49 protein-coding genes (1 of these 49 running past the window's edge) are annotated in these 57671 nt (G+C 58.5%); 13 read left to right on the plus strand and 36 right to left on the minus strand.

Annotated elements, in window-relative coordinates:
- Positions 1–253: 253 nt before the first annotated feature.
- Positions 254–1783, plus strand: a complete 1530-nt coding sequence (locus tag DU29_RS0123600) for a DHA2 family efflux MFS transporter permease subunit (RefSeq protein WP_028623930.1) — start codon at positions 254–256, stop codon at positions 1781–1783.
- 123 nt (positions 1784–1906) lie between these two features.
- On the opposite strand, the gene lpxH is transcribed toward DU29_RS0123600, so the two are convergent.
- Positions 1907–2659: a UDP-2,3-diacylglucosamine diphosphatase gene (gene lpxH / locus DU29_RS0123605; protein WP_028623931.1), complete on the minus strand. Its 753-nt coding sequence runs from the start codon at positions 2657–2659 to the stop codon at positions 1907–1909.
- The gene (locus DU29_RS0123610) at positions 2656–3159 is read right to left on the minus strand and encodes a peptidylprolyl isomerase (RefSeq protein WP_028623932.1); all 504 of its coding nucleotides are present in this window, start codon (positions 3157–3159) and stop codon (positions 2656–2658) included. Before DU29_RS0123610 ends, lpxH begins: the two co-directional genes overlap by 4 nt.
- A gap of 265 nt (positions 3160–3424) precedes the next feature.
- Here DU29_RS0123610 and DU29_RS0123615 point away from each other — a divergent pair, with 265 nt between their 5' ends.
- Positions 3425–5122: a glutamine--tRNA ligase/YqeY domain fusion protein gene (locus DU29_RS0123615; RefSeq protein ID WP_028623933.1), complete on the plus strand. Its 1698-nt coding sequence runs from the start codon at positions 3425–3427 to the stop codon at positions 5120–5122.
- 17 nt (positions 5123–5139) lie between these two features.
- Positions 5140–6522, plus strand: coding sequence for a cysteine--tRNA ligase (cysS, locus tag DU29_RS0123620; protein WP_028623934.1), 1383 nt, complete (start codon positions 5140–5142; stop codon positions 6520–6522).
- Between the two features lie 195 nt (positions 6523–6717).
- On the opposite strand, the gene DU29_RS0123625 is transcribed toward cysS, so the two are convergent.
- Positions 6718–8553 (minus strand): sigma-54-dependent Fis family transcriptional regulator, encoded by a 1836-nt coding sequence (locus DU29_RS0123625; protein WP_028623935.1) that lies wholly within the window; start codon positions 8551–8553, stop codon positions 6718–6720.
- Between the two features lie 362 nt (positions 8554–8915).
- Between DU29_RS0123625 and DU29_RS0123635 the strand changes: the two genes are divergently transcribed.
- Genes DU29_RS0123635 through DU29_RS0123660 form a run of 6 tightly spaced genes read left to right on the plus strand, consistent with a single transcriptional unit; the run spans position 8916 to position 14855 of the window.
- Positions 8916–10010 (plus strand): ABC transporter ATP-binding protein, encoded by a 1095-nt coding sequence (locus DU29_RS0123635; RefSeq protein WP_028623936.1) that lies wholly within the window; start codon positions 8916–8918, stop codon positions 10008–10010.
- Positions 10010–11107, plus strand: a complete 1098-nt coding sequence (locus DU29_RS0123640) for an ABC transporter ATP-binding protein (protein WP_028623937.1) — start codon at positions 10010–10012, stop codon at positions 11105–11107. The genes DU29_RS0123635 and DU29_RS0123640 overlap by 1 nt, the downstream gene beginning before the upstream one ends.
- Positions 11104–11970 carry a carbohydrate ABC transporter permease gene (locus tag DU29_RS0123645; protein ID WP_028623938.1) on the plus strand — a complete coding sequence of 289 codons (867 nt, stop codon included), beginning with the start codon at positions 11104–11106 and terminating at the stop codon, positions 11968–11970. Before DU29_RS0123640 ends, DU29_RS0123645 begins: the two co-directional genes overlap by 4 nt.
- 10 nt (positions 11971–11980) lie before the next feature.
- A complete protein-coding gene (locus tag DU29_RS0123650) occupies positions 11981–12781 on the plus strand; it encodes a carbohydrate ABC transporter permease (RefSeq protein WP_028623939.1) in 801 nt (266 codons plus the stop codon).
- Positions 12782–12791: 10 nt separating this feature from the next.
- Positions 12792–13064, plus strand: a complete 273-nt coding sequence (locus DU29_RS0123655; RefSeq protein ID WP_028623940.1) for a DUF2160 domain-containing protein — start codon at positions 12792–12794, stop codon at positions 13062–13064.
- A 48-nt stretch (positions 13065–13112) separates the two neighbouring features.
- Positions 13113–14855: an ABC transporter substrate-binding protein gene (locus tag DU29_RS0123660; protein ID WP_028623941.1), complete on the plus strand. Its 1743-nt coding sequence runs from the start codon at positions 13113–13115 to the stop codon at positions 14853–14855.
- Between the two features lie 66 nt (positions 14856–14921).
- On the opposite strand, the gene DU29_RS1000000133610 is transcribed toward DU29_RS0123660, so the two are convergent.
- The 29 genes from DU29_RS1000000133610 to DU29_RS0123810 all read right to left on the minus strand — a co-directional run bounded on the left by DU29_RS1000000133610 (position 14922) and on the right by DU29_RS0123810 (position 48204).
- The gene (locus DU29_RS1000000133610; RefSeq protein ID WP_328286354.1) at positions 14922–15422 is read right to left on the minus strand and encodes a pyocin S6 family toxin immunity protein; all 501 of its coding nucleotides are present in this window, start codon (positions 15420–15422) and stop codon (positions 14922–14924) included.
- Positions 15423–15434: 12 nt separating this feature from the next.
- Positions 15435–15689: a colicin E3-like toxin immunity protein gene (locus DU29_RS0123675; RefSeq protein ID WP_028623942.1), complete on the minus strand. Its 255-nt coding sequence runs from the start codon at positions 15687–15689 to the stop codon at positions 15435–15437.
- 72 nt (positions 15690–15761) lie between these two features.
- The gene (locus tag DU29_RS0123680; RefSeq protein ID WP_028623943.1) at positions 15762–15986 is read right to left on the minus strand and encodes a hypothetical protein; all 225 of its coding nucleotides are present in this window, start codon (positions 15984–15986) and stop codon (positions 15762–15764) included.
- Positions 15983–17179 carry a colicin E3/pyocin S6 family cytotoxin gene (locus tag DU29_RS0123685; RefSeq protein WP_028623944.1) on the minus strand — a complete coding sequence of 399 codons (1197 nt, stop codon included), beginning with the start codon at positions 17177–17179 and terminating at the stop codon, positions 15983–15985. Before DU29_RS0123685 ends, DU29_RS0123680 begins: the two co-directional genes overlap by 4 nt.
- A gap of 215 nt (positions 17180–17394) precedes the next feature.
- Positions 17395–17709, minus strand: coding sequence for a helix-turn-helix domain-containing protein (locus DU29_RS0123690; protein WP_028623945.1), 315 nt, complete (start codon positions 17707–17709; stop codon positions 17395–17397).
- Positions 17699–18049, minus strand: coding sequence for a hypothetical protein (locus tag DU29_RS0123695; RefSeq protein WP_028623946.1), 351 nt, complete (start codon positions 18047–18049; stop codon positions 17699–17701). Before DU29_RS0123695 ends, DU29_RS0123690 begins: the two co-directional genes overlap by 11 nt.
- Positions 18050–18540: 491 nt before the next feature.
- Positions 18541–21267 (minus strand): RHS repeat domain-containing protein, encoded by a 2727-nt coding sequence (locus DU29_RS0123700; protein WP_028623947.1) that lies wholly within the window; start codon positions 21265–21267, stop codon positions 18541–18543.
- Between the two features lie 586 nt (positions 21268–21853).
- Entirely contained in the window at positions 21854–23317 is a 1464-nt protein-coding gene (nuoN, locus tag DU29_RS0123705) for an NADH-quinone oxidoreductase subunit NuoN (protein WP_028623948.1), read from the minus strand.
- Positions 23318–23324: 7 nt separating this feature from the next.
- On the minus strand, positions 23325–24857 hold the full coding sequence (gene nuoM / locus DU29_RS0123710) for an NADH-quinone oxidoreductase subunit M (RefSeq protein ID WP_028623949.1): 1533 nt from the start codon (positions 24855–24857) through the stop codon (positions 23325–23327).
- Positions 24858–24897: 40 nt separating this feature from the next.
- Positions 24898–26751, minus strand: a complete 1854-nt coding sequence (gene nuoL, locus DU29_RS0123715; protein ID WP_028623950.1) for an NADH-quinone oxidoreductase subunit L — start codon at positions 26749–26751, stop codon at positions 24898–24900.
- Positions 26748–27056: an NADH-quinone oxidoreductase subunit NuoK gene (gene nuoK, locus DU29_RS0123720; protein ID WP_010458852.1), complete on the minus strand. Its 309-nt coding sequence runs from the start codon at positions 27054–27056 to the stop codon at positions 26748–26750. Before nuoK ends, nuoL begins: the two co-directional genes overlap by 4 nt.
- Before the next feature lie 2 nt (positions 27057–27058).
- Positions 27059–27562 (minus strand): NADH-quinone oxidoreductase subunit J, encoded by a 504-nt coding sequence (gene nuoJ / locus DU29_RS0123725; protein WP_028623951.1) that lies wholly within the window; start codon positions 27560–27562, stop codon positions 27059–27061.
- Between the two features lie 9 nt (positions 27563–27571).
- Positions 27572–28120 carry an NADH-quinone oxidoreductase subunit NuoI gene (gene nuoI, locus DU29_RS0123730; protein WP_028623952.1) on the minus strand — a complete coding sequence of 183 codons (549 nt, stop codon included), beginning with the start codon at positions 28118–28120 and terminating at the stop codon, positions 27572–27574.
- 9 nt (positions 28121–28129) lie between these two features.
- Positions 28130–29137, minus strand: coding sequence for an NADH-quinone oxidoreductase subunit NuoH (nuoH, locus tag DU29_RS0123735; RefSeq protein WP_028623953.1), 1008 nt, complete (start codon positions 29135–29137; stop codon positions 28130–28132).
- On the minus strand, positions 29134–31848 hold the full coding sequence (gene nuoG, locus DU29_RS0123740) for an NADH-quinone oxidoreductase subunit NuoG (RefSeq protein ID WP_028623954.1): 2715 nt from the start codon (positions 31846–31848) through the stop codon (positions 29134–29136). Before nuoG ends, nuoH begins: the two co-directional genes overlap by 4 nt.
- A gap of 138 nt (positions 31849–31986) precedes the next feature.
- Positions 31987–33345 (minus strand): NADH-quinone oxidoreductase subunit NuoF, encoded by a 1359-nt coding sequence (nuoF, locus tag DU29_RS0123745; protein ID WP_028623955.1) that lies wholly within the window; start codon positions 33343–33345, stop codon positions 31987–31989.
- On the minus strand, positions 33342–33839 hold the full coding sequence (gene nuoE, locus DU29_RS0123750; protein ID WP_028623956.1) for an NADH-quinone oxidoreductase subunit NuoE: 498 nt from the start codon (positions 33837–33839) through the stop codon (positions 33342–33344). The genes nuoF and nuoE overlap by 4 nt, the downstream gene beginning before the upstream one ends.
- A 2-nt stretch (positions 33840–33841) precedes the next feature.
- Complete coding sequence (gene nuoC / locus DU29_RS0123755; protein ID WP_028623957.1) at positions 33842–35626, minus strand: NADH-quinone oxidoreductase subunit C/D; 1785 nt, start codon at positions 35624–35626, stop codon at positions 33842–33844.
- A 72-nt stretch (positions 35627–35698) separates the two neighbouring features.
- The gene (locus DU29_RS0123760; protein ID WP_010458867.1) at positions 35699–36373 is read right to left on the minus strand and encodes a NuoB/complex I 20 kDa subunit family protein; all 675 of its coding nucleotides are present in this window, start codon (positions 36371–36373) and stop codon (positions 35699–35701) included.
- Between the two features lie 10 nt (positions 36374–36383).
- A complete protein-coding gene (locus tag DU29_RS0123765) occupies positions 36384–36797 on the minus strand; it encodes an NADH-quinone oxidoreductase subunit A (protein WP_003223812.1) in 414 nt (137 codons plus the stop codon).
- A 627-nt stretch (positions 36798–37424) separates the two neighbouring features.
- Entirely contained in the window at positions 37425–38750 is a 1326-nt protein-coding gene (aceA, locus tag DU29_RS0123770; RefSeq protein ID WP_028623958.1) for an isocitrate lyase, read from the minus strand.
- A 473-nt stretch (positions 38751–39223) separates the two neighbouring features.
- Positions 39224–39985 carry a secretin N-terminal domain-containing protein gene (locus tag DU29_RS0123775; protein ID WP_028623959.1) on the minus strand — a complete coding sequence of 254 codons (762 nt, stop codon included), beginning with the start codon at positions 39983–39985 and terminating at the stop codon, positions 39224–39226.
- A 334-nt stretch (positions 39986–40319) separates the two neighbouring features.
- Entirely contained in the window at positions 40320–40745 is a 426-nt protein-coding gene (locus tag DU29_RS0123780; protein ID WP_028623960.1) for a GNAT family N-acetyltransferase, read from the minus strand.
- Positions 40738–41907, minus strand: a complete 1170-nt coding sequence (locus DU29_RS0123785; protein ID WP_028623961.1) for a ribosomal protein uL16 3-hydroxylase — start codon at positions 41905–41907, stop codon at positions 40738–40740. Before DU29_RS0123785 ends, DU29_RS0123780 begins: the two co-directional genes overlap by 8 nt.
- Before the next feature lie 86 nt (positions 41908–41993).
- Positions 41994–43364, minus strand: a complete 1371-nt coding sequence (purB, locus tag DU29_RS0123790; protein ID WP_028623962.1) for an adenylosuccinate lyase — start codon at positions 43362–43364, stop codon at positions 41994–41996.
- A 115-nt stretch (positions 43365–43479) separates the two neighbouring features.
- Positions 43480–44103, minus strand: a complete 624-nt coding sequence (gene hflD, locus DU29_RS0123795; protein ID WP_028623963.1) for a high frequency lysogenization protein HflD — start codon at positions 44101–44103, stop codon at positions 43480–43482.
- Positions 44100–45245: a tRNA 2-thiouridine(34) synthase MnmA gene (gene mnmA / locus DU29_RS0123800; protein ID WP_028623964.1), complete on the minus strand. Its 1146-nt coding sequence runs from the start codon at positions 45243–45245 to the stop codon at positions 44100–44102. Before mnmA ends, hflD begins: the two co-directional genes overlap by 4 nt.
- 59 nt (positions 45246–45304) lie before the next feature.
- Entirely contained in the window at positions 45305–45751 is a 447-nt protein-coding gene (locus DU29_RS0123805; protein ID WP_028623965.1) for an NUDIX hydrolase, read from the minus strand.
- 227 nt (positions 45752–45978) lie between these two features.
- The gene (locus DU29_RS0123810) at positions 45979–48204 is read right to left on the minus strand and encodes an NADP-dependent isocitrate dehydrogenase (RefSeq protein WP_028623966.1); all 2226 of its coding nucleotides are present in this window, start codon (positions 48202–48204) and stop codon (positions 45979–45981) included.
- Between the two features lie 493 nt (positions 48205–48697).
- Here DU29_RS0123810 and icd point away from each other — a divergent pair, with 493 nt between their 5' ends.
- Positions 48698–49954: an NADP-dependent isocitrate dehydrogenase gene (gene icd, locus DU29_RS0123815; RefSeq protein ID WP_028623967.1), complete on the plus strand. Its 1257-nt coding sequence runs from the start codon at positions 48698–48700 to the stop codon at positions 49952–49954.
- Positions 49955–50007: 53 nt separating this feature from the next.
- Here icd and DU29_RS0123820 read toward each other — a convergent pair whose 3' ends face one another.
- Complete coding sequence (locus DU29_RS0123820; RefSeq protein WP_028623968.1) at positions 50008–50295, minus strand: cold shock domain-containing protein; 288 nt, start codon at positions 50293–50295, stop codon at positions 50008–50010.
- A 225-nt stretch (positions 50296–50520) separates the two neighbouring features.
- Between DU29_RS0123820 and clpS the strand changes: the two genes are divergently transcribed.
- Positions 50521–50904 carry an ATP-dependent Clp protease adapter ClpS gene (gene clpS, locus DU29_RS0123825; protein WP_020799529.1) on the plus strand — a complete coding sequence of 128 codons (384 nt, stop codon included), beginning with the start codon at positions 50521–50523 and terminating at the stop codon, positions 50902–50904.
- A gap of 30 nt (positions 50905–50934) precedes the next feature.
- Positions 50935–53205 carry an ATP-dependent Clp protease ATP-binding subunit ClpA gene (gene clpA / locus DU29_RS0123830; RefSeq protein WP_028623969.1) on the plus strand — a complete coding sequence of 757 codons (2271 nt, stop codon included), beginning with the start codon at positions 50935–50937 and terminating at the stop codon, positions 53203–53205.
- Between the two features lie 224 nt (positions 53206–53429).
- On the opposite strand, the gene infA is transcribed toward clpA, so the two are convergent.
- The 3 genes from infA to aat form a co-directional block, all read right to left on the minus strand.
- On the minus strand, positions 53430–53648 hold the full coding sequence (gene infA, locus DU29_RS0123835; RefSeq protein WP_002553999.1) for a translation initiation factor IF-1: 219 nt from the start codon (positions 53646–53648) through the stop codon (positions 53430–53432).
- A 100-nt stretch (positions 53649–53748) separates the two neighbouring features.
- Complete coding sequence (locus DU29_RS0123840) at positions 53749–54456, minus strand: arginyltransferase (RefSeq protein ID WP_028623970.1); 708 nt, start codon at positions 54454–54456, stop codon at positions 53749–53751.
- Positions 54457–54511: 55 nt separating this feature from the next.
- Positions 54512–55192 (minus strand): leucyl/phenylalanyl-tRNA--protein transferase, encoded by a 681-nt coding sequence (aat, locus tag DU29_RS0123845; protein ID WP_028623971.1) that lies wholly within the window; start codon positions 55190–55192, stop codon positions 54512–54514.
- 500 nt (positions 55193–55692) lie between these two features.
- On the opposite strand from aat, the gene DU29_RS0123850 reads away from it, so the two are divergent.
- Positions 55693–57671: the 5' portion of a DNA translocase FtsK gene (locus DU29_RS0123850; RefSeq protein ID WP_028623972.1), read on the plus strand. The gene runs 433 nt beyond the window's last position; 1979 of the gene's 2412 nt are visible here — the first part of the coding sequence; its start codon is at positions 55693–55695; its stop codon lies off the right edge, out of view.

Consider the following 57671-nt stretch of genomic DNA (forward strand, 5'->3'; position numbering starts at 1 on the left):
GGGAGCTTGCTCCCGCTGGGTCGCGAAGCGGCCCCTGAAACTTTGCGACTGCTTCGCAGCCGAGCGGGAGCAAGCTCCCTCGCCACAAGAGCATGCTCCACTACAAAAGCATGCTCAATCACAAAAGCAGGCTCCACCACAAAAGCTACCTCCACCACGAAAGCATGCTCCATGTACAAAAGCATGCTCACCAAAGAGGCTCGTTGCCCCAGGGTATCCGGTGTAGCGCCAACCATGTTTCAAAGGATCCGCGATGAGCAATAACGCATCATTCACGCCGCCCAGTCTGCTGCTCAGCACCATCGGCCTGTCACTGGCGACGTTCATGCAGGTGCTCGACACCACCATTGCCAACGTTGCCTTGCCGACGATTTCCGGCAACCTGGGCGTCAGTTCGGAGCAGGGCACCTGGGTCATCACCTCTTTCGCTGTGAGTAATGCGATTGCGCTGCCGTTGACCGGCTGGCTCAGTCGGCGTTTCGGCGAAGTGAAGCTGTTCCTGTGGGCGACCATTCTGTTCGTGATCGCGTCGTTTCTCTGCGGCATTTCCACCTCGATGCCGGAACTGATCGGTTTTCGCGTGCTTCAGGGGCTGGTGGCCGGCCCGTTGTACCCGATGACGCAGACGCTGCTGATCGCGGTCTATCCCCCGGCGAAGCGCGGCATGGCCCTGGCATTGCTGGCGATGGTCACGGTGGTGGCGCCGATTGCCGGGCCCATTCTGGGCGGCTGGATCACTGACAGTTACAGCTGGCCGTGGATTTTCTTCATCAACGTGCCGATCGGGATTTTTGCGGTGATGGTAGTGCGCCAGCAACTCAAGGCGCGGCCAGTGGTGACGAGTTATCAGCCGATGGATTACGTCGGTTTGATCACCCTGATCATCGGCGTCGGCGCGTTGCAGGTGATCCTCGACAAGGGCAATGACCTGGACTGGTTCGAGTCGAATTTCATTATCGGTGGTGCAGCGATATCGGTGATCGCGCTGGCAGTGTTTGTGATCTGGGAAATGACCGATCAGCACCCGGTGGTCAATCTGCGGCTGTTCGCCCATCGCAACTTTCGCATCGGCACGATTGTGCTGGTGTTGGGCTATGCCGGGTTCTTCGGCATCAACCTGATCCTGCCGCAGTGGCTGCAAACGCAGATGGGCTACACCGCGACCTGGGCCGGTCTGGCCGTCGCGCCGATCGGGATTCTGCCGGTGATCCTGTCGCCGTTCGTGGGCAAGTACGCGCACAAGTTCGACCTGCGTTTGCTGGCCGGGCTAGCGTTTCTGGCGATTGGCTTGAGCTGCTTCATGCGCGCCGGTTTCACCAACGAGGTGGACTTCCAGCACATCGCTCTGGTGCAATTGTTCATGGGCATTGGCGTGGCACTGTTCTTCATGCCGACCCTGAGCATTCTGATGTCGGACCTGCCACCGAGCCAGATTGCCGATGGCGCGGGGTTGGCGACGTTTCTGCGGACGCTGGGCGGGAGTTTCGCGGCATCGCTGACCACGTGGATCTGGATTCGCCGGGCAGATCAGCATCATGCCTACATGAGCGAAAGCATCAGCACTTATGAGCCGGCCACCCGCGAGGCGCTGAATGCGCTGGGCGGCCCGGCTAATCCGGCGTATGCGCAGCTCGATCATGTGCTGACGAGCCAGGCCTACATGCTATCGACCGTCGACTACTTCACGCTGCTCGGTTGGGCATTCATGGGGTTGATCGTGATCGTTTGGCTGGCCAAACCGCCGTTTGCGGCGAAGGCGGGGCCTGCGGCCAGCGGTCATTAAGCGCAACTCATTTCTGTAGGAGCCGGCTTGCTGGCGATGGCGGTTTATCATTCAACAACTTTATTGACTGAAAGGCCGCTATCGCCAGCAAGCCGGCTCCTACAGAGGATTTGTGTTCGGCGGTTAGTTTGCGGGGGCTGCCAACTGCGCTGGCGGCGCGAAGTCGAACGGGGCCAGCGCAAATCCCTGCTCATCCACCTGCAACGCCCAGCCCTGACGATCCCAATCGCCCAACACAATCCGCCGGGCCGCCTGTTCGCCAATCTGCAACTTGTGAATCGCCGGTCGATGGGTATGCCCATGAATCAGGGTTTTCACACCAAATGCCTGCATGAGCCGCGGCACTTCTTCCGGCGTGACATCGACGATGTCATTGGCTTTCATCCGCGTCTGCGCACGGCTTTCGCTGCGCAACTTGCGCGCCAGCTTATGCCGGGTGCCCAGCGGAAGATGGCGCAAAATGAACAGGGTGACGGGATTCCGCAGATAGCGACGCAGCTTCATGTAAGCCTCGTCGCGGGTGCACAGGCTGTCACCGTGCATCAACAGCACTGGCTCGCCGTAAAACTGCACGACACTGGGGTCCTTCAGCAGGGTACAGCCGGCCTGTTTGCAAAAGGCCTGGCCGAGCATGAAGTCGCGATTGCCGTGCATCAGAAAAATCGCCGTGCCGCTGTCGCTGAGCGTGCGCAGGGCCTGGCAGATGGAGCGCTGAAAAGGTGTCATGGCGTCGTCGCCAATCCACGCTTCGAAAAAGTCACCGAGGATATAAAGTGCACTCGCCGAACGGGCGCGTCCGGCGAGCAAATCCAGAAACGCCCGGGTAATGTCCGGGCGCTCCTCTTCCAGATGCAAATCTGAAATCAGCAGTATCACTCAATGATCTCGGCTTTCTCGATGATCACGTCTTCTGCAGGTACATCCTGATGGCCAGCCTTGGAAGTGGTGGCAACGCCTTTAATCTTGTCGACAACTTCAGTGCCGGAAACCACTTTGGCGAACACAGCGTAGCCCCAGCCCTGAGTGGTCTTGGCGCTGTGGTTGAGGAAGCTGTTGTCAGCGACGTTGATGAAGAACTGCGCGGACGCCGAATGCGGCTCCATGGTGCGGGCCATGGCAACGGTGTATTTGTCGTTCGGCAGGCCGTTGTCGGCTTCGTTCTGGATGCTTGGGCGCTTGTCTTTCTTTTCTTTCATGCCAGGCTCGAAACCGCCGCCCTGGACCATGAAGTTACCGATAACACGGTGGAAAACCGTGTTTTCGTAGTGACCGGCTTTGACGTACTCGATGAAGTTGGCAACGGTCAGCGGTGCCTTTTCAGCGTTCAGTTCCAGGACGATGTCGCCGTGGTTGGTGGTCAGTTTGACTTGGGTCATGATCGGTACTCTTTTATGGAGAAGCGTGTTCAATGAATTCGTGGGTTTGGAGGCGTTTGGGCCTCTAACCGGTCCGGCCAGCAGCAGCCGAAGTGCGCAGTTTAGCGCGACAGGCGTTAATTTCGAGGCTGTTTTTCAAAACAGGTGCATTAAACGCAGCTGATTTAGGGCCTGCTCTGTCAGCGCCTTGACGGCATCGGCTATGATAGCGGCTTTGTTTTGTCAGGCTGTCTTCCGGCCGCGCACTTGTACGTTCAAGGATCCTATGAGCAAGCCCACTGTCGACCCTACCTCGAATGCCAAGACCGGCCCTGCCGTGCCGGTCAATTTCCTGCGCCCGATCATCCAGGCGGACCTGGACTCGGGTAAGCACACGCAGATCGTCACCCGTTTCCCGCCAGAGCCCAACGGCTACCTGCACATCGGTCACGCCAAGTCGATCTGTGTGAACTTCGGTCTGGCCGAGGAATTCGGCGGCGTCACGCACCTGCGTTTCGACGACACCAACCCGGCCAAGGAAGACCAGGAATACATCGACGCGATCGAAAGCGACGTCAAATGGCTGGGCTTCGAATGGTCCGGCGAAGTGCGCTACGCCTCGCAGTATTTCGACCAGTTGCACGATTGGGCCGTCGAGCTGATCAAGGCCGGCAAGGCTTATGTGGACGACCTCAGCCCGGAGCAGGCCAAGGAATACCGTGGTTCGTTGACCGAGCCGGGCAAGAACAGCCCGTTCCGTGATCGCTCCGTGGAAGAAAACCTCGACTGGTTCGCCCGCATGCGTGCCGGCGAATTCCCGGACGGCGCTCGCGTGCTGCGGGCGAAGATCGACATGGCCTCGCCGAACATGAACCTGCGCGACCCGATCATGTACCGCATCCGTCACGCACATCACCACCAGACGGGCGACAAGTGGTGCATTTACCCGAACTACGATTTCACCCACGGTCAGTCGGACGCCATTGAAGGCATCACCCACTCGATCTGCACCCTGGAGTTCGAAAGCCATCGTCCGCTGTACGAGTGGTTCCTCGAGAACTTGCCGGTCCCGGCGAACCCGCGCCAGTACGAATTCAGCCGCCTCAACCTGAACTACACGATCACCAGCAAGCGCAAGCTCAAGCAACTGGTCGATGAAAAGCACGTTCACGGCTGGGACGACCCGCGCATGTCCACGCTGTCCGGCTTCCGCCGCCGTGGCTACACGCCGAAATCGATCCGCAACTTCTGCGACATGGTGGGTACCAACCGTTCCGACGGCGTGGTCGACTTCGGCATGCTCGAATTCAGCATCCGCGACGACCTCGACCACAGCGCCCCGCGCGCCATGTGCGTGCTGCGTCCGCTGAAAGTCGTGATCACCAACTACCCGGAAGGTCAGGTCGAAAATCTCGAACTGCCATGCCACCCGAAAGAAGACATGGGCATGCGCGCGCTGCCGTTCGCCCGTGAAATCTACATCGACCGTGACGACTTCATGGAAGAGCCGCCGAAAGGCTACAAGCGCCTGGAGCCGAATGGCGAAGTGCGTTTGCGCGGCAGCTACGTGATCCGTGCTGACGAAGCGATCAAGGACGCCGACGGCAACATCGTCGAGCTGCGTTGCTCCTACGACCCGGAAACCCTCGGCAAGAACCCTGAAGGGCGCAAGGTCAAAGGCGTTGTGCATTGGGTGCCGGCGGCTGAAAGCGTCGAGTGCGAAGTGCGTTTGTACGATCGCCTGTTCCGTTCGCCGAACCCTGAGAAAGCTGAAGACAGCGCCAGTTTCCTGGACAACATCAACCCTGACTCGCTGCAAGTGCTGACCGGTTGTCGTGCTGAACCCTCGCTGGGCAATGCACAGCCGGAAGACCGTTTCCAGTTCGAGCGCGAAGGTTACTTCTGCGCGGATATTAAGGACTCGAAACCAGGTCGTCCGGTGTTCAACCGTACCGTGACCTTGCGTGATTCGTGGGGCCAGTGATTCAAGGAACCTCTAAAGTGCTTTCGATCTACAACACGCTCACCAAGAGCAAAGAAGTCTTCAAGCCGCTGGATGGCAACAATGTGCGCATGTACGTTTGCGGGATGACCGTGTACGACTACTGCCACATCGGCCACGGCCGCAGCATGGTCGCGTTCGACCTGGTGACCCGCTGGTTGCGCTTCAGCGGTTACAACCTGACCTACGTGCGCAACATCACCGACATCGAAGACAAGATCATCAACCGGGCCAAGGAAAACGGCGAGCCGTTCGACGCGCTCACCGAGCGGATGATCACCGCGATGCACGAGGACGAGGCGCGCCTCAACATCCTCAAGCCGGACATGGAACCGCGCGCCACGGACCATATTCCCGGCATGCTGAGCATGATCCAGACCCTGATCGACAAGGGTTACGCTTACGCTCCGGGCAATGGCGACGTGTACTACCGCGTCGCCAAGTTCATGGGCTACGGCAAGCTGTCGCGCAAGAAGATCGAAGACCTGCGCATCGGCGCGCGCATCGAAGTCGACGAGTCGAAACAGGACCCGCTGGACTTCGTGCTGTGGAAGGCGACCAAGCCGGGCGAACCGAGCTGGCCTTCGCCGTGGGGCGACGGGCGTCCGGGCTGGCACATCGAATGCTCGGTGATGTCGACCTGCTGCCTCGGCGAGACCTTCGACATTCATGGTGGCGGCAGTGACCTCGAGTTCCCGCACCACGAAAACGAAATCGCCCAGAGCGAAGCGGCCACCGGCAAGACCTACGCCAACGCGTGGATGCATTGCGGGATGATTCGCATCAATGGCGAGAAGATGTCCAAGTCCCTGAACAACTTCTTCACCATTCGCGACGTGCTGGAAAAGTATCACCCCGAAGTTGTGCGTTACTTGCTGGTGTCGAGCCATTACCGCAGCGCGATCAACTACTCGGAAGACAACCTCAAGGACGCCAAGGGAGCACTCGAGCGTTTCTACCATGCGTTGAAAGGCTTGCCGACGGTGGCGCCGGCCGGTGGCGAGGCGTTCGTCGAGCGCTTCACCCAGGTGATGAACGACGACTTCGGCACGCCCGAAGCCTGCGCGGTGCTGTTCGAGATGGTGCGTGAGATCAACCGTCTGCGCGAGAGCGATCTTGATGCGGCGGCGGCTCTGGCGGCGCGCTTGAAGGAACTCGCCAGCGTGCTGGGCGTGTTGCAGCTGGAAGCCGATGACTTCCTCCAGGCCGGTGCTGAAGGCCGGGTGGATGCGGCTGAGGTGGATGCGCTGATTGCTGCGCGTCTGGCGGCTCGGGCCGGTAAGGACTGGGCTGAGTCCGACCGTATCCGCGACCAGTTGACGGCGATGGGCGTGGTGCTGGAAGACGGGAAGGGCGGCACGACCTGGCGATTGGCTGACTGACTGCTGTAGTCGTTACAAACCAAAACCCGCCTTGTGCGGGTTTTTTTATGCGCAGGGACGAAAATACCGCGGTGCCCCGACCGACGCCATCGCGAGCAGGCTCACTCCCACAGGGATCTTCGTAATGTTTGAGTTTTGTGTACGACGCAGTTCTCCCTGTAGGAGCGAGCCTGCTCGCGATTGGCCGCGCAGCGGTCAGCTATCCGACTGGCGCAACCGCTTGTAAAGCGTATTCCGACTAACCCCCAGCCTGCGGGCCAAGTGCGAAATATTCCCCCCAGCCGCTTGCAACTGCCGATTCAAATCCTCGGCATCATTCAAATCCATTGCTATCGGCTCCGGCGAATCCACCGGCTCCATCTCCAGATCGACAAAAAAATCATCCGGCAAATGCTCTGGCCGCACCGGCTGTTCCTCGGCCATCGCCAACGCCACCTGCATGACGCTGCTGACCTGTCTTAAATTGCCCGGCCATGGATGACGGCTGAACAAGTCCATCACTTCACGACTCAACCCCGCCCACTGCGCGGGTTCCCGGTGCTGTTCCCAGATGCGTTTGAACAACGCCTGTTTATCCGTGCGTTCGCGTAATGGCGGCAGCTCAAGGGTCAAGCCGCCGATCCGGTAATACAGGTCCTCACGGAAACGTCCCAACTGAACCTGCTCGCGCAACGCGCGGTTGGTCGCCGAGATGATGCGGAGGTCGACCGCAAACAGTTCACTGCTGCCCACCGGCTGCACGCAGCGCTCCTGTAAAACCCGCAGCAACCGCGCCTGGGTCGGCAGCGGCATGTCACCGATTTCATCCAGAAACAGCGTGCCTTTGTCAGCCTTGCGAATCAGGCCGATGCTGCCTTTCTGATTGGCGCCGGTGAACGCGCCTTTCTCGTAGCCAAACAGTTCGGATTCCACCAGTTCGGCGGGGATGGCCGCGCAGTTAACAGCGATAAACGGCTGTTTGCTGCGCGAGCTGGCCTGGTGCAGGGCTTTGACGAACACTTCCTTGCCGACTCCGGTTTCCCCGTGGATCAGCAGCGGAATGTCCTTCTCGAGCAGGCGCTCGGCCTGACGCACGGCTTTTTCCACGCGGCTGTCGCCAAAGTGCAGCGAGTTGAGGCTGATCGCGGCAGGCGCGGGCTCGCTCGGTTCGGCGAACACCCGGGCCTGAATGGGCACCTGCTTGGGTCGTTTGAGCAGGCACTGGAAACGGTTGCGTCCGGACGCTTGCAGGGCAAACGGCAACCCTTCGGGCTGATTCAGCAATTCCAGCAGCGAGACCTTGAACAGGCTTTCAACGCTGACCCGCGACAGGCTGATCCCCAGCAGATTATCGGCGCGGCGGTTGGCGGACAGCACTTGGCCGCTTTCGTCGAAAATCAGTAACCCCGCCCACTGACTGTCGAGGTTGTTCAGCCCGGTGTTGAACGTCAGTTGAAAATGTTGGCCGTGGAACAGATTGAGGATCAGCCGATTCTCCACGGTCTGGCTCATCATTTTGACCATGCCGAGGGTGTGCGAAGGCGGCAGGTAGCTGTCGCTGGAGACGTCCAGTACCGCAATCACCTTGCGCTCGGCATCGAAGATCGGCGCGGCGGAACCGGTCATGAAGCGATTGGCTTTCAGAAAATGTTCATCGTGTTCGATGTGCACCGCTTGTTCGCAGGCGAGGGCGGTGCCGATCGCGTTGGTGCCGCTGCAGCGTTCCATCCAGCTCGCGCCAGCGCTGAAACCACGGGTCAGGCCCGGCTCGATGAAGCGTTGAGTGCCCCACGAGGTCAGCACCTGGCCCTGATTGTCGGCGAGCATGATCAGGCAATTGGAATTGCTGAGGATGTTTTCATAGTAGGGCAGCACTTCCTGGTGCGTGGTTTGCACCAATGACTGCTGACGTTCGAGTAACTGCGCGATATCGGCGGCGGGGAGCTGATCGAACGCCGGGGCGCTCTGATGATCGAGGCCAAATGCGCGGCAACGCGACCATGAGTCCTGAATGATGGCGTCGTGGGAGAGCGGCAAGGCAGGTGCGGCCATGGCAATCGATCTCTGAGCTTTTATTGTTTTTATGGGTTTTGCGCAACACATCGTTCCACGGCACGCCGCATTTCTGTAGGAGCCGGCTTGCTGGCGATGGCGTCATCGAAATCGCCATCGCCAGCAAGCCGGCTCCTACAAGGGTCCGTAAACGGTCCATAGAGTGTTGTTCACTATTGTTCATTGTCAACCGGCGCAGTGTTCAGTTGTTCAGTCGCGGTTGTTCATTTCTGTTCAGCAGCGAACGCCGTTTTCCCTGCAAACCAGACAATTTCGAAGCAGATCAGAGACTTGCCATTTCTGGCACGAATGTCGCTCTGTGATCCAGGTTGCTTGACTCCCAATAATAAAAAGGCCGAGCCATGTCACTCACCCTGGAGCACGTCAGCCGCACCGTCGAGGGCCAGACCTGGATCGACGATGCCTGCCTGAATTTCGAACCCGGATCGTTCAACGTCTTGCTCGGCCGCACGCTGTCGGGCAAGACCAGCCTGATGCGTCTGATGGCCGGTCTGGACAAGCCCGACAGCGGGCGCATCCTGATGAACGGCGTTGACGTTACCCAGCGTCCGGTGCGTTTGCGCAACGTGTCGATGGTCTACCAGCAGTTCATCAACTACCCGACCATGACCGTGTTTGAAAACATCGCCTCGCCGTTGCGCCAGGGCGGCGTGTCCAACGAGGTGATCCAGAGCAAAGTGCTGGAAACCGCGAAAATGCTGCGCATCGAGAAGTTTCTGCAGCGCCATCCGCTGGAGCTCTCCGGCGGGCAGCAACAACGCACGGCGATGGCCCGGGCGCTGGTGAAGGATGCCGAGCTGATCCTGTTCGACGAGCCACTGGTCAACCTCGACTACAAGCTTCGCGAAGAACTGCGTCAGGAAATGCGCGAGCTGTTCAAGGCGCGCCATACCATTGCGATCTACGCCACCACCGAACCCAATGAAGCGCTGGCGCTGGGCGGCACCACGACCATTCTTCACGAGGGCCGGGTGATCCAGAGCGGCAAGTCGTCCGAGGTGTATCACCAGCCGCAAACCGTGCTGGCGGCAGAATTGTTCAGCGAACCGCCGATCAACCTGATGCCAGGCCGCATTGCCGGCAACGAAGTGAGCTTCGCCAACTTCGTGCACTTCCCGTTGAACGTCGACCTGCGTCCGGTCGGCGAGGGCGAGTTCCGCTTTGGCGTGCGCCCGAGCCATATTTCGCTGGTGCCCAGCAACGACGACGATCTGGAACTGGCAGTGACCGTGGAAGTCGCCGAAATCAGCGGCTCAGAAACCTTTTTGCATGTGCGCAACGAACATTTTCTGCTGGTGCTGCACTTGCCCGGCGTTCACGAATACGACGTCGATGCGCCGATTCGCATCTACATCCCCACCCATAAACTGTTTGTGTTCGATGCCCAGGGACGGCTGGTTCAGGCCCCCGGTCGGCGCATCGCGAGGGTTGCCTGATGGCCGAAATCCGCTTGCAGAACCTCGCCCACAGTTACACCCGCACACCGACCGGGCCCGACGATTACGCGATCCGCGAGATGGATCACGTCTGGGAGCAGGGCGGCGCCTACGCCTTGCTCGGGCCATCGGGCTGCGGCAAGTCGACCTTGCTCAACATCATTTCCGGATTGCTCAGCCCGTCTCAGGGTCAGGTGCTGTTCGACAGCAAAGTGGTCAACGACCTGACCCCGGAGAAGCGCAACATCGCTCAGGTTTTCCAGTTTCCGGTGGTCTACGACACCATGACCGTGTTCGACAACCTGGCCTTCCCATTGCGAAATCAGGGCATGGCCGAGGCGAAAATTCACAGCAAGGTGCAGGAAATTGCCGAGGTGCTCGACCTTCAGCCGCTGCTGAGCAAGAAGGCGCGCAATCTGACCGCCGATGAAAAGCAGAAAGTTTCCATGGGCCGCGGACTGGTGCGCGACGACGTCTCGGCGATCCTGTTTGACGAACCGCTGACCGTGATCGACCCGCACCTGAAGTGGAAACTGCGGCGCAAGCTCAAGCAGATCCACGAGCAATTCAACATCACCATGGTCTACGTCACCCACGATCAGCTCGAAGCGTCGACGTTCGCCGACAAGATCGCGGTGATGTACGGCGGCCAGATCGTGCAGTTCGGCACGCCACGGGAATTGTTCGAGCGCCCGAGCCACACGTTCGTCGGCTATTTCATTGGCAGTCCAGGGATGAATCTGATCGAGGTTCAACCGCAACCCGGCGGTGTCGGTTTCGCTGCTACCCATCTGCCGCTGTCCGACGCGCAACAGCGACGAATCGCCGATACGACATGGAAAACCCTGAAGGTCGGCATTCGCCCGGAGTTTGTTCACGTGTGGGACGAGCCCTTCGATGACGCCATGCAGGCACACGTCATACACGTCGAAGACCTCGGCACCTACAAGATCATGACCCTGAATCTCGACGGCGCACCGCTCAAAGTGCGGTTGGCGGAAGACAAGCCAGTGCCGGAAGGCACGGCGTACATCAGTTTTCCGGCGCAGTGGTTGATGGTTTATGCCGATGATTACCTGCTGGAGGCGCAGCCATGAACAAGGTGCAGAACAACAAAGCCTGGTGGCTGGTGTTGCCGGTATTTCTGCTGGTGGCATTCAGTGCGGTGATCCCGATGATGACCGTGGTCAACTACTCGGTGCAGGACATCTTTGACCAATCCAGTCGCTACTTCGTCGGTGCCGACTGGTATCGGCAGGTGTTGCTCGATCCGCGTCTGCATGACTCGCTGCTGCGTCAGTTCATCTATTCCGGCTGCGTGCTGCTGATCGAAATTCCGCTGGGCATCGCCATCGCCCTGACCATGCCGACCAAAGGCCGCTGGTCGTCGCTGGTACTGATCATTCTGGCGATTCCGTTGCTGATCCCATGGAACGTCGTCGGCACGATCTGGCAGATTTTCGGCCGCGCCGACATCGGCCTGCTCGGCTCGAGCCTCAATGCGATGGGCATCAGCTATAACTATGCGGCGAACACCATGGACGCCTGGGTCACCGTGCTGGTGATGGACGTGTGGCACTGGACCTCGTTGGTGGCGCTGTTGTGTTTCTCCGGGTTGCGCGCCATTCCGGACGTGTACTACCAGGCCGCTCGGATTGATCGGGCATCGGCCTGGGCGGTGTTCCGGCACATTCAGCTGCCCAAGCTCAAAAGCGTGCTGCTAATCGCGGTGATGTTGCGCTTCATGGACAGTTTCATGATTTACACCGAACCGTTCGTGCTCACGGGTGGCGGGCCGGGGAATGCCACGACGTTCCTCAGCCAGACCCTCACGCAAATGGCCATCGGGCAGTTCGACCTTGGCCCGGCGGCGGCATTTTCGCTGGTGTATTTCCTGATCATTCTGTTGGTGTCCTGGCTGTTTTATACCGCCATGACTCACTCAGACGCCAACCGCTGAGGGCTGCGCCATGAGTTTGAAGAAGCTGATTCCACTGCTGATCTACATCCTGTTCCTGCTGGTGCCGATCTACTGGCTGTTGAACATGTCCTTCAAGAGCAACACCGAAATCCTCAGCGGACTGACGCTGTTTCCGCAGGATTTTACCTTGGCCAATTACAAGGTGATCTTCACCGATCCGGCCTGGTACACCGGTTACCTCAACTCACTGTATTACGTGAGCCTGAACACGGTCATCTCGTTGAGCGTGGCGTTGCCGGCAGCGTACGCGTTTTCGCGCTATCGTTTCCTGGGGGACAAGCACCTGTTCTTCTGGTTGCTGACCAACCGCATGGCGCCACCGGCGGTGTTCTTGCTGCCGTTTTTCCAGCTGTATTCCTCGATCGGGCTGTTTGATACGCACATCGCGGTAGCGTTGGCCCACTGCCTGTTCAACGTGCCGTTGGCGGTTTGGATTCTCGAAGGGTTCATGTCCGGCGTGCCGAAAGAAATCGACGAAACGGCCTACATCGACGGCTACAGTTTTCCCAAGTTCTTCGTAAAGATTTTCGTCCCGTTGATTGGCTCGGGCATTGGTGTCACGGCATTTTTCTGCTTCATGTTTTCCTGGGTCGAATTGTTGCTGGCGCGAACCCTGACGTCAGTCAATGCCAAACCGATCGCGGCGGTCATGACCCGCACGGTCTCGGCGTCGGGCATCGACTGGGGCGTGCTGGCAGCGGCTGGGGTGCTGACGATTTTGCCCGGTGTGCTGGTGATCTGGTTTGTTCGCAACCACGTGGCCAAAGGCTTTGCCTTGGGCCGGGTATGAGGAACTGATGATGGAATGGATGAACTGGACCGCCCCGACGGCGGCGTTTTTTGGCGTGATCGCCCTGATTCTGGTGGGCATGACGACGTGGGAATTGCGTTCGCCAAGCATTCCCCGGCGAGGTTTCCTGCCGATTGCCACCACCCGTGGCGATCGGCTGTTTATCGGTCTTCTCGGCAGCGCCTACCTGCATTTGCTGGTAATCGGCGCCACCGACTGGAGCATCTGGGTCGCGTTCGCGATATCCCTGGTGTGGCTGTTGGCTGTGATGCGTTGGGGCTAGTCGACACCGATCGGCAACGTTGCTCCGAAACTTAAACAGGAGGTCTCTATGTTCGACAAAAACAATAAGCTGCGACATAGCATTTCATTGGCAGCCATATTCGCGATGAGCGGGCTGAGCGCTTCGGCCTGGGCCGATGCCTATGAAGACGCCGCGAAAAAATGGATCGGCAGTGAGTTCAAGCCGTCCACCCTGACGGCGGAACAGCAGCTCGAAGAACTCAAATGGTTTATCAAGGCCGCCGAGCCGTTTCGCGGCATGAAGATCAACGTGGTGTCGGAAACCATCGCCACGCACGAGTACGAATCCAAGGTGCTGGCCAAGGCGTTCAGCGAAATCACCGGGATCAAGCTCACTCACGACCTTCTGCAGGAAGGCGACGTGGTGGAGAAGCTGCAGACGCAGATGCAGTCGGACAAGAACATCTATGACGGCTGGGTCAACGACTCGGATTTGATCGGTACACACCTTCGTTACGGCAAGACCGAATCGATCACCGACATGATGGCCAACGAGGGCAAGAACTTCACCTCGCCGACCCTAGACCTCAAGGACTTCATCGGTATCTCGTTCACCACCGCGCCAGACGGCAAGATCTATCAACTGCCCGACCAACAGTTTGCCAACCTGTACTGGTTCCGTGCCGACTGGTTTGAACGCGCCGACCTGAAAGCCAAGTTCAAGGAAAAATACGGCTACGAGCTGGGCGTACCGGTGAACTGGTCGGCCTATGAAGACATCGCCAAATTCTTCAGCGAAGACGTCAAGGAAATCGACGGCAAGCGTGTTTACGGTCACATGGATTACGGCAAGAAGGACCCGTCGCTGGGCTGGCGTTTCACCGATGCCTGGTTCTCGATGGCAGGGGGCGGCGATAAAGGTTTGCCCAACGGTTTGCCGGTGGACGAGTGGGGGATTCGCGTCGAGAACTGCCATCCGGTCGGTTCCAGCGTCACCCGTGGCGGCGACACCAACGGCCCGGCGGCCGTCTACGCGACCACCAAATACGTCGAATGGATGAAGAAATACGCGCCACCGGAAGCGGCGGGCATGACCTTCTCCGAATCCGGTCCGGTGCCGTCACAGGGCAACATCGCCCAGCAGATCTTCTGGTACACCGCGTTCACCGCCGACATGACCAAACCGGGTCTGCCAGTGATGAATGCCGACGGCACGCCAAAGTGGCGCATGGCACCATCGCCGAAAGGGCCGTATTGGGAAGAGGGCATGAAGCTCGGCTATCAGGACACCGGCTCGTGGACCTTCCTCAAATCCACGCCTGAAAAACAGAAACTCGCAGCCTGGTTGTATGCGCAGTTTGTCACCTCGAAAACTGTATCGCTGAAGAAAACCATCGTCGGCCTGACACCGATCCGCGAGTCGGACATCAACTCGCAAGCCATGACCGACCTCGCGCCGAAACTCGGTGGCCTGGTCGAGTTCTATCGCAGCCCCGCCCGTGTGCAATGGACCCCGACCGGGACCAACGTGCCGGACTACCCGCGTCTGGCGCAACTGTGGTGGAGCCACATCGCCGAAGCGGCCAGCGGCGAGAAAACGCCGCAAGAGGCACTTGATGGTTTGGCCAAGGATCAGGACGCAATCATGACGCGTTTGGAACGTTCAAAAGCGCAAGCGACCTGTGCGCCGAAAATGAATCCTGAGCGGGACGCGCAGTACTGGTTCGATCAACCGGGTGCGCCGAAGCCTAAGTTGGCTAATGAGAAGCCGAAGGGTGAAACCGTGGGTTATGCAGAGCTGCTGAAGTCGTGGGAGGCGGCGCGTAAGTAAGTAGCTGAACTATGAAACGCAAACGGCACCGGGAGGTGCCGTTTTTCGTCTGATATGTGTTTGAAGTCAGGGTGAAGCACGGGGACCGATGAAGTATTCCAGATCTTGGGGGAGCTTCACCTTTAGGAATTCTGATATTCGCGCGATCTGAGCCGCTGTCAACTCAAGCTCGCCCGGTTCTAGTTCTTCTAAAGATTTTGATTCAGTCAGTTGAGCCAGTGCCTGATTTAACGCGAGGCTCGTTATCGTCAACTCAAACTGCAATGAGTCGTCCTGCTTTTCGTCTGGATAGAAACCGGTGATGGATAGGTCGCGCCATACCTGCCGATACCTGAAGGCGACCTGGTAATCAAAAGCGGCAGGTTCGATTTGATGGTTGAACAGAGGCTGAAGGTCAGGAATCCACGCCGGCAGGGCGTCAAAACCTCCGTCGTATATCTCCGGTTCCGCCATGAGCCCCAATGCATCGATCACCGACCCGTCCTCGCCGAGGTCTGCGGAGTATTCTTTGCCAACGCCAATCTCCGTTTTCTTGTCGTACCAGTTCAGCCTGACTTTTAGTCCCATTGTTACCTCGAGTTACCAGACGTCACGATAGTCAAACGCGACCTGATAGTCGTAGGCAGACAGATCGATAGCATGCTGAAAATGAGGCTGAAGATGAACGATCCAACCTTCTTCGACATTAAATCCCCCATTGTTTATGTTGTTCTCGATGGGGATGCCTAGTGTCTCCAATACGATGGGGTCCTCGCCAAAATCTTGTGACATCTCCTCCCCGACGCCCAACTCGGATTTTTTGTCGTACCACTCCAAACTGATTTTTAGCCCCATACAACACCCCGTGTGTACCATTGTGTAAGCTCTTTCCGGTGGAGCGCTTGGGCGCTCCTTTTTCGTTAATCGTTAATGGTATGAAGTCAGGAAAAAATCGAGATTTTTAGGCAGTTCGATCACACACGCTTTTTCTATTGCAGTGATGTGTTGTTCCGTCAGCAAGTAATCATGCAATGGGTCTTCTTCATTCTTCCAACCCATGATCAATGCGAGATCCGTTAACTCGATAGGGATCTCTTTTTCAAATGAAGGAAAGTCCTCACCTTCCGGAACTCCCATAACGATGAATTTCATGGTTCTACTGTCCTCGTTGGATCTGCAGGTTTATTTTGGACACCCGTTTCATGATTAAACTCGCCAAGATGTTTTCCGCGCTTGTTGTACTTCTCCACAGCCCCATGCTGTGAGTCCCATTCGTAGATTGTTCCTTTTCTGTCCTTCCAGCGGGGGCGTAACCCCCCGCCGCCTTGAATCGGAGTTTTGGGCGTGGCCCTTCTAGTGTCTGGAAAAGCTGGAAGAAAATCAGGTTTTTGATGGTAGGCGTGCTGAGGCAGGCTTAGCACAACATAAACCGGCCTAACCCCCGACCCCACGGGAAACACAAGAATGAAATCCTTGTACTCAGGCGGGTAAATCGGGTTAACGATGATATTGCCGGCGACTTCCGTTGGCGGGTAAACCCAGATGTGCGGTGCCTGTGGTGCAGCTTGCAGCGCCGGTATACCCAGGATGTCCGAGCCGTCCACGGCCGGGGTCCAGATCAGTTCGACCCCGTCGCCCAAATCAGCCACTTGCTGGTTGCCGCGCAACGCAAACTGCACGACATCGACCATTTCCCAATCGTGATTTTTACCGGTGTAAAAGCCGTAACCCTTGAGACTGCCATCGGTTTGCTGCTCGACGTGCAGACGAACGCGGGTGCGGGCTTGTTTGAGGGCGCGCAGTTGGTCTTCGGAATAGAGCGCACTATCGCCGAGACTTGGCGTCCAGAACACTGCGGCTATACCGGCAAGCACCGTAGCACCAGCGACGCCGATGGCTGCGCCTGAGCCTACGGTTGTAGCGCCAATTGTCGGGGCGCGGAGCGCAAGTCGGCCGACGCCGAGGGCTGCGATGTTGCCGCTGATCTTTTGCAGATCCAGCAGCCCGGAGCCGTTCGCTTCGCGAGCGCCAAGCCAGGCAATTTCTCCGTAATCCTTAAGGCTATCGACCGGCACCATTCCCGACGGGTACGAATAATCGATAATGGCGTCCGGTAAGTTGCAGGACTTGGCGAAGACACACCCTCTATTGACGACGTCCTTCTTCTTTGTCTGTGCAACAAGACTGTTCTCATAGGCCTGTTGCCTTGCAAGCATGGCGTCGTGAGCGTTTTGTCTGGCATCACGCTCTGCCAGCTCGGTAGCGGTCATGAGGCGACTGGTGATGTGATGTCCATCGCCAGAGGGTGGATTTTGAATCCGCGGTATATCCTTGTTACCAGCCACTGATCATCTTTTCCTTCGTCCATCGGCAGTGCCCAACGAGGGCTGCGCGACATTAGCGAACGAGGTCAATGGTGGCTGTAGGAAGGGTCTTGGATGGTGCTAGGCGTTTTCTATTTTTTGCGTCAGGTCGAAGCGAAATTGTGGGAAGCGGCGGCAAAGTAAACAGTGCTGATGTGAAATGCGAACGGCACCGAGAGGTGCCGTTTTCGTTTATCTCAAGTCAGGGCCGCGAGATTTTCGATCGTTTGCGGAAAGCGTTCGACCAGGCGAATAAGGGTAGTGGCCTGGGCATTAGGCGTTGCCCGTCCCTGTTCCCAGTTTTCCAGGGTTCGGGTATTGGTGCGCAGATACATGGCAAACACCGAGCGAGAGAGATTCAGCTGTTTGCGGATGGCGACCAATTCTTCGGCAGTGATGGGCATCAGTTCTGGCAAATGAACCTTGTGCGTTCGCAGCGTGATCTTGCCTTGGCGCTCCTCTGCCAGGGCATCCAGGCCATCCATCAGTTCGGCAAAAATGTCACGTTTCATAGTGGGATCTCGTTTTGATTTCTCTATCCAGCGTTTGTCTGAAGAGCTTTTTCTGGGCGGACGACAGATCGTCCTGCTCGTCTTTGTCATACACGGTGAACAGCCAGAACTGATTGAAGCCTGACCACCAGTAATAAATCACCCGTAAGCCACTGCGCTTGCCTTTACTGCGTCGTTGGTCGCTGAAGAGAATTTTGCGCAGCCCACCGGTCCCTTCAATCAAGTCGCCCGCTTCGGGATTTTTCAGCAACTCGAGTTGAAAGCTGCGAAACAGATCGTCATCCAGATAATCGTCTCGATGCTTCTGAAACATACGTAATTCGATAAATAGAGCATCCATTTTCTGTACGTTACCTACGTATAGTCTTGTCTCTGTAATCGAATCGGTCAAGGCCTTGAGGCCAACCTTTTCGTCCCCGCTTTTAACGGTAGCTCCCGGGGGTAAAAACACCTGTAGGACGATTCGACAGGTCGGGCTGGAAGTTTCGGTAGTTTTGGAAGGGGATGGGGCGGGCGGAGAGAAGAGGGAAGAGCATTAAGATCAAACGATCGCAGCCTCGTTTCACTCGACAGCTCCTACGTTGCAATGCATTCCCAGTAAGAGCTGTCGAGTGAAACGAGGCTGCGATCTCTTGATGTTGAAAGCACAACAACAAAAAGGTTTTTAGGTACTACCGTCGCCGCTATCGCCAGCAACTGCTGGCGATGTGGGTGGATTAGTCAGCTTCGATGTCGGCTGATCCAGAGCTGTCGCGAGCACGCCCCCCACAATTGCGCATTGCTTTGAGATCATCCGTAAACCACAGAATTTGTGGGTTCAGCATTCACTGATCAGAGGTTCATTGCATGACGAACCCGTTCGACTGCATCCGTTAGCCGCCCCAGCGAAACAATAGGACGGCCGTGATGTATCAGATCACCATGATCCAAATGCGTCTCATGCATGCTGTTGGCCAATCCAGTCTGATCGGATGGGCTGTCGCCCGGAGCGGCATCGAGATGCGCCAGCATTACCAAATTATTCATGACCAGGTTCTCCATCAAAGACGCGCCTCTCACATCAGTGGCATCGATTTCATAGAGGTAATATTCCCGACTACCTGTGGCTGCATAAAATAGTGCCCCCTCAAGGGTTTCAGACACAATCAGGGCATCTCCGCTGATCATCTTTGCAACACCTGTGAATTCCTCCGAAGCAGTGAATCCATCCCGAAGTACTTCATCAGGTTCTCTCTGGTCTGCGCGGTAGACTTTTCCGCCAAAATTGTCCCTGAAAATCAAACCTCTGCTGTTCCAGTCGAAACGCAGTTGAGGGGCAGCTCCGTTCAAGAGCTTGAGAATAGTCTTCTGATCTTCTGTCGGGGGCGGCGGGCTATCGGGGCTTCCGGGATTTCCGGGACTTTCTGGGGAGGACTCACCTGGCGAGTCTTGGCTCTGAGGTGATTCCGGCGACTGTTGATCATCCATCGGCTCATCATCGTCTAGTTCAGGAGGCGCAAAGCTGACCGCCGGGAGGCCATAATTGAGTCTCAAGCCCGGCTCGTTGTCCAGATACTGCTCAAGTGCACTGTCCATCGAAATCTCATCGGTGTTACGCCACATGCGCCCGTCGGGATCAATTCTGCCGATCGGGTTGTTTCCACAGAATCCATAGAGATTCAGACCATCGCTAGCGCCAGATGGATCCGGATTCAGCCAACGCTGCCACCACGCCACGTAATACCTGAACCCGTAATAATAAAGCCCCGTCGCATCGCGCTCTTTCCCCGAATAGCGCAGCGTTTTATAACTCGCTTCAACTTCCCCGCGCCCGGCAAACCAGGACGTGGTACCGAACGGGTGATAGCGCTCGTGGCTGATCATCTGACCTGCGCCGTCGAGTTCCAGCGTGCATGACCCCAGATGATCGCTCAGGCTGTATCGCTGCTGATCGTGGACAATGTCTTTGGGTGGCTCGGACTCCCAGTGCAATACCTGCACACTGCTGCGCCCGGCCTGGACGCTGATCACCTGCAACACTTCACCCGTACCGCTATGGGTGCGGATTTGCAGATTCGGCAAGTAACGAACTTCAGCAGTCAGCGTTCGGGCATGGCTCTGGGTCGAGCGCACTTTGCGCAGGCGCATGCCGTCAGCGCCGTAGACGTAACGCTCGCTATCGTCTGCGCCGGGATCACGCTCAACCGGTCGCACTTCGCGCAACTGGTTGCGCAGGTCCCAGTCCAGCAACTGCCCCGGTTGCAGGCTGAGCAAATTGCCGTTGTCATCGAAGCCCTTGCGAAACTCGTTCTCATCCGGTTCCACGCCATTAACCACTGGTAAACAGCGGTTGCTTTGCGCGGCGGCGAGCAGACGATGGCCATGGTTTTGCGGACCTTCGTGGGTCAACTCCAGCAGGTTGCCTGCGCGGTCATAGCGGTAGGTCTGGGTGTAATGGGCGCAGGCTGCGGGATCGTTGAAAGACGAAAACCGCGGACCCTGATTGGGGCCGCCGGTTTCCCATCCCGTCGCTTTGATCAACTGATAGAGAGTGTCATAAACGTAGCAGATGGTCGGTTCGATTCGCTGGTTTGCGAAGTAGCGGATGGGCAGGGCAGCGTCTTCGATGCTCAGAACATTGCCCACCGGGTCGTAGGCATAACGCAAGTCTTGCAGGACGTCGTTGCCGCGTTGGCTTTGCAGCCGGGTCAGACGACCGTCTTCGGGCGAGTATTGCCGCGAGGTAACGATGCCGTTGCCAGCGACCTCTCGTTCAGTGAGGCCCTGCGCGTTGTACTGGATGGCGCTGACCAGAGTTTTTGGTGCGCAACCCTTTTCCAGTTGCAGGCGGACCTCGCGTAATTGGCCATCGCGGTTCTGACTAAAATATTGATGGTTGCCCATGGCGTCTGTCTGCTGAATGGACGTGCCCAGCGCATTGAAAACCGAGCGGCTGGTGGCACCGGCACCGGTCTCAAGCAACAAGTCGCGCTCGGCCACAAGTGCGGGCCAGTCGGGGGAGTCCAGTACGCGCAGAAAATGCCGGGTTTGCTCTAAAACCTCACCCGTCAGGCCTGACTGCGCAAATAACCGCATGCCCGCCGGATCATCGTGACGAATCAGTTGCCCGCACTGGTTGCGTGCGGCGATTGCCTGGTTGCTGCCACCATAACTATACCGCTCCGTGCACAACGGTTCGCCATCCAGTGCCTGCTCGAACAGCGCCCTGGGTCGCAGTTGCCTGTCATATTCGATTCGACGGTGACTGCCCCGGCCATCCCAGCCATGAACAAGCTGATTGGCTTCCCCCAGCAGGCTGGCTCGCCACCCGGCATCGACGCTGAGCGTACTCAGCACCTGGCCGGACAGCGAGTAAAATATGGCCAGGCTGGCGCGCGCCGAGGCATCAGTCATCAATCGTGGATCGCGCTTTGCCACAAGCCATCCGCACGCGTCATGATGCTGCTGTGTGATCAGCGCTTCGGCTTCGACACTATGGCGCCAGTACGCAATCTGCCGCACCGGCAAGCCGCGACCGTCGATAACTGTCATGCTCGGCGTATTCGAATCCCTGTTCAAGAACTTGTCCCCCCGGTTCCTTCGCCATTGTTCGGTGGTGGTCCAAACAGGTCGTTCTCATCAACGGCCTCGGTGTACCCAGGTGCGGTAATGCAGCACTCAGCGTAACGACTTCAATTGCGGCGGATTGCCTTGCAGCATTTCTGCCAGCACCGTCTCGGTGGGCGGTCGGCCCGCCGCGTCTTAGAACTGTTGATCGTAAAAGGCGTGCCCCGCAAGGAGTGATCATTGATGTAACGCGGCGGGGGATGCAGATGCGTGGCCGGCGCTGCCAGAGGAGGCGGCATTGGTGTATGGCAGGCAGAGTCAAACTAGCGACAATGGATAGCGATGTCAGCTGTCAAAGATGACAGTTGAGGGCGGATGAATAGAACCTATAGTTCCTGGTAGTTTGGTTTATTAGAGGTTTTCATGCCGCGCTAGAGTGGATCATTCAGCTCATATCCCAATCGTCTCTCAATACCGCAGCGGATGCATTTCAACGTAAGAGCTGTCGAGTGAAACGAGGCTGTGGTCTTTCAATGTTGAAGCAAAAAAAACGGCACCCGAAGGTGCCGTTTTTGTACCACGCAATGCAGCTAACTCATCAACCCGCCAACCCGGACTGCTGAACCAGTGTCAGCAACGGCTGTGGATACACACCCAGGAAGAACGCAACCAAAGCAATCGCCAGCAGCATCACGCCGCCTGCCTTCTGTTCCCAATGCAGTTGCGCATCGTGGCGGCGCAGGTTCGGCTCGATCAGGTACAGGGTGACCATCACGCGCAGGTAGTAGAAGACGCCGATGGCGCTGCCCAATACCAGCGAACCGACCAGCCACCATTGCTGCGACTCGACGCCGGTGGCGATGATGTAGAATTTGCCGATAAAGCCTGCGGTCAGCGGGATGCCGGCCAGGGACAGCATCATCACGGTCAGCACGGCGGTCAGGTACGGACGGCGCCAGAACAGGCCGCGGTATTCGTACAGGGCATCGGCGTCGCGGCCGTTGTACGGCGAGGACATCAGCGTGATCACGCCGAATGCGCCGAGGCTGGTGATCACGTAGGTGACCAGGTACACGCCGATCGCTTCCACGGCCAGACCCTTGCTCGCCACCAGGGCGATCAGCAGGTAACCGAAGTGAGCGATGGACGAGTAACCCAGCAGACGCTTGAGGTTGCTTTGCGTCAGGGCCAGCAGGTTGCCGAACAGGATCGACGCGATGGCGATGACGGTCAGCACGTCGCTCAGTACACCGCTGCTGGCAGCAGGGGAGATCTGGAACAGACGCACCATCACCGCAAACACCGCGACTTTCGAGGCGGTCGCCAGGAACGCTGCCACCGGTGCCGGAGCACCTTCGTAGACGTCCGGGGTCCAGAGGTGGAACGGTACCAGCGACAACTTGAACGCCAGACCGATCAACATCATGCCCAGGCCCATCTGCGCCAGGGAGCTTGGCAGGCCGGTGGTCGCCAGCGCTTGACCGATGCCGGTGAAGCTCAGGCTGCCGGAATCGGCGTAGAGCAGGGCCATACCGAACAACAGGAACGCAGAACCGGCGGCCGACAGCACCATGTACTTGATGCCGGCTTCCAGCGAACGCTTGTTGAAGAAGGCATAGGCCACCAGACCGTAAACCGGTACCGAGAGCAGCTCTAGACCGATGAACAACCCCGCCAGGTGCTGCGCGCTGACCAGAACCAGGCCGCCGAGGGCGGACATCAGGATCAGCAGGTAAAGTTCTTCACGGTTGCCCGGGTAACCCGAACCGCCATCGCCGAGGTAGGCGTGGGCGAGGGTCACACAGGCGAGGGTGGCGACCAGGATCAGCGCCATGTACAGGCAGGCAAAGGTGTCGATCTGCAGCAATGGGGTCACGGCCAATGGCGCGACTTTCAAGGCAGGCAGGATCGACAGCAGCGCCAGGTTCAGACCTGCCACGGAAATCAGGAAGGTCTGCGAGTGGTTGCGGCGCCAGGCGATCGCCAGCATCACCACGATGATCGTGATGGTGGTGATGAGCAGCGGCGCCAGCGCGATAAAGTGTTGAGTCGTGAATTCCATAGCGCTCTTACCGGGCCGAAGCGAGTTGAGAGAAGGCGGTGCCGAGCCATTGCTGCACGCCATGCATCGTCGCAGCAGAGGTATCGAGGAACGGTTGCGGGTACACGCCGAGATAAATCAGCAGCACCGCCAGCCCGACCACCATGATCATTTCGCGTCCGTCCATACCGTGCATGACCGCGTCCGATTTGGCCGGACCGAAGTACGCGCGGTGGATCATGATCAGCGAGTAGACCGAACCGAAAACCAGACCCGTCGTGGCGATGATGGTGATCCATGGCGCGGCGGCAAAGCTGCCCATCAGGATCAGGAATTCACCCACGAAGTTACCAGTGCCCGGCAAGCCCAGCGAAGCGGCGGCGAAGAACAGGCTGAGTGCCGGCAGGTAAGCGATCTTCGACCACAAACCACCCATTTCACGCATGTCGCGGGTATGAGTGCGCTCGTACAACTGACCACTGAGGATAAACAGTGCTGCGGCGGAAACACCGTGCGCGAGCATCTGCATCACCGCGCCCTGCAAGGCCAGCTGGCTGCCGGAGTAGATGCCGATCAGCACGAAACCCATGTGGGAAACGGACGAGAAGGCGATCAGACGCTTGATGTCGGTTTGTGCGAACGCCAGGAACGCGCCGTAGAAAATCCCGATCAGACCGAGGGTCATGGCGATCGGCGCAAACTCGGCCGAGGCATTCGGGAACAGCGGCAGGGCAAAACGCAGCAAGCCGTAGGCCGCCGTCTTCAACAGGATACCGGCCAGGTCGACCGAACCGGCCGTTGGCGCCTGGGCGTGAGCGTCAGGCAACCACGAGTGGAACGGCACGACCGGCAGCTTCACCGCGAAAGCGATGAAGAAACCGAGCATGAGGATGTACTCGGTGGTCAGCGACATCTTGGTTTTCAACAGATCGGCGTAGTTGAAGGTGATCACGCCGGTGTCGTTGAAGTTGACCAGCACCAGACCGAGGATCGCCACCAGCATGATCAGGCCGGAAGCCTGAGTGAAGATGAAGAACTTGGTTGCTGCGTAGATCCGGGTTTTCTTGCCGTCCGAAGAACTGTGACCCCAGAGCGCGATGAGGAAATACATCGGCACCAGCATCATTTCCCAGAAGAAGAAGAACATGAACAGGTCGAGGGCGAGGAACACGCCGACAACGCCGCCCAGGATCCACATCAGGTTCAAGTGGAAGAAGCCAACGTGACGTTGAATTTCTTTCCACGAGCACAGTACCGAGAGGATACCCAGCAGACCGGTCAGCATGATCATCAACAGCGACAGGCCGTCGAGGGCCAAATGCACGCTGATGCCGAACCGCGCGATCCAGATGTGCTTGAACTCAAGCGCCCAGGTCGGATCGGCGCCAGGCGCCGGGGCAAATGAATAGTTGCCGGTTGCCCACAGCCAGAGGCCGATGGCGAGCAACAGGGACATGGTGATCAGCGCAATCCAGCGGGGCAGGGTAGCGCCGAAGCGCTCACCCATCCAGCACAGCAGGCCGCCGATGAAGGGGATCAGGATTAGCCAAGGCAGAATCATGACGGGCTCAATTCCTTTCGCAAGTTCGCAAGGTTCATATTCAGACCGCTACCAGCACGATGGCGCCGATGACCAGCACGGAGCCGGCTGCCATCGATGCCGCGTACCAACGCAGTTGACCGGTTTCGGTACGGCTAAGGGCGTTGTGACCGCCTTTGGCCATACGCGGGATCAGACCGATGGTCTGGTCGAGCGGGTCTTTGCGCAGTACGTGGCTGATCGCAAGGTATGGCTTGACGAACAGTTTGTCGTAGATCCAGTCGAAGCCCCAGGCAGCGAACCACCAGGCCGAAAGGAAGCGGCCGATGCCGCTGTTGGCGATTGCAGTGACAAAACGACGCTTGCCGAGGAACAGCAGCGCGGCCAGCAGGATACCGGCCAGGGCAATGGCGCCCGAAGCGATTTCCAGACTGTGCTTGGCATCGCCGCCGGCGTGCCCGACGCTTTGCGGCAGCACACCGTGCAGCGGCGGAACGATCATCGCGCCGATGACGGTGGACAACACGATCAGCACCGACAATGGCAGCCAGTGAGCGATGCCGTGACCTGCGTGGGCTTCAGTCTTCGCTTCACCGTGGAACGCGATGAAGATCAGGCGGAAGGTGTACAGCGAGGTCATGAACGCACCGACCAGACCTGCGTAAAGCAGACCGTGGTTGCCGCTGGCGAACGCTTCCCAGAGGATTTCGTCCTTGGAGTAGAAGCCTGCAGTGACCAATGGCAGGGCAGACAATGCCGCGCCGCCGACGATGAAGCTGGCGTAGGCCAGTGGCAGTTTCTTCCACAGGCCGCCCATCTTGAAGATGTTCTGCTCGTGGTGGCAGGCAACGATCACCGCACCGGACGCAAGGAACAGCAGCGCCTTGAAGAAGGCGTGGGTCATCAGGTGGAAGATCGCACCATCCCACGCACCCACGCCCAGCGCCAGGAACATATAGCCGATCTGGCTCATGGTCGAGTAGGCGAGGATGCGTTTGATGTCGGTCTGCACCAGTGCGGCAAAACCGGCCAGGACCAGGGTCACGCCACCAACAATTCCCACTAGATGCAGAATGTCCGGGGCCAGCGTAAACAGACCGTGGGTACGGGCGATCAGGTAAACACCGGCGGTTACCATGGTCGCGGCGTGAATCAGTGCCGACACCGGGGTAGGGCCGGCCATCGCATCCGCCAGCCAGGTTTGCAGCGGCAGTTGCGCCGATTTACCGACAGCGCCGCCCAGCAGCATCAAGGTGGCCATGACCATCCAGAAGTCGCCGGCCTGGAATTTCTGCGGTGCCAGCACCAGCAGTTCCTGGATGTTCAGCGTGCCCAGTTGCTGGAACAGGATGAACAGGCCGATGGCCATGAACACGTCGCCGATGCGGGTCACGATGAAGGCTTTGAGTGCGGCGTTACCGTTGTTGCGGTTGCTGTAGTAGAAACCGATCAACAGGTACGAGCACAGGCCCACGCCTTCCCAGCCGAAGTACAGGAACAACAGGTTATCGCCGAGAATCAGGAACAGCATGCTGGCAATAAACAGGTTGGTGTAGGCGAAGAAGCGCGAGTAGCCCGCTTCACCGCGCATGTACCACGACGCGAACAGGTGAATCAGGAAGCCGACGCCCACCACCACACCCAGCATGGTCACGGACAGGCCATCCAGGTACAGCGCGAAGTTCGGCGTGAAGCCTTCCACCGCCATCCACTGCCACAACACCTGGGTGTAGTGGCCGCCTTCCGGCGGGGCAACGTTGAACTGCCAGATCACATAAGCGGTGACGAGCGCAGACAGGCCGATGGAGCCGACGCCGATCAACGCGGCAAGGTTTTCCGAGAAGCGTCCCCGAGAGAACGACAGCAGCAGGAAACCTATGAGAGGGAATACGAAAGTCAGATAGAGAAGATTCATCCGCGCATCTCGCTGGCAGCGTCGATATCGAGAGTGTGGAAGCGGCGATACAGCTGCAACAGAATCGCCAGGCCAATACTGGCCTCGGCGGCCGCGAGGCTGATCACCAGGATGAACATGATCTGTCCATCCGGCTGACCCCAACGGCTACCGGCAACAATGAAGGCCAGTGCGGAGGCATTCATCATGATCTCCAGGCTCATCAGCACGAAAAGAATGTTGCGGCGGACCATCAGGCCGACCAGACCGAGGCAGAACAGGATGCCGGCGACCGCCAGACCATGCTCCAAAGGGATAGCAGGCATCGTCATTGCTCCTTGGCTTCGTTACGGCCGAGATGGAACGCCGTCACGGCTGCAGCGAGCAGCAGCATCGAGGCGAGTTCGACCACCAGCAGATACGGACCGAACAGGCTGATGCCCACGGCCTTGGCGTCTACGGTGGTGTGGCCGATGGCCTGACCGCTTTGATCGCTGAACAGCACGTACAGCAGTTCAACCAGCAGCAAGGTGCCGAGGATCACCGGGCCGAGCCAGATGCCTGGCTTGAGCCACACGCGTTCCTGCTGAACCGAGGCCGGGCCGAGGTTCAGCATCATCACCACGAACACGAACAGCACCATAATGGCGCCAGCGTAGGCGATCACTTCCAGCACACCGGCAAAGGGTGCGCCAAGGGCGAAAAACGTCATCGCCACGGCAATCAGCGAAATGATCAGGTAGAGCAGGGCGTGCACAGGGTTGGTGTGAGTGATCACGCGAAGCGTGGAAACCACAGCGATACCCGATGCGAAATAGAAAGCGAATTCCATCTTTCTTCCTTAAGGCAGCAAGCTCTTCACGTTGATCGGTTCGGCTTCATTTTGCGCGGCGCCTTTCGGCTTCCCGGCAATCGCCATACCTGCAACACGATAGAAGTTGTAATCAGGGTTTTTGCCGGGGCCGGAGATCAGCAGATCTTCTTTCTCGTAAACCAGGTCCTGACGTTTGAACTCGGCCATTTCGAAATCCGGTGTCAGCTGGATTGCGGTGGTCGGGCAGGCTTCCTCGCAGAGGCCGCAGAAAATGCAGCGCGAGAAGTTGATGCGGAAGAAGTCCGGGTACCAGCGACCGTCTTCGGTTTCGGCTTTCTGCAGCGAGATGCAGCCCACCGGGCACGCCACTGCGCACAGGTTGCAGGCTACACAACGCTCTTCGCCATCAGGGTCGCGGGTCAGGACGATACGGCCACGGTAACGCGGCGGCAGGTAAACCTGCTCTTCCGGGTACTGCAGCGTGTCGCGCTTGCGGAAGGCATGGCCGAAAATCATCACCAGGCTGCGAAGCTGGGTGAAGAAGCCATGCACGATGTCAATTATGTACTTCATGATTCTCTATCCTCACTGAGCCGCGACGGCGGGCGTGTTGAGCAACACGATCGCAGCGGTCACCAGCATGTTGACGAGGGTCAGCGGCAGGCAGAACTTCCAGCTGAAATCCATCACTTGGTCATACCGTGGGCGCGGAATCGAGGCGCGCAACAGGATGAAGATCATGATGAAGAACGCGGTTTTCAGCGCGAACCAGATGAATGGGATCTGCGGCAGAATGCCGAACGGGCCATGCCAGCCACCGAAGAACAAGGTCACCAGCAGCGCCGAAATCAGCACGATGCCAATGTACTCGCCAACGAAGAACATGCCCCATTTCATGCCGGCGTATTCAATGTGGTAACCGTCGGCCAGTTCCTGCTCCGCTTCCGGCTGGTCGAACGGGTGACGGTGAGTCACGGCGACGCCGGCGATGAAGAAGGTCAGGAAACCGAAGATCTGCGGGATGATGAACCATAGGTTCTGCGCTTGATATTCAACGATGTCGCGCATGTTGAACGAGCCGACCTGGATCACGATGCCCATCAGCGACAGGCCCATGAACACTTCGTACGACACGGTCTGTGCCGAGGCCCGCAAGCTGCCCAGCAGGGCGAACTTGTTGTTGCTCGACCAGCCAGCGAACAGCACCGCGTAGACCGACAGACCGGCCATGGCGAAGAAGAACAGGATGCCGATGTTGATGTCCGCCACGCCCCAGGTCGGGGTGATCGGGATGATCGCGAAGGCAATCAGCAGGGCGCTCATCGCCACCACCGGTGCCAGGGTGAAGATCATCTTGTCGGCGAACGGCGGCGTCCAGTCTTCCTTGAAGAACATCTTGATCATGTCGGCCGCGATCTGGAACGCGCCGAACGGGCCGACGCGGTTCGGACCGTAACGGTCCTGCCAGAGGGCGAGCAGACGGCGCTCGACCCAGCTGAGCAGCGCGCCGCACACCACAACGGCGAGCAGAATCACGATGGCCTTGAGGACCGCGATGATCACGTCAATCACTTCAGGCGTGAACCAGGTCATTGAGCTGCCTCCTGCAGACCGTCAACGGATTTGCCGAAAATCGCTGGCGGAATACCGGCGATGCCCGCAGGCAATGCCACCAGACCGGCGCCCAGCTCTTCGTTGATGCGCAGCGGCAGACGCAGGGTCTGGCCGGCAACGTTCAGGCTCAGCAGCGCGCCGTCATTGACGCCCAGGCGATCGGCTTCGGATTTGGCCAGCGACACATAAGCGGCAGGGATGCGTTCCTGAACCGGTGCGGCTTTCGAAGAATTTTCTTCGCTGCCGAACAGGTGGAAGAACGGCACGACCTGCCAGGTGCCCGGTGCCGGGTTGAACGCACGCGGTACGGCGGCAAACCAGTTCAGCGAATCACCGTTGCTTTCGATCAGGCGGGTGCCCGGGTCGCCAGCGCGGATGTGACCACCGACTTCGTCCTGGAACTTGTTCCACGCTTGCGGCGAGTTCCAGCCCGGAGACCAGGCAAACGGCACTTGCTGACGCGGTTCAACCGAGCCCGAGTAACCTTCCATCGAGAAGTTGAACGCGGTGTCGTTGTCCTGCGGCGTACGCGGTTCATGCACGCTGATGTCGGCGCGCATGGCAGTACGCCCGGAATAACGCAGCGGTTCACGGGCCAGTTTCATGCCCTTGATGCGGAACGCGGCCGACGGTGCAGCGTCGACGATGCGCGCCAGTTGCGGCGTGCTCGAAGCGACGGCAGCGGTGACGTGATCCAGCTGGGTCCAGTCGATCGGTTGGTTCAGCAGGGTCGCACGCAGGGCATGCAGCCAGCGCCAGCCTTCGTGAACCAGGATGCTCGCGTCCATGTATTTCGGATCGAACACCTGGAAGAAGCGCTGGGCGCGGCCTTCCTGGCTGACCAGCGTACCGTCGCCTTCGGCGAAGCTCGCGGCGGGCAGAACCAGGTGCGCGCGATCGCTGGTGGCGGTTTTCTGATGGTCGGCGACGATCAGCACTTTCGCAGCGTTCAGGGCAGCATCGACCTTGGCCTTGTCCGTGCGGGTGTACAGGTCGTTTTCCAGCACGACGAGGGCATCAGCCTTGCCGTCGATCACGGCTTGCAACGCGTCGTCAACCGAATCACCACCGAGCATGGCCAGGCCGAGGCTGTTGGCTTCTGGCACGATCAGGCTGATGGAACCGTTCTTCTCGCGCAGCTTCAGTGCTTTGGCGATGTTGGCGGCCGCTTCGATCAGCGCCTTGGAACCCAGCGAGGTACCGGCGATGATCAGCGGACGTTTGGCCGCGAGCAGGGCGTCGGCAATGCGCTGAGCCAGGTCGAGGGCTTCCGTGTCCAGGCCTTCGACCGCTGGGGCGCTGGCGTCGAGGGCGTGCGCCACGGCGAAACCGATGCGGGCCAGATCGTCAGGTGCAGCGTGTACGCATTCTTCGGCAATATCGTCGAGCTTGGTTTCAGCCAGGCTGGCGATGAACAGCGGGTTCAGCGCGTGCTGACCGATGTTCTTCACCGCAGCATCCAGCCACGGCTGAACGCGCATCGCGTCGGCCATGTCTTCGGCTTTGCCCTTGACCGATTGACGCAGGGACAACGCCATGCGCGCAGCGGTCTGGGTCAGGTCTTCGCCGAGGACGAAGATCGCGTCGTGGTCTTCGATGTCGCGCATGTTCGGGATCGGCAGCGGGCTGTCTTTCAGCACCTGCATGACCAGACGAATACGCGCCAACTCCCCGGCTTCGATACCGGAGTAGAAGTGCTCGGCGCCGACCAGCTCGCGCAACGCGTAGTTGCTCTCGAGGCTGGCGCGCGGCGAACCAATGCCGACGATATTGCGACCGCGCAGCAGGTCGGCGGCTTTATCCAGCGCTTGGTCGAGGCTCAGTTTGGCACCGTCGGCCAGCAATGGCTGACGTGGCCGGTCTTCGCGGTTGACATAGCCATAGCCGAAACGGCCACGGTCGCACAGGAAGTACTGGTTGACCGAACCGTTGAAGCGGTTTTCGATCCGGCGCAGTTCACCGTAGCGCTCGCCCGGGGAGATGTTGCAACCGCTGGAGCAGCCATGGCAGATGCTCGGCGAGAACTGCATGTCCCACTTGCGGTTGTAGCGCTCGGAGTGAGTCTTGTCGGTGAACACACCGGTCGGGCAGACCTCGGTGAGGTTGCCGGAGAACTCGCTTTCGAGGGTGCCGTCTTCAACGCGACCGAAGTACACGTTGTCGTGGGCGCCGAATACGCCGAGGTCGGTGCCGCCGGCGTAGTCCTTATAGAAGCGCACGCAGCGGTAGCAAGCGATGCAGCGGTTCATCTCGTGGGAAATGAACGGGCCCAGTTGCTGATTCTGGTGAGTGCGCTTGGTAAAGCGATAACGGCGCTCGTTGTGGCCGGTCATCACCGTCATGTCTTGCAGGTGGCAATGACCGCCTTCCTCACAGACCGGGCAGTCGTGCGGGTGGTTGGTCATCAGCCATTCGACGACGCTGGCGCGAAATACCTTCGCCTCTTCGTCGTCGATGGAGATCCAGCTGCCGTCGGTGGCAGGAGTCATGCAGGACATGACGATCCGACCACGCTTGTCGTTCTCGTCGGTGTACTGCTTGACCGCGCACTGGCGGCAAGCGCCAACGCTGCCTAGGGCTGGGTGCCAGCAGAAATACGGGATATCGAGGCCTAGCGACAGACATGCCTGTAACAGGTTGTCTGCCCCGTCGACTTCGAGCTCTTTGCCGTCTACGTGGATAGTGGCCATGGTTCAAAGTTCTTCGTTGGCCCGGTGTCAGCGGGCGTGGCTAATGGAATCTTGTTGTTCGGACGAATCAAAACAGCCCGTCAAAGGCGTCATCGAACGACAAGGCGAAGGGCACGGACCCTTCGCCTGGTTAAGCATTTACACGCCGACCATGGTTGGCGTTACCACTTGATGGAGGTCGCCTGCGCGGGTTGGCGCGATGCCGGCCTCGAACTCGTGGCGGAAGTATTTGATTGCGCTGCCCAACGGCTCCACGGCGCCCGGTGCGTGAGCACAGAACGTCTTGCCCGGGCCGAGGAAACCGACCAGACCCAGCAGGGTCTCGATGTCGCCAGCCTGACCTTCGCCGTTTTCGATGGCGCGCAGCAGCTTGACGCTCCACGGCAAACCGTCACGGCACGGGGTGCAGAAGCCGCACGACTCACGGGAGAAGAACTCTTCCATGTTGCGCAGCAGGGAAACCATGTTGACGCTGTCGTCCACCGCCATGGCCAGGCCGGTACCCATCCGGGTGCCCACCTTGGCGATGCCGCCGGCATACATTTGTGCGTCGAGGTGTTCCGGCAAGAGGAAACCGGTACCGGCGCCGCCTGGCTGCCAGGCCTTGAGGGTGAAGCCGTCGCGCATGCCGCCGGCGTAGTCTTCGAACAGCTCGCGACCGGTGACGCCGAACGGCAATTCCCACAGGCCGGGGTTCTTGACCTTGCCGGAGAAGCCCATGAGCTTGGTACCCATGTCTTCACTGCCTTCACGGGCCAACGATTTGTACCAGTCAACGCCGTCGGCAATGATCGCCGGCACGTTGCACAGGGTTTCCACGTTGTTCACGCAAGTCGGCTTGCCCCACACGCCAACAGCGGCAGGGAAGGGCGGCTTGGAGCGCGGGTTGGCGCGGCGTCCTTCGAGGGAGTTGATCAGCGCGGTTTCTTCACCGCAGATGTAACGCCCGGCGCCGGTGTGGACGAACAGCTCGAAATCGAAGCCGCTGCCCAGGATATTTTTACCCAGCAGGCCTGCGGCCTTGGCTTCTTCCACGGCACGGGTCAGGTGCTTGGCGGCAGTGGTGTATTCGCCACGCAGGAAGATGTAGCCACGGTAGGTTTTCAGCGCGCGGGCACTGATCAGCATGCCTTCGATCAGCAGATGCGGCAGTTGCTCCATCAGCATGCGGTCTTTCCAGGTGTTCGGTTCCATCTCGTCCGCATTGCACAGCAGGTAGCGGATGTTGATGGATTCGTCTTTGGGCATCAGGCCCCACTTCACGCCCGTGGGGAAGCCTGCACCGCCGCGACCTTTGAGGCCGGCGTCTTTCACGGTCTGGACGATATCGTCCTGGGCCATGTCAGAGAAAGCCTTGCGCGCAGCGGCGTAACCGTTCTTGGCCTGATACTCGTCGAGCCACACAGCCTCGCCGTCGTCACGCAGGCGCCAGGTCAGCGGATGAGTCTCGGCCGAACGCTTGATGCGGTTGGCAGGACCAAAGGAAGTCAGGGTCATACGTAGCCCTCGAGCAGTGTGGCAACGCCGGCAGGCTGCACATCACCGAAAGTGTCGTCGTCGATCATCAACGCCGGCGCCTTGTCGCAGTTGCCGAGGCAGCAGACCGGCAGCAGCGTGAAACGACCGTCGGCGGTAGTCTGGCCGAGGCCGATGCCGAGTTTGCTCTGGATTTCGCTGACCACCGATTCATGGCCGCCGATGTAGCAGACCATGCTGTCGCAGACGCGAATGATGTGGCGGCCAACCGGCTGACGGAAGATCTGGCTGTAGAAAGTCGCCACGCCTTCAACGTCGCTCGCCGGGATGCCGAGGATCTCGCCGATCGCGTAGAGCGCGCCATCGGGCACCCAGCCACGTTCCTTCTGGACGATCTTCAAGGCTTCGATCGACGCCGCGCGCGGGTCTTCGTAGTGATGCAACTCGTGCTCGATGGCCGAGCGCTCGGTTTCACTGAGGGTGAAACGGTCTGTCTGGATAAGCGTGCTGTTCATGCTTAGCGGTCCACGTCGGCCATAACGAAATCGATACTACCCAGGTACGCAATCAAGTCCGCGACCATGCTGCCTTTGATCACCGAAGGGATCTGCTGCAGGTGCGGGAAGCTTGGGGTACGAATCCGGGTGCGGTAGCTCATGGTGCCGCCATCGCTCGTCAGGTAATAACTGTTGATGCCCTTGGTCGCTTCGATCATCTGGAAAGATTCGTTGGCCGGCATGACCGGGCCCCACGAAACTTGCAGGAAGTGCGTGATCAGGGTCTCGATGTGCTGCAGCGTGCGCTCTTTCGGTGGCGGCGTGGTCAGCGGGTGATCCGCCTTGTACGGGCCTTCCGGCATGTTGCGCATGCACTGCTCGATGATCTTGATGCTCTGGCGCATCTCTTCCACGCGCACGATGCAACGATCGTAGGCATCGCCATTGGCGGCCAGCGGCACTTCGAATTCGAAATTCTCGTAGCCGGAATACGGGCGCGCTTTACGCAGGTCGAAGTCGCAACCGGTCGAACGCAAGCCAGCACCGGTGACGCCCCATTCCAGGGCTTCCTTGGTGTTGTAGGCGGCGACGCCGATAGTCCGGCCTTTGAGGATGCTGTTGTCGAGAGCGGCTTTCTGGTATTCGTCCAGACGCTTTGGCATCCACTCGACGAAGTCTTTCACCAGCTTTTCCCAGCCGCGTGGCAGGTCATGCGCGACGCCGCCGATGCGGTACCAGGCCGGGTGCAGACGGAAACCGGTAATCGCTTCGATCACCGTGTACGCCTTTTGACGATCGGTGAAAGTGAAGAACACCGGAGTCATGGCGCCGACGTCCTGGATGTAAGTACCCAGGAACAGCAGGTGGCTGGTGATCCGGAAGAACTCGGCCATCATGATGCGGATGACGTCGACCTTCTCGGGCACCTTGATGCCGGCCAGCTTCTCGACCGAGAGCACGTAAGGCAGGTTGTTCATCACGCCGCCGAGGTAGTCGATACGGTCGGTGTACGGAATGAAGCTGTGCCACGACTGACGCTCGGCCATCTTCTCGGCGCCACGGTGGTGGTAACCAACGTCCGGCACGCAGTCGACGATCTCTTCACCGTCCAGCTGCAGAATGATGCGGAATGCACCGTGCGCTGAAGGGTGGTTAGGGCCGAGGTTGAGGAACATGTAGTCCTCGTTCGCCCCGGAACGCTTCATGCCCCAGTCTTCAGGCTTGAAGCGCGCGGCTTCTTCCTCAAGCTGCTGCTTGGCCAGCGTCAGGCTGTACGGATCGAATTCGGTAGCGCGGGCCGGGAAGTCCTTGCGCAGCGGGTGACCTTCCCAGGTTGGCGGCATCATGATGCGGGTCAGGTGCGGGTGGCCGGCAAAGTTGATGCCGTACATGTCCCACACTTCACGCTCGTACCAGTTGGCGTTGGGCCACAGACCGGTAACGGTTGGCACGTTCAGATCGCTCTCGGACAAAGCGACCTTGATCATCACGTCACTGTTACGTTCGATCGACATCAGGTGATAGAACACGGTGAAGTCGGCGCCGCTTGGCAGCCCTTGACGCTTGGTGCGCAGACGCTCGTCCACACCGTGCAGGTCATAGAGCATGACGTACGGCTTGGGCAGGTTGCGCAGGAAGGTCAGGACTTCGACGAGTTTGGCGCGGGCAACCCAAAGCACCGGCATGCCGGTGCGGGTAGGCTGGGCGCTGAACGCCTCGGGGCCAAATCGGTTGTTCAGTTCGACGACCACATCCTGGTCGTCTGCCTTGTAAGGCGGGATGTACAGAGCACTGCCTGTAGTCATGGTTATTTATCGCTTTCGGTCAACGTAAAGAATGAAGCCAGGTTCTCGTTCTATATAAGAAGCAGAGCTGGATCAGACTTCGTCGGGGCTGCGCAGGTTGGTGACTGCGATTCGCTGTTCGCGGCGCTGTTCCTTTTGCGAAGGCATCTCGGCGCGATAAACGCCTTGATCACCCACGACCCAGGAAAGCGGACGACGCTCCTGTCCAATCGACTCTTGCAAGAGCATCAAGCCTTGCAGAAAAGCTTCGGGACGGGGCGGGCAGCCAGGCACGTAGACGTCCACGGGCAGGAACTTGTCCACCCCTTGAACGACGGAGTAGATGTCGTACATGCCACCGGAGTTGGCGCACGAACCCATGGAGATAACCCATTTAGGTTCGAGCATTTGCTCGTAGAGACGCTGAATGATCGGCGCCATCTTGATGAAGCAGGTACCGGCGATAACCATGAAATCCGCCTGACGCGGCGATGCCCGGATAACTTCGGCGCCAAAACGCGCGATGTCGTGGGGTGCCGTGAAGGCGGTGGTCATTTCCACGTAGCAGCACGACAGGCCGAAGTTATACGGCCACAGGGAGTTCTTGCGCCCCCAGTTGACGGTGCCGTTAAGGACGTCTTCGAGCTTGCCCATGAAAATGTTTTTGTGAACTTGATCTTCTAACGGATCGGAAACGGTTTCCCGCTCGCCAATCGGATACTGCTCGTTAGGAGCATCGGGGTCGATCCTGGTGAGATTGTATTGCATTGCCAAAGCCTCATTGTTTCAGCTTCGCCTGCCGCTTGCGACGAGCTTCCGGAGCCCAGTCAAGGGCGCCCACTCGGAACAGGTAGACAAGACCTGCCAACAGAATTGCTATGAAAACGAGAGCTTCGACGAATCCGGTCCAGCCGCTTTCGCGGACGGACACAGACCAGGCAAAGAGAAAAAGGGCTTCGATATCGAAGATCACGAAGAGCATCGCGACCAGATAGAATTTGGCTGAGAGCCGCAAGCGGGCGCCACCTGTAGGGAGCATGCCGGACTCGAACGGTTCGTTTTTGCTGCGGCCCCAGGCTTTTGACCCAAGGAGGCTGGAGACGCCCAGCATGAAGGCGCAGAGGCCGACAACGCCCAGAAGGAAAATGGCAAAGCCCCAGTTGTGGGCCATGAGTCCTGTCGCTTCGGGCATGCTGATAATCCTTAACAGAGAGCAAAGGTCTCTGAGCTTGAATAAAACAACGCAGTGACGATATGTCGCAGCAATCAATCCCGCTGATTTTATGGCACAACACGGTGCAAGTAAAATTCCTGTAGCGAAATTATTTAGCAGAATAATGACATACCGCCCCCCCGAAGCCGCGCAGGCCATGCGATGCGGGCATTAGCCGGGTTTTCATCAATTAAGTTTTGTTGTAGATGTAACGGATATAGTTCTCGCTGAATGATAATCACTACTGTTTGAGCGAGTTTTGTAACTTTTTATCGGGTGCGTAAGTGGGAAGTTGTCTTATATAGCGGTTATTGCAAGTAGCACGAGAGGTCGATTGGCCGCGCATTCACTCGTAGCAGCTGCCGAAGGCTGCGTTCGAGGACTAAGTCCTCGCAAGACCAGTCTGCGCATCGTGCCTGATGCGCAGTTACGGATTTACGACTGCTTCGCAGTCGGACGCAGCCTTCGGCAGCTGCTACAAAGGAGTTGTGTTGTGGGTAAATCGCGGGCAAAAAAACGCCCCGGACCAGTCGGGGCGTCAGTAGTGCGACGTTGCGGTTAGCTTTCTATTCGGTCCGCAGCGGCCGTTTGCTCAAGCGAATCAGATCAGTGGAACTGTTCTTCTTCAGTCGAACCGGTCAGCGCGGTGACCGAAGACGAGCCACCCTGGATCACGGTGGTCATGTCGTCGAAGTAGCCGGTGCCGACTTCCTGCTGGTGAGCCACGAAGGTGTAACCCTTGGAGGCGTCAGCGAACTCCTGCTCTTGCAGTTTCACGTAGGCAGTCATGTCGTTGCGGGCGTAGTCGTGCGCCAGGTTGAACATGCTGTGCCACATGTTGTGAATGCCGGCCAGGGTGATGAACTGGTGCTTGTAACCCATGGCGGACAGTTCGCGCTGGAACTTGGCGATGGTCGCGTCGTCCAGGTTTTTCTTCCAGTTGAAGGAAGGCGAGCAGTTGTACGAGAGCAGTTGGTCCGGGTATTCCTTTTTGATCGCTTCCGCGAAACGACGGGCTTCGTCCAGATCCGGCTTGGCGGTTTCGCACCAGATCAGGTCAGCGTACGGTGCGTAAGCCAAGCCGCGAGCGATGGCCTGATCGAGACCGGCGCGCACTTTGTAGAAGCCTTCCTGAGTACGTTCGCCAGTCACGAACGGCTGGTCGTACGGGTCGCAATCGGACGTCAGCAAGTCAGCGGCGTTAGCGTCGGTACGCGCCAGAATGATGGTCGGCGTGCCGGCAACGTCTGCAGCCAGGCGAGCAGCGGTCAGCTTCTGCACAGCTTCCTGGGTTGGAACCAGCACCTTGCCACCCATGTGGCCGCATTTCTTCACGGAAGCCAGTTGGTCTTCGAAGTGAACGCCGGCGGCGCCTGCTTCGATCATGCTTTTCATCAGTTCGTAAGCGTTGAGAACGCCACCGAAACCGGCTTCAGCGTCAGCCACGATCGGTGCGAAGTAGTCGATGTAACCTTCGTCGCCCGGGCCTTTGCCGGCTTTCCACTGGATCTGGTCAGCACGACGGAACGAGTTGTTGATGCGCTTGACCACGGTTGGAACCGAGTCCACCGGGTACAGCGACTGGTCCGGGTACATCGATTCAGCGGAGTTGTTGTCCGCAGCCACTTGCCAGCCCGACAGGTAGATGGCCTGGATACCGGCTTTGACTTGCTGTACAGCCTGGCCGCCAGTCAGGGCGCCCATGCAGTTGACGAAATCTTTCTCGGGACGGAAGGACGGCTTGGCACCTTGGGTGACCAGGTTCCAGAGCTTCTCTGCGCCCATTTTTGCAAAGGTGTGCTCAGGTTGGACCGAGCCACGCAGACGGACGACGTCGGCAGCGGAGTAAGCGCGTGTCACGCCTTTCCAGCGCGGGTTTTCAGCCCAGTCTTTTTCGAGGGCTGCAATTTGCTGTTCGCGTGTCAGTGCCATGGGGAAAAACCTCGTCGCGTCTTGTATGGAAAGTTGTTCTGCGGTGGAAGCTATGCGCTCGCTGACCAGAAGCTTAGGCGGTCAAGTCGGATTTGGCAGGGGTGGCGACGGGATGAACGATGGGCTCGAGGGGAAGTGAGCAGGTAAGGGCGAACTGGCGAGCGCATTCGGGCGTCGTGGGCCTTGGTGCAAACATCAGCGTGGAGCCTGGTTACCTAATTACGCTTCCGTCCCTCGGGACAACTTCGTTCCAGTCGGCAACCTCGTCAAACACACCTTGTGGGCGGTACAGACACGAAACGGCTCACGGGGTAGGTGCGAGCATCGCTTCGAAGGCCCTTGCCAGGGCCCCTGATTAGCGGGAGCGAGGCCATCATGCCTTTGCTTTTTTGGCTCGTCAAACGTTTTGTAGTGCTTTTTTTCAGGCACTACATCTTTGGTCTAATACGACTAATCAGTCAGTTTTCGGTGGTTTAGTCCAAGGTGTCGACTTTGACCCGCAACGTCATGTCGTCCCGGCCTTGAGTCGAGTAGCTGCGGGTCACGCCCTGTTTGTCGGCCTGGTTCTGGCGGTTTACACCGGCCAGCATGATCCATTCGCCGAGACGTCCGGTGACGGTTGTGTCGGTGCTTTGCACGTTCACTACATCAGGACGTTCCTGGCTCATGCGGTCACGATTGGTGCTGATGGACAGGTGAACGATGTCTCCGGTGACGCTGGCGGTCACATAGAAACCCTGGGTGACGTTTCGGTATTCGGTCTGGCTTTGCAGATCGCCATAGGAATCGGTGCGGCTGCTGGTGAGCGGCACGCTCTGGCCGACCTGGATCAGCGCCGGCGCACCTTCGCTGGCCTGGATTTGCTGAATGCCGCCGTCACGGCTGCTGGTGCTGCGATTGATGATTCGGGTCTGGCTCGGTCTGGCACCGTTCACCGAGTAGCCTTGATCGCCCTGAACGTTGTTCTCATTGGTGTCGACGGTGATCAACAAGCGCTTTGGTGCGGTATCGAGCTGGGCGACAAGGGCTTTGAGTTCGTCGATCTTGCGCTGATCGGCGTTGACGATCAGCTGGTTGCCGTAGGCGCTGACCTGACCGTCCTTGCCAATGAAATCCTGCGCCATCGGCAGCATGTCGGCGCTGGTGTGATAGTTCAGCGGCACGATTTCGGTGGCAGCCATGACCGGAAAGCTGCAGGTCAGCAGCAAGGTAGTGAGCAGGGTGCGTAGGGACATGTCCGTTATCTCCAACAAATAAATTAGCCCGTAGGAGCTGCCGAAGGCTGCGATCTTTGATCTTGCCCTTCGATTGATATTGCCAGTTTGTCGGCCCGGCGTGGGGCAAGTTGAATCCCGGACAGCAAAACGCCCCGGCATCGGTGGATGGCAGGGCGTTTGGTGGTGTTGTTCCGGGCCTCATCGCGAGCAGGCTCACTCCCACAGGATTGATGGTGTTGCTGCAATCTCCAATTCACCATCAATCCCACAGGATTGATGGTGTTGCTGCAATCTCCAATTCACCATCAATCACTGTGGGAGTGAGCCTGCTCGCGATGGCCGCGACTCGGTCTCAGCCGGAATGCCGCACCATGTCCACATGCGGAATCCCTGCTTCCAGAAACTCCTCACTGACCAGGCTGAAGCCCAGGCGCTCATAGAAGGCCGTGGCCTGCACTTGTGCGCTGAGCATCTGCTGCTTCAAGCCGCGCTTCTCGGCTTCACCGATCACTGCCTGCATCAGCGCATCGCCAACCTTCAAACCGCGCCAGTCTTTCAGCACCGACACCCGACCGATGTGACCATCGGCCAGCAACCGAGCGGTGCCAATCGGGAAGTCGCCTTCGAAGGCCAGAAAATGCACCGCTGTCGCGTCGTCTGCATCCCATTCCAGTTCAGGTGGAACGGATTGCTCGGCGATGAACACCGTCTCACGAATGCGCCGGATCTCGGCGTTGTCCTTTTGCCAGTCTGCGACACGTACGTGAATTTTATTCATCAGCAAACCCCAGGCTTCCTTGCTTGATCAGTTCACACAGCAGGCCGCGACCGTCTTCATAGTTCAGCCAATCGCCAAGGTTGTCGATGTGCAGCGCATCTGCGGCGCAAATCATCTTCAGCAGCTCGCGCAGTTTGCCCGGCAGGTAACGGCTCTGGCCGCTGGCGAACAGCAGCAAGTCGTCATCGACTTCGGACCAGGCCAGGCGCGCACTCGGGTTGCGAATCAGCACCGCGCCTTGCTCAAGGCTGGCGAGCAGGTCTTCTTCTTCGATTTCTTCCGGGCCGACCACCAGTTCCGGGTAGCGCGGCTCGGTCATGAACTGGCCGAACCAGGTCAGCAACAAACGCTCGTCGCTCATGTGTTCGGACAGCAGGCTCTTCAAGCGATCAAGGGCATCGTGCTGGATCTGGTGCGGGTCGACGGCAGGCAGCGCATCGGCGTCGGTGTAACGCTCTTCGTCAGTCAGGAACTGGCTGAGGAAGTCGGTGAAGTGGGTCAGTACTTCAGCGGCGCTCGGCGCACGGAAACCCACCGAGTACGTCATGCAGTCATCGATCGCTACGCCGCAATGAGCCAGGCGCGGTGGCAGGTAAAGCATGTCGCCCGGTTCCAGAACCCATTCATCGGTGGCCTGGAAATCGGCAAGAATGCGCAAGTCGGCATGTTCCAGCAGCGGGCTCTCGGAATCGCACATCTGGCCGATTTTCCAGTTGCGCTTGCCGTGGCCCTGCAGCAGGAACACATCGTAGTTGTCGAAGTGCGGACCCACGCTGCCACCGGGAGCGGCGAAGCTGATCATCACGTCGTCGATGCGCCAGCTCGGCAGAAAGCGAAACTGCTCGAGCATCTCGCTGACTTCTGGCACGAACTGGTCGACGGCTTGTACCAACAGGGTCCACTCGGTTTCCGGCAATTTGCTGAATTCGTCTTCAGCGAACGGGCCGCGGCGCAATTCCCAGGGGCGCTCGCCGTGCTCGATCACCAGGCGCGATTCAACTTCTTCTTCCAGCGCCAGGCCGGCCAGTTCGTCGGCATCGATCGGGCTTTCGAAATCAGGGATTGCCTGGCGGATCAGCAGCGGTTTTTTCTGCCAGTAGTCGCGCAGGAACTCGCGCGCCGTGATGCCACCCAGAAGTTGAAGAGGAATATCAGGATTCATGTGTAACCTATTGAAAAAAAGTATTTTTCAGACGGGAATAAAAACGCCCGGCGCAGCCGGGCGTCTCAAACGGGTACAGCGGTCGATCAGATTCGTTTGGCTTGTGCCACAGCGTTGCCGATGTAGTTGGCCGGGGTCAGCAATTTCAGCTCGGCCTTGGCCGCGGCTGGCATGTCCAGACCGTCGATGAAAGTTTGCAGCGCTTCAGGGCTGATGCCCTTGCCACGGGTCAATTCTTTCAGCTTTTCGTACGGGTTTTCGATGTTGTAGCGACGCATGACCGTCTGGATCGGCTCGGCCAGTACTTCCCAGCACGCATCCAGGTCAGCGGCGATCTTCTGCGCGTTGAGCTCCAGTTTGCTGATGCCTTTGAGGCTGGCTTCGTAGGCAATCACGCTGTGCGCGAAACCGACACCGAGGTTGCGCAACACGGTGGAGTCGGTCAGGTCACGCTGCCAGCGCGAGATCGGCAGCTTGCTCGCGAGGTGCTGGAACAGCGCGTTGGCGATGCCCAGGTTGCCTTCGGAGTTTTCGAAGTCGATCGGGTTGACCTTGTGCGGCATGGTCGACGAACCGATTTCGCCAGCGATAGTGCGCTGCTTGAAATAACCCAGGGAAATGTAGCCCCAGATGTCCCGGTCGAAGTCGATCAGGATGGTGTTGAAGCGCGCGATTGCGTCGAACAGCTCGGCGATGTAGTCGTGCGGTTCGATCTGCGTGGTGTACGGGTTGAAGCCCAGGCCCAACTCGTCTTCGATGAAGGCGCGGGCGTTTTCTTCCCAGTCGATTTCCGGATAGGCCGACAGGTGTGCATTGTAGTTGCCGACAGCGCCGTTGATCTTGCCCAGCAGAGGGACGGCAGCGACCTGAGCGATCTGACGCTCCAGGCGGTAAACCACGTTCGCCAGCTCTTTGCCCAGGGTGGTCGGCGACGCCGGCTGACCGTGGGTGCGCGACAGCATCGGCACGTCGGCGAAACGGATGGCCAGCTCGCGGATGGCCTCAGCGGTCTGGCGCATCAGCGGCAGCATCACATCATCACGGCCTTCGCGCAGCATCAACGCGTGGGACAGGTTATTGATGTCCTCGCTGGTGCAGGCAAAGTGGATGAATTCGCTGACAGCGGCCAGTTCCGGCAGCTTGGCCGCCTGCTCTTTGAGCAGGTATTCGATCGCTTTGACGTCGTGGTTGGTGGTGCGCTCGATCTCTTTGACGCGCTCGGCGTGATCCAGAGAGAAGTTTTCCGCCAGGGTGTTCAGCACAGCGTTGGCTCCGGCGGAAAACGCCGGCACTTCGCTGATGGCAGAGTGAGCGGCCAGGCGCTGGAGCCAGCGCACTTCAACCAGAACGCGAGCACGGATCAGGCCGTACTCGCTGAAAATTGGGCGCAGGGCCTGGGTTTTGCCGGCGTAGCGGCCGTCAACAGGGGAAACCGCAGTGAGCGAAGAAAGCTGCATGGGGTGTTCTCGGACAGTCGGGCAACGAAATGGGGCGCGTATCATACATGAAAAAATTCGCCGGTCCGTTGCCAACTGACCAGCGTCTTACGCGTTACAGACTACAAAGGGTGGCTCAGCCGTTGCGCATCAGCGGGTACAGCTCTTTGAGCAATTTGCGACGGCTGATCACCAATTGCCAGCGATGACCACCCAGCTGCCGCCACAGGCGCGCCGAACGAATACCGGCGAGCAGCAAGGCGCGGATCTTGGAAGCATTGCTCGGTTGCTGCAGGTTGCGCATGTCACCGTGCACCTGAATTCGCTGGCGCAGGGTGCTCAGGGTGTCCTGATACAGCGCGCCGCAGGCCGCGATGACGTTTTCGTGCGCCGTACCGAAGTGCTCGACCTGAGACTGGATCTGCGGCAGCCGTTTGCCGATCTCGTCCAGCATGTCGTCGCGCTTGGCCAATTGCCGTTCGAGGCCGAGCATCGCCAAGGCGTAACGCAACGGTTCGCGCTGCAAGGTGCTCGGATCACGCTCGAGGGCGCCGATCAGGGCGCGATAACCCTCGCGCAGATTGAGGTCGTCGCCGCCGTAAACTTCCAGCGTGTCTTTGGGGTCGCGGATCAGCAGGCTGCCGAGCATGCAGGTCAGACCGGCTTCGGTGGTCTGCCCGGTCTTGGCGATCTTGTCGACGAGCACGGCGGCGAGAAACACGCCACCCAGCGCCGTCAGTTGCTCCTGAGTCGGATTCATTGAGCTTGGCTCTGGGAAGGCTGGCTGCTGGTCCACGGCTCGGCCACTTCGATCACGCCGCCGCCGAGGCAGATTTCACCGTCGTAGAACACCACGGACTGACCGGGTGTGACTGCGCGCTGCGGGTCATCAAAGGTAGCGCGGTAACCGCTGGCGGTTTTTTCCAGCGTGCAGGGCTGGTCGCTCTGGCGGTAACGCACTTTGGCGGTCAGCTGACGGGGCTCGCTCAGATCGATCGGGTTGACCCAATAGATGTCCGAAGCGAGCAGGGCGCGGGAGAACAGGTACGGGTGATCGTTGCCTTGGCCGACGATCAGTTCGTTGTGTTCCAGATCCTTGATCAGCACGTACCACGGCTCGTCACCGGCGTCTTTCAAGCCGCCGATGCCCAAACCCTGACGCTGGCCGATGGTGTGATACATCAAGCCGTGGTGACGGCCGATCACTTCACCTTCGGTGGTCTTGATCTCGCCGGGCTGGGCCGGCAGGTATTGCTTGAGGAAATCGCTGAAGCGGCGTTCGCCGATAAAGCAGATGCCGGTGGAGTCCTTTTTCTTCGCGGTGGCGAGGTCGTGTTTCTCGGCGATCGCGCGCACTTCGGGTTTTTCCAGCTCGCCGACCGGGAACAGCGTCTTGGCGATCTGTTCGCCGCCGACGGCGTGCAGAAAATAGCTCTGATCCTTGTTCGGATCCAGGCCCTTGAGCAGTTCGGTACGGCCATCAATATCGCGACGGCGCACGTAGTGACCGGTGGCGATCAGGTCGGCGCCAAGCACCATCGCGTAGTCGAGGAACGCCTTGAACTTGATCTCGCGATTGCAGAGGATATCCGGGTTTGGCGTGCGACCGGCCTTGTATTCGGCCAGGAAGTGCTCGAACACGTTGTCCCAGTACTCGGCGGCGAAGTTGGCGGTGTGCAGCTTGATACCGATCTTGTCGCACACGGCCTGAGCGTCCGCCAGGTCGTCCATCGCGGTGCAGTATTCCGTTCCATCGTCTTCTTCCCAGTTCTTCATGAACAGGCCTTCCACTTCGTAACCCTGCTCGATCAGCAGGAGAGCGGAAACGGAAGAGTCCACGCCGCCGGACATACCGACAATGACGCGCTTCTTTTGTGTGTCAGAAGGGGCTGGATCACGCATAGGGATTCAACGAGTGTCTTGAAAAAGGACGCGATTCTAGCAGGCCCAAGGCCACAAGGCTAAAGAGAAGGGCGGATCAATTCGAGGCCGAAGTGTTTGCCGTCCAGATAATCATCGATGCAGCGGATGATCAGCTCACTGCGCCAATTGCCCCGCTGTTCGATTAATTCCTCCCGCGTCAGCCACTTGGCGCCGACGATGCCGTCGTCAAGCTGATAGTCGGGATGATGCCTGATTGGCTTGGCGGTGAAACAAATCCGCTGATAGGTCACGCCGTTGCTCGGTGCGGTGTAAAGGTAAATGCCCACGACGCTGGTGGGTTCGACGTCCCAGCCGGTTTCTTCGAGGGTCTCGCGGACGACGGCGTCGATCAGGGTTTCATCAGGGTCGAGGTGGCCTGCGGGCTGATTGAGCACAACGCGCCCGCCTTTATGTTCTTCGACCATGAGGAAGCGGCCGTTGTCTTCGACGATAGTGGCGACGGTGATGTGGGGTTTCCAGTCCATAAAAAATCCTCGATTTCAAATGCGCAAAAAATTTCAATGCAGGAACCGGCCCTTGTGGGAGCGAGCCTGCTCGCGAAAGCGCTGGGTCAGACGAACCGGTGTTGAATGATATATCGCTTTCGCGAGCAGGCTCGCTCCCACAGGGAGGGTTTTGCCAGTTAGGTTGGGTAGAAGGCAGAAACAAAAACCCCGGCACTGGGCCGGGGCTTCTTTGCATCCTTACAACCTTACACCAGCGCAGCAATCGCCGCGTTGAAGGTGTTGCTCGGGCGCATGGCCTTGCTGATCAGCTCGGCATTGGCGTGGTAGTAACCGCCGATGTCTACTGGCTTGCCCTGAACGGCATTGAGCTCGGCAACGATGGTCGCCTCGTTCTCGGTCAGAGTCTTGGCCAGATCGCCGAACTGCGCTTGCAGTGCCGCGTCTTCGGTCTGGGCGGCCAAGGCCTGAGCCCAGTACAGCGCCAGGTAGAAGTGGCTGCCGCGGTTGTCGATATTGCCGACTTTGCGCGATGGCGACTTGTTGTTGTCGAGGAACTGGCCAGTGGCCTGATCCAGGGTCTTGGCCAGCACCAGCGCTTTCGGGTTGTTGTACGTCACACCCAGATGCTCAAGGGATGCGGCGAGGGCGAGGAACTCACCCAGCGAATCCCAGCGCAGGAAGTTTTCTTCCAGCAGTTGCTGAACGTGCTTCGGTGCCGAACCACCAGCGCCGGTTTCGAACAGACCACCGCCATTCATCAGCGGTACGATCGACAGCATCTTGGCGCTGGTGCCCAGTTCCATGATCGGGAACAGGTCAGTCAGGTAGTCGCGCAGCACGTTGCCGGTCACCGAGATGGTGTCCTTGCCGTCGCGAGTGCGCTTCAACGTGAACTTCATCGCGTCGACCGGCGCCATGATCTGGATATCCAGACCGGCAGTGTCGTGATCCTTCAGGTAAGCCTGAACTTTCTCGATCACTACGCCATCGTGAGCGCGCATCGGGTCGAGCCAGAAAATCGCCGGCGTGCTGCTCGCGCGAGCGCGGTTCACGGCCAGTTTGACCCAGTCCTGAATCGGCGCGTCTTTGGTCTGGCACATGCGGAAGATGTCGCCGGCTTCAACCGATTGCTCCAGCAGCAGGGTGCCTTTGCTGTCGGTGACGCGGACAACGCCGTTGGTCTTGATCTGGAACGTCTTGTCGTGCGAGCCGTACTCTTCGGCTTTTTTCGCCATCAGGCCAACGTTTGGCACGCTGCCCATGGTGGTCGGATCGAAGGCGCCGTTGACCTTGCAGTCTTCGATTACTGCCTGGTAGATGGTGGCGTAGCTGCGATCCGGGATCACCGCCTTGGTGTCGTGCAACTGGCCGTCGGTGCCCCACATCTTGCCGGAGTCACGGATCATCGCCGGCATCGAGGCGTCGACAATGACGTCGCTCGGCACGTGCAGGTTGGTGATGCCTTTGTCGGAGTTGACCATCGCCAGCGACGGACGCACAGCGTAGACGGCCTGGATGTCCGCTTCGATCTGCGCTTGCTGCTCGGCCGGCAGGGCTTTGATGCGAGCGTAGAGGTCGCCGATGCCGTTGTTCAGGTTGAAGCCGATCTGTGCCAGCACGTCTGCGTGCTTGGCCAGCGCGTCTTTATAGAACTCGGCAACGATCTGGCCGAACATGATCGGGTCGGAGACCTTCATCATGGTGGCTTTGAGGTGAACCGACAGCAGCACACCCTTGGCTTTGGCGTCTTCGATTTCCGAAGCAATAAACGTGCGCAGCGCGTTTTTTCTCATGACTGCGCAATCGAGGATCTCACCGGCTTGCACGGTGGTCTTTTCTTTCAGGACGGTGGTGGTGCCGTCTTGAGCGATCAGTTCGATTTTAACCGCGTCAGCCGCGTCGATCAGGGCCGCTTTCTCGCTGCCGTAGAAATCACCGGTGCTCATGTGCGCAACGTGCGACTTGGAGTCTTTGGCCCAGGCGCCCATTTTGTGCGGGTGCTTGCGCGCGTAATTCTTGACGGACAATGGCGCGCGGCGATCGGAGTTGCCTTCGCGCAGAACCGGATTCACGGCGCTGCCCTTGATCTTGTCGTAACGCGATTTGGCTTCTTTGTCAGCGTCGCTGGTCACGGTTTCCGGGTAGTCCGGCAGCGCGAAGCCCTGGGCTTGCAGCTCTTTGATCGCGGCTTGCAGTTGCGGAACCGAAGCACTGATGTTCGGCAGCTTGATGATGTTGGCTTCAGGCGTAACGGCCAGGTCGCCCAGTTCGGCGAGGTGGTCGGCTACGGCTTTGTCACCCAATTGCTCGGGGAAGCTGGCCAGGATGCGCCCTGCAAGAGAGATATCGCGGGTTTCCACGGCGATATCAGCCGAAGCGGTGAAGGCTTCTACGATAGGCAACAGTGAATAGGTGGCGAGGGCTGGGGCTTCGTCGGTGAAGGTATAGATGATCTTCGAGCGGGTGGGCATATTCGGATTAACTCTCTCTTCTTTGCTAAAGCGTGCGCAGAAACTCGAGGGGCGCCGGGTAAGCGCGTTCGTTCAAAGTCATCCATGAGCCGAATGTCGAGATTTGTGCGCGGTGATGTTGGGTGCATCAGTCGAGCGGCAAGCGGGTGGACTGCGATAACAGTCCTGCTTTTCAGGCTGGAAGTCTCGTCGTAGAGAGGTCGGCCGTCGTGACTCTGTGGTCAGCGGGCGGCATTATACATAGGTAGCTGGCAATCTGCCGATGGTTCATAGGTAACGATTCTCGTCCATTGGTCTAAAGGTCGCAGGGCAACAGGGCGCGTAGAGTCGTCGAACGTGCTTGAGTTTGGCGCTTTTCCCTTTGCTTTCAGGCTTGTACGTCGCGAACGGCGCAGCTTTGCGGCAGATGGGTGGAACATAGGGTTTGCGTGCTGATTCAACTGGGGTACGCTCGAACGAAGCCAGATGTTCAATCCAAACAATGGAGTTCAGCATGGGATACAAGAAGATTCAGGTTCCAGCCGTCGGCGACAAAATCACCGTCAACGCGGACCATTCTCTCAATGTTCCTAACAACCCGATCATCCCCTTCATCGAAGGTGATGGTATTGGTGTTGATATCAGCCCGGTCATGATCAAGGTTGTCGATGCTGCTGTTAAGAAGGCTTACGGCGGCGAGCGCAAAATTTCCTGGATGGAAGTCTACGCCGGGGAGAAAGCGACTCAGGTTTACGATCAGGACACCTGGCTACCTCAGGAAACCCTCGACGCAGTCAAGGATTACGTGGTTTCCATCAAAGGCCCGCTGACCACGCCGGTCGGTGGCGGCATCCGTTCGCTGAACGTGGCACTGCGTCAGCAGCTCGACCTTTATGTATGCCTGCGCCCGGTGCGCTGGTTCGAAGGCGTGCCTAGCCCGGTGAAAAAGCCAGGCGACGTCGACATGACGATCTTCCGCGAAAACTCGGAAGACATTTATGCCGGTATCGAGTGGAAGGCCGGCTCGCCGGAAGCAACCAAAGTCATCAAGTTCCTCAAAGAAGAAATGGGCGTCACCAAGATCCGTTTCGACGAAAACTGCGGTATCGGCGTCAAGCCGGTTTCCCTGGAAGGCACCAAGCGTCTGGCGCGCAAGGCCCTGCAGTATGTGGTCGACAATGACCGCGACTCGCTGACCATCGTGCACAAAGGCAACATCATGAAGTTCACCGAAGGTGCCTTCAAGGAATGGGCCTACGAAGTGGCGGCTGAAGAGTTCGGCGCGACGTTGCTCGACGGTGGTCCGTGGATGCAGTTCAAAAACCCTAGAACCGGCAAGAACGTTATCGTCAAGGATGCCATTGCCGACGCCATGCTCCAGCAGATCCTGCTCCGCCCGGCCGAATACGATGTGATCGCGACCCTGAACCTGAACGGCGATTACCTTTCCGACGCCTTGGCGGCAGAAGTGGGCGGTATCGGTATTGCGCCGGGTGCCAACCTGTCCGACACCGTGGCCATGTTCGAGGCCACCCACGGTACTGCGCCGAAATACGCCGGCAAGGACCAGGTCAACCCGGGTTCGCTGATCCTGTCTGCCGAGATGATGTTGCGTCACATGGGCTGGACTGAAGCAGCTGACCTGATCATCAAGGGCACCAACGGCGCGATTTCGGCCAAAACCGTGACCTATGACTTCGAACGTCTGATGGATGGCGCGAAGCTGGTGTCGTCTTCCGGTTTCGGTGATGCGCTGATCTCGCATATGTAAGCGAGCGCGCATAAAAAAACCGCCTTCGGGCGGTTTTTTTCGATCTGCTGTTGTCAGCCAGACACCGCCTCAGCGGGGTTGGCGATTGTTGTCTGCGGCTTGCTCGCCTGCTCGACGACAGCCGTTATGTTCACGGCATGCAACCCTTTGGGACCCTGGACGATTTCGAAATTGACCAGCTGCCCTGCCTTGAGGGTTTTGTAGCCGTCCATTTGTATAGACGAATAATGCGCAAAGAAATCAATGGTACAACCATCCTCGTAGCGGCCTTCGGCGGCATCAGCGTTGATGAACCCGAACCCCTTGGCGTTGTTGAACCATTTGACCTTACCGACTGACATGCTCATATCCCTCTGCAACAGACTCCATCACTGGAGTATCATCCAGTACATCCGCAGTCGAACCTGTGAAATAAGTTTGACTCCGCGGACCTTTTTTACCCACTGTGGGCTCTATTGGTTGTAACACCGTTTTGCTGATAGTCAAGGTGACCAGGCAGTCGGAGTTGAAATCGTTCAAAGCCGTCCCCACTACTGTATTCGCACAACTGACGAACCTTTCTTTCCATGCATGCAATCAGCCAGATTCGACTAACATTCAATCAGGATCGCCCGACTCTCCAAAAAGATCGCCCGGAGGAACACGACGACGATTCCGCAGGCATTGCTGTTCAGGAGGCCAAGCCTGCTTTACAGGCGCCGCCGATGTACAAGGTGGTTTTGTTCAATGATGACTACACACCGATGGATTTCGTCGTCGAAGTGCTCGAGGTGTTTTTTAACCTGAATCGTGAGCTGGCGACCAAGGTCATGCTGGCCGTCCATACAGAAGGACGGGCAGTATGTGGAGTGTTTACCCGCGACATCGCCGAGACCAAGGCCATGCAGGTCAACCAGTACGCCAGGGAAAGCCAGCATCCGCTACTCTGTGAAATCGAGAAGGACGGTTAATCGCCGACCACTTGGGTATGAGGTGAAGCTATGTTAAACCGCGAGCTCGAAGTCACCCTCAATCTTGCCTTCAAAGAGGCACGTTCGAAGCGTCATGAATTCATGACCGTCGAGCACCTCTTGCTGGCCCTATTGGATAATGAGGCTGCCGCCACCGTATTGCGTGCGTGCGGCGCCAACCTCGACAAACTCAAGCATGATCTGCAAGAGTTCATCGACTCTACTACGCCGTTGATCCCCCTTCATGACGAGGATCGCGAGACCCAGCCAACCCTGGGCTTCCAGCGCGTTTTGCAGCGTGCAGTGTTTCACGTGCAGAGCTCGGGCAAGCGTGAAGTAACCGGTGCCAATGTGCTGGTTGCAATCTTCAGTGAGCAAGAGAGTCAGGCGGTGTTCCTGCTGAAACAGCAGAGCGTTGCGCGCATCGATGTCGTCAACTACATCGCTCACGGCATTTCGAAAGTGCCGGGGCATGGCGATCACTCTGAAGGTGAACAAGATATGCAGGACGACGAGGGCGGTGAGTCTTCTTCTTCAGGCAATCCTCTGGATGCTTATGCCAGCAACCTCAATGAACTCGCACGCCAGGGTCGAATCGATCCATTGGTTGGCCGTGAGCTGGAGGTAGAGCGTGTCGCGCAGATCCTCGCGCGCCGTCGCAAAAACAATCCGTTGCTGGTCGGCGAGGCAGGCGTGGGCAAAACCGCGATCGCCGAAGGCCTGGCCAAGCGCATTGTCGACAATCAGGTGCCGGACCTGCTGGCCAACAGCGTGGTGTATTCGCTGGATCTTGGCGCATTGCTGGCCGGGACCAAGTACCGCGGTGATTTCGAGAAGCGCTTCAAGGCGTTGCTCAATGAGTTGAAAAAACGTCCACAGGCGATCCTGTTCATCGACGAGATCCACACCATCATCGGTGCGGGTGCTGCGTCTGGTGGCGTGATGGATGCTTCGAATCTGCTCAAGCCGCTGCTGTCCTCGGGCGATATTCGCTGCATCGGTTCGACTACGTTCCAAGAGTTTCGCGGGATCTTCGAGAAGGATCGGGCGTTGGCCCGGCGCTTCCAGAAGGTTGACGTATCGGAACCGTCGGTGGAAGACACCATCGGTATCCTGCGCGGGCTGAAGGGGCGTTTCGAAGCGCACCACAGCATCGAATACAGTGATGAAGCATTACGTGCCGCTGCTGAACTCGCTTCGCGTTATATCAATGACCGGCACATGCCGGACAAGGCTATCGACGTGATCGACGAGGCGGGCGCCTATCAGCGTCTGCAGCCGGTCGAGAAGCGTGTGAAGCGCATTGAAGTGCCGCAGGTCGAGGACATCGTTGCGAAAATCGCGCGGATTCCGCCTAAGCACGTCAATACCTCGGATAGAGAGCTGCTGCGTAACCTTGAGCGTGACCTGAAGCTGACCGTATTTGGCCAGGATGCTGCGATCGACTCGTTGTCGACCGCGATCAAGCTGTCCCGTGCCGGTCTCAAGTCGCCTGACAAGCCAGTCGGTTCGTTCCTGTTCGCAGGGCCGACCGGCGTCGGTAAAACCGAAGCGGCGCGTCAGCTGGCCAAAGCGCTGGGGATCGAGCTGGTTCGCTTTGACATGTCCGAGTACATGGAGCGCCACACCGTATCGCGTCTGATCGGTGCGCCTCCGGGGTATGTCGGCTTCGATCAGGGCGGCCTGTTGACCGAAGCCATCACCAAGCAGCCTCACTGCGTGTTGTTGCTCGATGAAATCGAGAAGGCGCACCCTGAAGTCTTCAACCTGCTTCTGCAGGTGATGGACCACGGCACGCTCACCGATAACAACGGGCGCAAGGCAGATTTCCGTAACGTAATCGTCATCATGACGACCAACGCCGGTGCCGAGACTGCGGCGCGCGCTTCGATCGGTTTCACCCATCAGGACCACTCGTCTGATGCGATGGAAGTGATTAAGAAGAGCTTCACGCCGGAATTCCGCAACCGTCTGGACACCATTATCCAGTTTGGTCGCCTCAGTCATGAGGTTATCAAGAGCGTGGTGGACAAGTTCCTCACCGAGCTTCAGGCGCAGCTGGAAGACAAGCGCGTATTGCTGGAAGTGACCGATGCTGCGCGCAGTTGGCTGGCGGCGGGAGGTTATGATGCGGCAATGGGTGCTCGACCAATGGCTCGTCTGATTCAGGAAAAGATCAAGCGTCCGCTGGCGGAAGAAATTCTGTTTGGCGAACTGGCCGAGCATGGCGGTGTGGTTCACATCGACATCAAGGACGGTGAGTTGACGTTTGACTTCGAGACGACGGCTGAGATGGCCTGACGTTTACCGCAACAATGCAAAAGGCGCCGCAAGGCGCCTTTTTGCTGTCTATCGAATCACCGCGATCCCTGTAGGAGTGAGCCTGCTCGCGATGGCCTCATGCCAGCCAATATTGGCGTCACTGACATACCGCCATCGCGAGCAGGCTCACTCCTACAAGGGGGCAATTAAATCGCAGGCAAACAAAAACGCCCGGCAGAACCGGGCGTCTTGTATTGACTTGATTAGCGAGCGCGGTAAGTGATACGCCCTTTGCTCAAGTCATAGGGCGTCAGCTCGACGCGCACTTTGTCGCCGGTAAGAATACGAATGTAGTTCTTGCGCATCTTGCCGGAAATATGCGCGGTTACGACGTGCCCATTTTCCAACTCCACACGAAACATGGTGTTGGGCAGGGTGTCGACGACAGTGCCTTCCATTTCGAAGCTGTCTTCTTTCGACATGCAGTAAAGCCCTCGGTGTCCAATGAATGGCCCGGTGCAACTGCGCCAGGCAAAAGCGGCGTGCATTGTGCCCGAAAAATGGGGTTTAAGCCAAGGGGTTCTAGTTCAGGATGACCCAACGCTGATTAATCAGCAGTTCAATGGGCCGATATTGCGTCTTGTAGCTCATCTTCTTGCAGTTCTTTATCCAGTAACCCAGGTAGACCGCTTCCAGTTGCAGTCGCTGAGCTTCGGCGATTTGCCAGAGGATCGCATAACGCCCCAGGCTGCGGCGTTCTTCGTCGGGCTCATAGAAGGTGTACACGGCCGACATGCCGTTGGGCAGCAAATCCGTCACCGCCACAGCCAGCAACCGGCCCTCAAGGCGAAACTCATAAAATCGCGAGAACGGCAAATCGCGCACCAGGAACGTCGAAAACTGATCGCGACTCGGCGGATACATATCGCCATCGGCGTGCCGCTGCTCGATATAGCGCTGGTAAAGATCGAAGTATTCTTCACTGAACTTCGGCTTGGCCGGACGCACTTGCAGATCGACGTTGCGCTTGAAAATGCGCTTTTGCTGACGATTGGGTGCGAACTGCGCCACGGGAATACGCGCAGGGACGCAGGCATTGCAGTTCTGGCAATGCGGCCGATAGAGATGATCGCCACTGCGCCGAAAACCCATTTCCGACAGATCCGCGTAGACATGCACATCCATGGGCTGGCTAGGGTCAAGGAACAGGGTCGTCGCCTGCTCTTCAGGCAGATAGCTGCAAGAGTGAGGCTGAGTGGCATAGAACTTCAACCGCGCCAACTCGGTCATGATCAACCCTCGGGATAAGCTTTTGTTAAGTGTAAGCCACGCACGCCAAAGTCGCTCAGCAAACCCAGCTGGCGCCGTTGGGCTGGTCGAGATGGCGGGCCAGATAGCCGGCAAATTCCCTGCGTGCAATCGCCCGGGCGCCAAGACTGTGCAGATGGTCTGTCGGCATCTGGCAATCGATCAGGACGAAACCCGAGTTTTTCAGATGACGCACCAGTGTGGCGAAGCCAAATTTTGAAGCATTGTCCGCGCGACTGAACATGGATTCGCCGAAAAACAGCTGCCCCATCGCCAAGCCGTAAAGTCCGCCGACCAGCAGTTCACCGTCCCAGACCTCGACCGAATGCGCATAACCACGCGCGTGCAATTGGAGGTAGGCGTCCTGCATGGCCTCCGTGATCCAGGTGCCGTCTGCATAGTCCCGGGGCGCGGCGCAGGCGCGGATGACCGCCGCGAAATCCTGATCGAAGGTCACCCGATAGCGTTGCTGGCGGAGCAATTTGTTGAGACTGCGCGAAACATGCAATTCGTCGGGAAACAGCACCGTGCGCGGATCGGGCGACCACCAGAGAATTGGCTGGCCCTCGGAAAACCATGGGAAGCAGCCGTGCCGGTAAGCCTGAATAAGACGATCAGCGCTGAGGTCGCCTCCCGCAGCGAGCAACCCGTTGGGATCGCGCATGGCTTTGTCCAGCGGCGGGAAACTCAGGGTATTGCGTTGTAACCAAGTCAGCATGGCATTCAGGCTTGCAGAAGGGGAGGGCGGGTGACGGGCCAGGGCCCGTCGTCAGTGTGCCGTCAAACGTACGGAATGTCCTTCAGGATAATCGCGACATAACAGGATGCAATCGCAACTTGGCCGCATCAACAAGGTCGTAAACGGGCTCGGCGGCAGAGTGCCAGAGGTGTCTTGCTGCAGCGGCCGCGCATCGCTTCGTCTATAACTTCACCTCATAAGCCTTTGTCACAAAAGAAAATGCGTGATCAAATTGAACCGCTGATTGAGGTTCATTGGACCGGGCGTACACGGCAGCCGAACCATGGCATCCGGCGAGCAAACCCGTACAATGCCGGCTTGTTACAGAATATTCAGTGCGCACTGTGTTTTTAAAAGTCTGAACGCAGTGTTAAAAGTATTCCGGGTTGCCCCGGTTCACTGTTCGCCTGCCTTGATTGGGCAGTTTTTCATAGTCATTCAACAGATGGACGCGCCGTTGGCGCAGGAATAGAAGCGTTTTGAAGAAATCCACCGCAGCACCTAAACCAGCCGTCGTGCCGCTCTGGCGCCAGCAACTGCACTACCGACTCAAGGAAGGTGCATTGATCGCCATTGGCGCCCTGTGCCTGTTCCTGATGATGGCCTTGTTGACCTACGGCAAGGACGATCCGGGCTGGAGCCATAACAGCAAGATCGACGACGTGCAGAATTTCGGCGGTCCCGCGGGTTCATACAGCGCCGACATCCTGTTTATGGTGCTGGGTTACTTCGCCTACATCTTCCCGTTGTTACTGGCGGTCAAGGCGTATCAGATCTTCCGCCAGCGGCATCAACCCTGGGAATGGAGCGGCTGGCTGTTTTCCTGGCGTCTGATCGGCCTGGTGTTTCTGGTCCTGTCCGGTGCTGCGCTGGCTCATATCCATTTTCATGCCGCGACGGGTTTGCCGGCCGGCGCAGGTGGTGCGCTGGGCGAAAGCCTGGGCGATCTGGCCCGCAACGCGCTCAATATCCAGGGCAGCACCTTGCTGCTCATTGCCCTGTTCCTGTTTGGCTTGACGGTGTTTACCGACCTGTCGTGGTTCAAGGTGATGGACGTCACCGGCAAGATCACCCTTGATCTGTTCGAACTGTTTCAGGGTGCGGCCAATCGCTGGTGGGCCGCGCGCGTCGAGCGCAAACAACTGGTCGCGCAACTGCGAGAAGTCGACGATCGCGTGCATGATGTGGTCGCGCCAACGGTGACCGACAAGCGCGAGCAAGCCAAAGTCAAAGAACGCCTGATCGAGCGCGAACAGGCGCTGAGCAAGCACATGTCGGACCGCGAAAAGCAGGTGCCGCCGGTGATCGCCCCCGCACCGCCGAAGCCGTCCGCACCGAGCAAACGTGTAGAAAAAGAGAAGCAGGCGCCTTTGTTTGTCGACAGCGCGGTCGAAGGCACCTTGCCACCGATCTCGATTCTCGATCCGGCGGAGAAGAAGCAGCTCAACTATTCCCCGGAATCGCTGGCCGCCGTTGGCCATCTGCTGGAAATCAAGCTCAAGGAATTCGGCGTCGAAGTCTCGGTGGATTCGATTCACCCAGGCCCGGTGATTACCCGCTACGAAATTCAGCCAGCTGCCGGGGTCAAGGTCAGCCGCATTTCCAACCTGGCCAAAGACCTTGCGCGTTCGCTGGCGGTGACCAGCGTGCGGGTGGTGGAAGTGATTCCGGGCAAGACCACTGTCGGTATCGAGATTCCCAACGAAGACCGACAGATCGTGCGCTTCTCCGAAGTGCTGTCGACCCCCGAGTACGACAACTTCAAATCCCCGGTTACGTTGGCCCTCGGCCACGACATCGGCGGCAAGCCGGTCATCACCGATCTGGCGAAAATGCCGCACTTGCTGGTGGCCGGTACGACCGGTTCCGGTAAGTCCGTGGGCGTGAACGCGATGATCCTGTCGATCCTGTTCAAGTCCGGGCCGGAAGACGCCAAACTGATCATGATCGACCCGAAAATGCTTGAATTGTCGATCTATGAAGGCATTCCGCATTTGCTTTGCCCGGTCGTAACCGACATGAAAGACGCGGCCAACGCATTGCGATGGAGCGTGGCGGAGATGGAGCGTCGCTACAAACTGATGGCGAAAATGGGCGTACGTAACCTTGCCGGTTTCAATGCCAAGATCAAGGAAGCCCAGGACGCCGGCGAACCGCTGACCGATCCTCTGTACAAACGCGAAAGCATTCACGACGAAGCGCCGCTGCTGACCAAGCTGCCGACCATCGTCGTGGTCGTCGACGAATTTGCCGACATGATGATGATCGTCGGCAAGAAGGTTGAAGAGCTGATCGCCCGTATTGCGCAGAAGGCGCGTGCGGCCGGTATTCACTTGATTCTCGCCACCCAGCGACCGTCGGTGGACGTGATCACCGGTCTGATCAAGGCGAACATTCCGACGCGTATGGCGTTCCAGGTGTCGAGCAAGATCGATTCGCGGACCATCATCGATCAGGG

The organism is Pseudomonas sp. Ant30-3 (assembly GCF_000690905.1).
Taxonomy (GTDB): domain Bacteria; phylum Pseudomonadota; class Gammaproteobacteria; order Pseudomonadales; family Pseudomonadaceae; genus Aquipseudomonas.

Coding starts and splice junctions, on each gene's coding strand:
- DU29_RS0123600 (WP_028623930.1), top strand. CDS start 254: ATGAGCAATAACGCATCATTCACGCCGCCCAGTCTGCTGCTCAGCACC.
- DU29_RS0123610 (WP_028623932.1), bottom strand. CDS start 3,159: ATGACCCAAGTCAAACTGACCACCAACCACGGCGACATCGTCCTGGAA.
- DU29_RS0123615 (WP_028623933.1), top strand. CDS start 3,425: ATGAGCAAGCCCACTGTCGACCCTACCTCGAATGCCAAGACCGGCCCT.
- DU29_RS0123625 (WP_028623935.1), bottom strand. CDS start 8,553: ATGGCCGCACCTGCCTTGCCGCTCTCCCACGACGCCATCATTCAGGAC.
- DU29_RS0123635 (WP_028623936.1), top strand. CDS start 8,916: ATGTCACTCACCCTGGAGCACGTCAGCCGCACCGTCGAGGGCCAGACC.
- DU29_RS0123640 (WP_028623937.1), top strand. CDS start 10,010: ATGGCCGAAATCCGCTTGCAGAACCTCGCCCACAGTTACACCCGCACA.
- DU29_RS0123645 (WP_028623938.1), top strand. CDS start 11,104: ATGAACAAGGTGCAGAACAACAAAGCCTGGTGGCTGGTGTTGCCGGTA.
- DU29_RS0123650 (WP_028623939.1), top strand. CDS start 11,981: ATGAGTTTGAAGAAGCTGATTCCACTGCTGATCTACATCCTGTTCCTG.
- DU29_RS0123655 (WP_028623940.1), top strand. CDS start 12,792: ATGGAATGGATGAACTGGACCGCCCCGACGGCGGCGTTTTTTGGCGTG.
- DU29_RS0123660 (WP_028623941.1), top strand. CDS start 13,113: ATGTTCGACAAAAACAATAAGCTGCGACATAGCATTTCATTGGCAGCC.
- DU29_RS1000000133610 (WP_328286354.1), bottom strand. CDS start 15,422: ATGGGACTAAAAGTCAGGCTGAACTGGTACGACAAGAAAACGGAGATT.
- DU29_RS0123675 (WP_028623942.1), bottom strand. CDS start 15,689: ATGGGGCTAAAAATCAGTTTGGAGTGGTACGACAAAAAATCCGAGTTG.
- DU29_RS0123680 (WP_028623943.1), bottom strand. CDS start 15,986: ATGAAATTCATCGTTATGGGAGTTCCGGAAGGTGAGGACTTTCCTTCA.
- DU29_RS0123690 (WP_028623945.1), bottom strand. CDS start 17,709: ATGAAACGTGACATTTTTGCCGAACTGATGGATGGCCTGGATGCCCTG.
- DU29_RS0123695 (WP_028623946.1), bottom strand. CDS start 18,049: ATGGATGCTCTATTTATCGAATTACGTATGTTTCAGAAGCATCGAGAC.
- nuoN (WP_028623948.1), bottom strand. CDS start 23,317: ATGGAATTCACGACTCAACACTTTATCGCGCTGGCGCCGCTGCTCATC.
- nuoM (WP_028623949.1), bottom strand. CDS start 24,857: ATGATTCTGCCTTGGCTAATCCTGATCCCCTTCATCGGCGGCCTGCTG.
- nuoL (WP_028623950.1), bottom strand. CDS start 26,751: ATGAATCTTCTCTATCTGACTTTCGTATTCCCTCTCATAGGTTTCCTG.
- nuoK (WP_010458852.1), bottom strand. CDS start 27,056: ATGCCTGCTATCCCTTTGGAGCATGGTCTGGCGGTCGCCGGCATCCTG.
- nuoJ (WP_028623951.1), bottom strand. CDS start 27,562: ATGGAATTCGCTTTCTATTTCGCATCGGGTATCGCTGTGGTTTCCACG.
- nuoH (WP_028623953.1), bottom strand. CDS start 29,137: ATGACCTGGTTCACGCCTGAAGTGATTGACGTGATCATCGCGGTCCTC.
- nuoG (WP_028623954.1), bottom strand. CDS start 31,848: ATGGCCACTATCCACGTAGACGGCAAAGAGCTCGAAGTCGACGGGGCA.
- nuoF (WP_028623955.1), bottom strand. CDS start 33,345: ATGACCCTGACTTCCTTTGGTCCTGCCAACCGCATCAAGCGTTCGGCC.
- nuoE (WP_028623956.1), bottom strand. CDS start 33,839: ATGAACAGCACGCTTATCCAGACAGACCGTTTCACCCTCAGTGAAACC.
- nuoC (WP_028623957.1), bottom strand. CDS start 35,626: ATGACTACAGGCAGTGCTCTGTACATCCCGCCTTACAAGGCAGACGAC.
- DU29_RS0123760 (WP_010458867.1), bottom strand. CDS start 36,373: ATGCAATACAATCTCACCAGGATCGACCCCGATGCTCCTAACGAGCAG.
- DU29_RS0123765 (WP_003223812.1), bottom strand. CDS start 36,797: ATGCCCGAAGCGACAGGACTCATGGCCCACAACTGGGGCTTTGCCATT.
- aceA (WP_028623958.1), bottom strand. CDS start 38,750: ATGGCACTGACACGCGAACAGCAAATTGCAGCCCTCGAAAAAGACTGG.
- DU29_RS0123775 (WP_028623959.1), bottom strand. CDS start 39,985: ATGTCCCTACGCACCCTGCTCACTACCTTGCTGCTGACCTGCAGCTTT.
- DU29_RS0123780 (WP_028623960.1), bottom strand. CDS start 40,745: ATGAATAAAATTCACGTACGTGTCGCAGACTGGCAAAAGGACAACGCC.
- DU29_RS0123785 (WP_028623961.1), bottom strand. CDS start 41,907: ATGAATCCTGATATTCCTCTTCAACTTCTGGGTGGCATCACGGCGCGC.
- purB (WP_028623962.1), bottom strand. CDS start 43,364: ATGCAGCTTTCTTCGCTCACTGCGGTTTCCCCTGTTGACGGCCGCTAC.
- hflD (WP_028623963.1), bottom strand. CDS start 44,103: ATGAATCCGACTCAGGAGCAACTGACGGCGCTGGGTGGCGTGTTTCTC.
- mnmA (WP_028623964.1), bottom strand. CDS start 45,245: ATGCGTGATCCAGCCCCTTCTGACACACAAAAGAAGCGCGTCATTGTC.
- DU29_RS0123805 (WP_028623965.1), bottom strand. CDS start 45,751: ATGGACTGGAAACCCCACATCACCGTCGCCACTATCGTCGAAGACAAC.
- DU29_RS0123810 (WP_028623966.1), bottom strand. CDS start 48,204: ATGCCCACCCGCTCGAAGATCATCTATACCTTCACCGACGAAGCCCCA.
- icd (WP_028623967.1), top strand. CDS start 48,698: ATGGGATACAAGAAGATTCAGGTTCCAGCCGTCGGCGACAAAATCACC.
- DU29_RS0123820 (WP_028623968.1), bottom strand. CDS start 50,295: ATGTCAGTCGGTAAGGTCAAATGGTTCAACAACGCCAAGGGGTTCGGG.
- clpS (WP_020799529.1), top strand. CDS start 50,521: ATGCATGCAATCAGCCAGATTCGACTAACATTCAATCAGGATCGCCCG.
- clpA (WP_028623969.1), top strand. CDS start 50,935: ATGTTAAACCGCGAGCTCGAAGTCACCCTCAATCTTGCCTTCAAAGAG.
- infA (WP_002553999.1), bottom strand. CDS start 53,648: ATGTCGAAAGAAGACAGCTTCGAAATGGAAGGCACTGTCGTCGACACC.
- DU29_RS0123840 (WP_028623970.1), bottom strand. CDS start 54,456: ATGACCGAGTTGGCGCGGTTGAAGTTCTATGCCACTCAGCCTCACTCT.
- aat (WP_028623971.1), bottom strand. CDS start 55,192: ATGCTGACTTGGTTACAACGCAATACCCTGAGTTTCCCGCCGCTGGAC.